The organism is Flavobacterium sp. (genome assembly GCF_050696275.1).
GTDB lineage: Bacteria > Bacteroidota > Bacteroidia > Flavobacteriales > Flavobacteriaceae > Flavobacterium.
In genome coordinates this window covers 115,344-173,014 of the sequence record NZ_JBOGUT010000003.1, presented here as the reverse complement: position 1 = coordinate 173,014, position 57,671 = coordinate 115,344, and the positions used below count along the sequence as shown (strand labels likewise).

General features: G+C 34.3%; 43 protein-coding genes (2 of these 43 cut by a window edge). 33 read left to right on the top strand and 10 right to left on the bottom strand.

Features of this window, described 5'->3' with window-relative positions; translation table 11 throughout:
• The 20 genes from vgrG to ACRDEC_RS03100 all read left to right on the top strand — a co-directional run.
• On the top strand, positions 1-51 hold the 3' end of the coding sequence (gene vgrG, locus ACRDEC_RS03195; RefSeq protein WP_431496885.1) for a type VI secretion system tip protein VgrG. The gene continues 1,749 nt to the left of window position 1, outside the view; the window shows 51 of its 1,800 coding nt (coding positions 1,750-1,800); its start codon lies off the left edge, out of view; its stop codon occupies positions 49-51.
• Between the two features lie 11 nt (positions 52-62).
• Positions 63-362, top strand: a complete 300-nt coding sequence (locus ACRDEC_RS03190; protein WP_431496884.1) for a PAAR domain-containing protein — start codon at positions 63-65, stop codon at positions 360-362.
• A 1-nt stretch (position 363) separates the two neighbouring features.
• Complete coding sequence (locus ACRDEC_RS03185) at positions 364-789, top strand: GPW/gp25 family protein (protein ID WP_431496883.1); 426 nt, start codon at positions 364-366, stop codon at positions 787-789.
• Entirely contained in the window at positions 789-4,511 is a 3,723-nt protein-coding gene (locus tag ACRDEC_RS03180) for a hypothetical protein (RefSeq protein WP_431496882.1), read from the top strand. Before ACRDEC_RS03185 ends, ACRDEC_RS03180 begins: the two co-directional genes overlap by 1 nt.
• 7 nt (positions 4,512-4,518) lie before the next feature.
• On the top strand, positions 4,519-7,293 hold the full coding sequence (locus tag ACRDEC_RS03175) for a hypothetical protein (protein ID WP_431496881.1): 2,775 nt from the start codon (positions 4,519-4,521) through the stop codon (positions 7,291-7,293).
• Positions 7,277-11,002, top strand: coding sequence for a contractile injection system tape measure protein (locus ACRDEC_RS03170; RefSeq protein WP_431496880.1), 3,726 nt, complete (start codon positions 7,277-7,279; stop codon positions 11,000-11,002). The genes ACRDEC_RS03175 and ACRDEC_RS03170 overlap by 17 nt, the downstream gene beginning before the upstream one ends.
• Before the next feature lie 72 nt (positions 11,003-11,074).
• A complete protein-coding gene (locus ACRDEC_RS03165; RefSeq protein WP_431496879.1) occupies positions 11,075-13,552 on the top strand; it encodes a hypothetical protein in 2,478 nt (825 codons plus the stop codon).
• Positions 13,553-13,576: 24 nt separating this feature from the next.
• Positions 13,577-14,407 (top strand): hypothetical protein, encoded by an 831-nt coding sequence (locus ACRDEC_RS03160; protein WP_431496878.1) that lies wholly within the window; start codon positions 13,577-13,579, stop codon positions 14,405-14,407.
• 68 nt (positions 14,408-14,475) lie between these two features.
• Positions 14,476-15,399: a hypothetical protein gene (locus tag ACRDEC_RS03155; RefSeq protein ID WP_431496877.1), complete on the top strand. Its 924-nt coding sequence runs from the start codon at positions 14,476-14,478 to the stop codon at positions 15,397-15,399.
• On the top strand, positions 15,389-16,756 hold the full coding sequence (locus tag ACRDEC_RS03150; protein WP_431496876.1) for an AAA family ATPase: 1,368 nt from the start codon (positions 15,389-15,391) through the stop codon (positions 16,754-16,756). Before ACRDEC_RS03155 ends, ACRDEC_RS03150 begins: the two co-directional genes overlap by 11 nt.
• 1 nt (position 16,757) lies before the next feature.
• A complete protein-coding gene (locus ACRDEC_RS03145; RefSeq protein ID WP_431496875.1) occupies positions 16,758-17,327 on the top strand; it encodes a hypothetical protein in 570 nt (189 codons plus the stop codon).
• 30 nt (positions 17,328-17,357) lie between these two features.
• Positions 17,358-18,008: a GH25 family lysozyme gene (locus ACRDEC_RS03140; protein ID WP_431496874.1), complete on the top strand. Its 651-nt coding sequence runs from the start codon at positions 17,358-17,360 to the stop codon at positions 18,006-18,008.
• Between the two features lie 42 nt (positions 18,009-18,050).
• Positions 18,051-18,548 carry a hypothetical protein gene (locus ACRDEC_RS03135; RefSeq protein WP_431496873.1) on the top strand — a complete coding sequence of 166 codons (498 nt, stop codon included), beginning with the start codon at positions 18,051-18,053 and terminating at the stop codon, positions 18,546-18,548.
• 95 nt (positions 18,549-18,643) lie between these two features.
• Positions 18,644-20,443, top strand: coding sequence for a DUF4157 domain-containing protein (locus ACRDEC_RS03130; RefSeq protein WP_431496872.1), 1,800 nt, complete (start codon positions 18,644-18,646; stop codon positions 20,441-20,443).
• 69 nt (positions 20,444-20,512) lie between these two features.
• A complete protein-coding gene (locus ACRDEC_RS03125; protein ID WP_431496871.1) occupies positions 20,513-21,775 on the top strand; it encodes a DUF4157 domain-containing protein in 1,263 nt (420 codons plus the stop codon).
• Positions 21,776-21,856: 81 nt separating this feature from the next.
• The gene (locus tag ACRDEC_RS03120; protein WP_431496870.1) at positions 21,857-22,684 is read left to right on the top strand and encodes an AraC family transcriptional regulator; all 828 of its coding nucleotides are present in this window, start codon (positions 21,857-21,859) and stop codon (positions 22,682-22,684) included.
• A gap of 56 nt (positions 22,685-22,740) precedes the next feature.
• Positions 22,741-24,150, top strand: coding sequence for an agmatine deiminase family protein (locus tag ACRDEC_RS03115; RefSeq protein ID WP_431496869.1), 1,410 nt, complete (start codon positions 22,741-22,743; stop codon positions 24,148-24,150).
• A gap of 578 nt (positions 24,151-24,728) precedes the next feature.
• Positions 24,729-27,647: a sensor histidine kinase gene (locus ACRDEC_RS03110; RefSeq protein ID WP_431496868.1), complete on the top strand. Its 2,919-nt coding sequence runs from the start codon at positions 24,729-24,731 to the stop codon at positions 27,645-27,647.
• 1 nt (position 27,648) lies between these two features.
• Complete coding sequence (locus tag ACRDEC_RS03105; RefSeq protein WP_431496867.1) at positions 27,649-28,401, top strand: LytR/AlgR family response regulator transcription factor; 753 nt, start codon at positions 27,649-27,651, stop codon at positions 28,399-28,401.
• 97 nt (positions 28,402-28,498) lie between these two features.
• Entirely contained in the window at positions 28,499-31,060 is a 2,562-nt protein-coding gene (locus tag ACRDEC_RS03100; RefSeq protein ID WP_431496866.1) for a T9SS type A sorting domain-containing protein, read from the top strand.
• A gap of 171 nt (positions 31,061-31,231) precedes the next feature.
• Here the strand turns inward: ACRDEC_RS03100 and ACRDEC_RS03095 are convergent, their stop codons facing one another.
• The 4 genes from ACRDEC_RS03095 to ACRDEC_RS03080 form a co-directional block, all read right to left on the bottom strand.
• Entirely contained in the window at positions 31,232-32,293 is a 1,062-nt protein-coding gene (locus ACRDEC_RS03095) for a ComEC/Rec2 family competence protein (protein WP_431496865.1), read from the bottom strand.
• Between the two features lie 63 nt (positions 32,294-32,356).
• Positions 32,357-33,580: a hypothetical protein gene (locus tag ACRDEC_RS03090; protein WP_431496864.1), complete on the bottom strand. Its 1,224-nt coding sequence runs from the start codon at positions 33,578-33,580 to the stop codon at positions 32,357-32,359.
• A gap of 1 nt (position 33,581) precedes the next feature.
• Positions 33,582-34,721 (bottom strand): caspase family protein, encoded by a 1,140-nt coding sequence (locus tag ACRDEC_RS03085; RefSeq protein ID WP_431496863.1) that lies wholly within the window; start codon positions 34,719-34,721, stop codon positions 33,582-33,584.
• 16 nt (positions 34,722-34,737) lie between these two features.
• The gene (locus tag ACRDEC_RS03080; RefSeq protein WP_431496862.1) at positions 34,738-36,789 is read right to left on the bottom strand and encodes a patatin-like phospholipase family protein; all 2,052 of its coding nucleotides are present in this window, start codon (positions 36,787-36,789) and stop codon (positions 34,738-34,740) included.
• A gap of 310 nt (positions 36,790-37,099) precedes the next feature.
• Here ACRDEC_RS03080 and ACRDEC_RS03075 point away from each other — a divergent pair, with 310 nt between their 5' ends.
• From ACRDEC_RS03075 to ACRDEC_RS03060, 4 genes are all read left to right on the top strand, one after another.
• Positions 37,100-38,023 carry a hypothetical protein gene (locus tag ACRDEC_RS03075; protein WP_431496861.1) on the top strand — a complete coding sequence of 308 codons (924 nt, stop codon included), beginning with the start codon at positions 37,100-37,102 and terminating at the stop codon, positions 38,021-38,023.
• A gap of 175 nt (positions 38,024-38,198) precedes the next feature.
• Positions 38,199-40,466 carry an acyl-CoA dehydrogenase gene (locus ACRDEC_RS03070; RefSeq protein WP_431496860.1) on the top strand — a complete coding sequence of 756 codons (2,268 nt, stop codon included), beginning with the start codon at positions 38,199-38,201 and terminating at the stop codon, positions 40,464-40,466.
• A gap of 315 nt (positions 40,467-40,781) precedes the next feature.
• Positions 40,782-41,936 (top strand): DUF6600 domain-containing protein, encoded by a 1,155-nt coding sequence (locus ACRDEC_RS03065; protein ID WP_431496859.1) that lies wholly within the window; start codon positions 40,782-40,784, stop codon positions 41,934-41,936.
• Positions 41,937-42,346: 410 nt separating this feature from the next.
• Positions 42,347-42,814 (top strand): very short patch repair endonuclease, encoded by a 468-nt coding sequence (locus tag ACRDEC_RS03060; RefSeq protein ID WP_431496858.1) that lies wholly within the window; start codon positions 42,347-42,349, stop codon positions 42,812-42,814.
• Between the two features lie 22 nt (positions 42,815-42,836).
• On the opposite strand, the gene ACRDEC_RS03055 is transcribed toward ACRDEC_RS03060, so the two are convergent.
• From ACRDEC_RS03055 to ACRDEC_RS03030, 6 genes are all read right to left on the bottom strand, one after another.
• The gene (locus ACRDEC_RS03055; protein WP_431496857.1) at positions 42,837-44,237 is read right to left on the bottom strand and encodes a Sau3AI family type II restriction endonuclease; all 1,401 of its coding nucleotides are present in this window, start codon (positions 44,235-44,237) and stop codon (positions 42,837-42,839) included.
• Entirely contained in the window at positions 44,221-45,507 is a 1,287-nt protein-coding gene (dcm, locus tag ACRDEC_RS03050; protein ID WP_431496856.1) for a DNA (cytosine-5-)-methyltransferase, read from the bottom strand. Before dcm ends, ACRDEC_RS03055 begins: the two co-directional genes overlap by 17 nt.
• Positions 45,497-45,805, bottom strand: a complete 309-nt coding sequence (locus ACRDEC_RS03045) for a helix-turn-helix domain-containing protein (protein WP_431496855.1) — start codon at positions 45,803-45,805, stop codon at positions 45,497-45,499. The genes dcm and ACRDEC_RS03045 overlap by 11 nt, the downstream gene beginning before the upstream one ends.
• Before the next feature lie 165 nt (positions 45,806-45,970).
• A complete protein-coding gene (locus ACRDEC_RS03040; protein WP_431496854.1) occupies positions 45,971-46,942 on the bottom strand; it encodes a hypothetical protein in 972 nt (323 codons plus the stop codon).
• Entirely contained in the window at positions 46,920-49,130 is a 2,211-nt protein-coding gene (locus tag ACRDEC_RS03035; protein ID WP_431496853.1) for an AAA family ATPase, read from the bottom strand. The genes ACRDEC_RS03040 and ACRDEC_RS03035 overlap by 23 nt, the downstream gene beginning before the upstream one ends.
• Positions 49,131-49,403: 273 nt before the next feature.
• Positions 49,404-51,488 carry a hypothetical protein gene (locus ACRDEC_RS03030; protein ID WP_431496852.1) on the bottom strand — a complete coding sequence of 695 codons (2,085 nt, stop codon included), beginning with the start codon at positions 51,486-51,488 and terminating at the stop codon, positions 49,404-49,406.
• 350 nt (positions 51,489-51,838) lie between these two features.
• Between ACRDEC_RS03030 and ACRDEC_RS03025 the strand changes: the two genes are divergently transcribed.
• The 9 genes from ACRDEC_RS03025 to ACRDEC_RS02985 all read left to right on the top strand — a co-directional run.
• The gene (locus ACRDEC_RS03025; protein ID WP_431496851.1) at positions 51,839-52,408 is read left to right on the top strand and encodes a helix-turn-helix domain-containing protein; all 570 of its coding nucleotides are present in this window, start codon (positions 51,839-51,841) and stop codon (positions 52,406-52,408) included.
• 34 nt (positions 52,409-52,442) lie between these two features.
• A complete protein-coding gene (locus ACRDEC_RS03020) occupies positions 52,443-53,018 on the top strand; it encodes a Crp/Fnr family transcriptional regulator (protein ID WP_431496850.1) in 576 nt (191 codons plus the stop codon).
• A gap of 82 nt (positions 53,019-53,100) precedes the next feature.
• On the top strand, positions 53,101-53,655 hold the full coding sequence (locus tag ACRDEC_RS03015) for a YceI family protein (RefSeq protein ID WP_431496849.1): 555 nt from the start codon (positions 53,101-53,103) through the stop codon (positions 53,653-53,655).
• Positions 53,656-53,659: 4 nt separating this feature from the next.
• The gene (locus ACRDEC_RS03010) at positions 53,660-53,878 is read left to right on the top strand and encodes a tautomerase family protein (protein ID WP_431496848.1); all 219 of its coding nucleotides are present in this window, start codon (positions 53,660-53,662) and stop codon (positions 53,876-53,878) included.
• Positions 53,879-53,883: 5 nt separating this feature from the next.
• On the top strand, positions 53,884-54,618 hold the full coding sequence (locus ACRDEC_RS03005) for an SDR family NAD(P)-dependent oxidoreductase (protein ID WP_431496847.1): 735 nt from the start codon (positions 53,884-53,886) through the stop codon (positions 54,616-54,618).
• Positions 54,619-54,620: 2 nt separating this feature from the next.
• A complete protein-coding gene (locus tag ACRDEC_RS03000; protein ID WP_431496846.1) occupies positions 54,621-55,073 on the top strand; it encodes a nuclear transport factor 2 family protein in 453 nt (150 codons plus the stop codon).
• A gap of 229 nt (positions 55,074-55,302) precedes the next feature.
• Positions 55,303-56,319, top strand: coding sequence for an alpha/beta fold hydrolase (locus tag ACRDEC_RS02995; RefSeq protein ID WP_431496845.1), 1,017 nt, complete (start codon positions 55,303-55,305; stop codon positions 56,317-56,319).
• A 44-nt stretch (positions 56,320-56,363) separates the two neighbouring features.
• A complete protein-coding gene (locus ACRDEC_RS02990) occupies positions 56,364-57,110 on the top strand; it encodes a DUF1223 domain-containing protein (protein ID WP_431496844.1) in 747 nt (248 codons plus the stop codon).
• A 99-nt stretch (positions 57,111-57,209) separates the two neighbouring features.
• Positions 57,210-57,671: the start of a sensor histidine kinase gene (locus ACRDEC_RS02985; protein ID WP_431496843.1), read on the top strand. 558 nt of this gene lie beyond the right edge of the window; only the first 462 of its 1,020 coding nucleotides appear in the window; the start codon lies at positions 57,210-57,212; its stop codon lies beyond the right edge, outside the window.

Genomic DNA, 57,671 nt, shown 5'->3' with positions numbered 1-57,671 from the left:
ACCGGAGGAATGCAATTAACGCTGAAAGGCGCAATGGTAATGATTAATTAAATATATAAAATATGCCACCAGCAGCAAGACTAACAGACTTTCACCAATGCCCAATGGTGACTCCCGGGGTTCCACCCATTCCTCATGTAGGCGGACCAATTGTTGGTCCCGGAGAACCAACCGTTTTAATTGTAGGCTTACCGGCAGCCAGAGTTGGCGATATGCTGGTTTGTGTAGGACCGCCAGATTCGATAATAAAAGGATCGGCAACGGTAAAGATAGGCGGATTACCCGCTGCCAGAATTGGAGATAAAACCGCTCACGGAGGAACTATTGCCCTTGGAGCATTTAATGTGATGATTGGTGGATAATATGGAAGATAAAACAGAAAACACCTTTTTAGGTTCAGGATGGGCATTTCCCGTCTCTTTTTCTGTGGGTAATTATCAGCTAAATATATCTTCAAATGAGACAAATATCAATGAATCTATAAATATTATTCTGAATACCCGTAAAGGAGAACGTACTCTGGAAGCTAATTTCGGTTCCGGTTTACAACAATTTATATTTAGAAAAATTGATACTAATTTAAAAGGCGAAATTATAGAAACTATCAAGTTTTCCTTATTACGCTATGAGCCCAGAATATTGGTTCAGGAAGTTCGGGTTGCTTCTACGGATGTTACAAATGGAGTAATAGAAATAGAAATTATTTATATCTATTCACAAACAAATACAAGACATAATTATGTATTCCCTTTTCATTTGAAAGAAGGAACAAATTTATCTCAAAGATAATGATTGTAATTGATCAAAATAGCGCTATAAATTCACTTAACGAATCACTCGTTCCTAATCCCTGTTTAATAGACGGAAGAACGGAACAGGAATGGTTGTACTTTCTTACTGAATTTAGCAAACTGATTAATTTTTACAATAATACCAATACTATCGAAGGCAACTGGAATCCGTTTTTATTAAAAGATCCTGTTTTTTTGATGGCATCCATATCCAAAACAAATTATAAAATCCTGCATTCAACTTATAAAAACAGTTGTGTCGAGATTCAGAAATTATTGCTAAATGGAAGCGAAGGAAATTTGACTTCTAATGCACTTGATAAATTATTTGACCACCTTACTTCTATTTACAAAATCATTGAGCGCTGGACACATTACATGCAAATCAGCAGCGAAATATACGACCTCAAAAATTATATTTTACACGAAGTAAAAACAAAATTAAGTATTGATTTTTGGGCGATTCAAGCCTTCAGACGTTATTTATATACTTCGTCATCAAAAGGAACATTTATGACAAATGCTCCTTACAATGATTTTGCTTTTTTTGATACTACCATTTGGAATATAAATAAAGATAAAAGGCCTTTTTGGGAAATATTTGGGTTTAGTACAGAGCAAAATATTCAAAGTGTTTTAGAGAAAATAGCCTCTTCTTCTCTAGATATTTTAACGAAAATTGGAGACCGATTGTTTCATTTTTTAGAGACTATAATTCATCATTCTTCCGCTGAATTTAAAAAATTAAGTCTTAAAAAAAGTAAATTCCCGGATACTACACTTTTACGTTCATTTGTAAATGTTTTAAAAGTACAACAGGATCAATTAAACGGAATTTCGCAAAAACATCTTGATTTTTATTATACAGCCATTTTAAAACAAACGAAATTACCTGCAGTTGCAGATAATGTCTTTTTATGTGCCACTCTTGCAAAAAATAATTCGGCATTTAATTTACCCAACGGTACTTTATTTAACGCTGGAGTTGATGCACAAAAGAGCCCAATTTTATTTACTTCCCAAAAAGATGTAAATCTAAATCCGGGAAACATAGCCAGCGTACACACGCTTTGCTATCAAAAACAACCAAACGCTTTATCTTATAATTTACAGTCAATTAGTAATCCGGTAAGCATTCAAAAAGATGATAATGGTAAAATAATCAGTTGGCCGACTTTTGGAGAAATAAATCCAACAGCAACCCCTTTATATACAGGAATTGCTTTTGCTTCCCCAATGTTATTACTAAGAGAAGGACAAAGAAATATCACTTTAACCCTTGAATTTAATGCTGTAATTGATGTAGCACTATTGCAAGGAGCCACTTATTTTTTAAGTACGCAAAAAGATTGGCTGCAAATTGAATTAGATACATCAGCATTCCTGTTAAACAATCCTCTGCCAGCTAGTAGTATTAAACTGGAAATTGACCTAAAACCAACAGATCCGGCAATTGAGCCTTTTCTTATCAATCCCGACGGGTTAAAAACAGAATGGCCAATGCTAAAAATACTATTCAAATCTGTTTCTAATCCGGCTTCACCTCCAAAAATACTTTCTATAGCAATTGCTCTAAAAGTAACCGGAGTTACAACTTTTCAGTTGTATAATGATTTAGGAGAATTAAACACTAAAAATCCCTTTCCTCCTTTTGGCCCAATTCCATTGTTAAATTCCAGTTTTATAATTGGAAACAATGAAATATTCAGTAAGCCTCTTGACAGATTTGACATAAATATTAACTGGGATAAGATTCCATCAGATTTGCAGACGTATTATGGAGCGTACAATAATTATTTAGCTCATCCGGATGCATCGGAACCATCTCAGTCAAAACCTAAACTTAGCTTAGCAAGATTGTTAAACAAAACACAGGAAATACCACCGCCTACGGGACCTTTTAATAATCCTGCTTTTACAGTTAATTTTAAAATACTACAGGAAAAAACATGGAATGGTATAACAATGACCAAAATAAAAAACCCGGAAGTTGAGCCTGTTTTCATTCCGGCGCAAGATGTCGTAACTCCTCTTTATTTGTTTGATCCTGCACCAGGAGATCCTAATGTGCCTTTCAATAGCACTTGCAGTAGTTATTACGAGTATAATGATATTGTGACTTCAGATGCGGAAGAAAAAACAACTAAAACACTACAACTGGATCCGAACATTCAGAACCAGCCTTTCAAATTTACTGATGCCAGTTCTTCTGGATTCATAAAAATGATTTTATCCGGAAATGAATATGGTTTTGGTTCAGAGATATATGCTAATGTTGTAGCGAATATTGCTCTGCAAAATGGTAATCTTTTAAATAAATCAAAAGGCAGTGCTGTTGACAAATTTGTAGTATCGGCTAATGTCCCTTTTGCACCAAAAATAAAAACATTTTCTGCAGATTATAATGCAAGTGTAACCTATAAACTCGATGGTTCAATTGGGGATTATCCACTGCACTATTTTATATATACTCCTTTTATGAATTATCAGATATTTGACAATACTGATGATAAAACGAATGCAGCATTAATAAACACATCTATTGTTGGTTTGATTCAAACAGACATAAAAGAAGGTTTACCGCTTTATCCGTCTTTTGATTATACAGGGGCTTTATTTGTAGAACTCGATCAATTAATTTGCAACAGCACCTTAAATTTATATTTTGAATTAGCCCGAAATTCAGCAACAATTACTCCCGGTGACAGTGTTAACTATTTTTATTTGAGCGACTCAGGTTGGAACGAAATAAAAGCATTGTCAGATGGAACGAATCAATTTAAATCTTCAGGAATTATAGAACTGCCGATTCCTGCTGATTGTAATAACAATGAAAATTATATGCCCGGAACAAATAATTGGCTTTCAATTGTTGTTTCCGGCGATCTTGATACGTATTCTAAAACCACTTTTTTACAAACAAACGGATTTATTGCACAACGAACCGGAACTTCTTTTTTATCTGATACACAAACTCCGCAAATAAATAGTAACACTATAACCAAACCGCAGATAGCCATTCCGCAAATAGCGGCATTATTGCAGCCATTTGCTTCTTTTGGAGGTAAAGCTGCAGAAAATAAAGCAACTAAAAACAAGAGAGTCAGCAATAGTATTAAAACTAAAAACAGGGCCGTTACTCCTACTGATTATTATACTTTGATAGCTGAAACATTCGATGATATCTATTTTTCAAAAGTTGTAAATAAGAAATCAGACAATAGCTGTAATGTCTACGTAGTAAAAAAAATAGCAGATGAAAGTGACCCAAATACTTACGTTCCTTTAGTAACAAATTCTCTCGAAAACGAAATACAAAAATTTTTAAAAACGAATACATCTCCTTTTGCTAAAATAAATGTTTCCAATTTTAACTTGGAATATGTTTCTGTTAGTGCCAAAATAAAAGTAAAAAGCGGCTACCAGCAAACGCTGATTCACAACAACGTCAATAATGCACTAAAACAATATTTATCGCCATGGATAACATCTTATGCGCCTCAAATAGAAATCGGTAAACCGCTAATTGATGCCAAAGTAAACACCTTTATAAAAAATATTGAAGGAGTTGACACAGTCAATGACATTTCATTTTCCAGTTATGCTATTAATTCGGTAACTGGCTTGCAAACGGTATGTAAACAAGGTAAAACAAAACTTCAACCCCATGGATCAACAGCACTTTTAGTTTCTGTACTTAATCACGATATTACTTTTTAGTTATAAAATGGATACAATCAATCATATATTAAAAAAACAACTTCCTCCACATCAGGACTTTAATTTCCTGAAGAATGAAGCGATTGAATATATCCAAAAGCATATTGGAAGTGAGTGGACAAACTTTAACCCAAGTGATCCGGGAATGACAATTTTAGACCAGTTCTGTTATGCTCTTACAGAATTAGGTTATTGTACAGATTTTAGCATTCCTGATATTTTGACAGATTCTGATGGGAAAATTGAAATAGACAACCAATTTTATTTACCGGATGAAATCTTAACGACCTCACCTTATACCATTGATGATTATAAAAAATATCTAATTGATGGCGTAGAAAACATTGATAACGTTATGATACTTTGTTATAACGATAATCTTTTTCCTTTTAATAAAGTGTATCAGGTCTATCTCTATGTAACTCCTGCAATTACTGACCTAATTGAAATTGAAAGTATTTGTAAATCAGCTTTTTATCTGCTTAATAAAAGTCGGAATTTAGGAGAAATTTTCAATGAACCAATTGCATTAAGCGCTGTAAACTGCACAATTGGAGGCAAATTAGAACTTACTAAAGATGCCGATCAATATGCCGTTTTATTAGAACTGCAAAATAAAATCTGTTCCTATATATACTCTAAAATAACACAAGCAGGTTATGATACTCTAAAGCAAAAAGGATACACTGCCGCTGAAATATATGATGGACCGTATTTAACAAATGGATGGATTATAACTGACTCTTTAATTGATAAAAAGGATACTATACAAGCAATTGATTTAGTATCAATAATAGAATCAGTAACTGGTGTTGCCTCAATATCAGGATTACAGCTTTTTCAGGAAGACAAAACAGTCACTACTCTTCAATCAGCAGTAAATCAGATAATAACTATTGATGTGCTGGCTTCTTATAAAAATCAAAAACTAATAGTAAGTGCTAACGGAAAAGATTTGCCGTTTAATTCTTTTGGATCATTACAAGCTATTGTTGATAATTTTGATGAAACCACAGCTATTATAAACAACAAAACAAATTCAAAATTACCAAAAAGCAACTTTAGAGACATCAATACTTACTATTCCATTCAAAATACTTTTCCCCAGCAATATGGTATTGGAGATGATACATTAGAAGACGCCACACGACCGGTTCAGGTTGCACAGTCCCGTCAATTAAAAGGTTATTTAACTTTATTTGATCAAATACTGGCCAATCAATTTTCGCAATTGGCAAATATTTCAAAATTATTTTCTTTTAAAAATTCGGTTTGCGGAGCTCCTTCTGACGAAGAAACTTTTTATGCTTTAAAGGATAAATACGAGCAAAAACATTTAGAATATCCGGTACCGTATAAAATGTTTTCTCCCAGTTATTTTTATCAATCATTATATGATGTACCTCACATCAAACCTTTATTAAAAGACAGTTCGACTTTTAATTACAGTTATGGCAATGAATCTCCAATTGAATTAACCGAAAAAAGCTGGTTTGACTATCAGCAAGATCCATATAATCCATACATATATGGTTTAATGAAATTGATGGAAGAGGAAAATACAAACCTCGACCGAAGAAACAAATTGCTTGATCATCTTCTTGCAAGACATGGTGAATCACCAATAGTGATTGATTCATTTATTGATAATACCATCTATACCGGAGACAAAAGAAAAGATCAGATAATCTTAAAAAGTTTGTATTTGCAAAATCTCGGACTTTTATCCTATAACAAACAAAAAGCGTATGATTATCTAAGTGCAAAAAAAGCAGCGAAAATTGTTGATGGAAATCTTGATGTAAACCTTCCGAAGATTAAGGAAGAACATTATCGTTATATAAACGAAAATACTACCGATTTTATATTCCGATCAGAACAAATCAATAAAAAGGAAAAGTTAAATCAACACAATTTCAATAATTTTTCCGGATTTGAATTGAAACTGAATTTATTATTTGGATTAAAAAATATATACTTAAATTTTATCTCGACTCAATTAGACAATCAAAAAAATAGTATTGAAAATAGTTCAGACAGCACTATTTACAAGACCATTCAGGAATCATTATGGTTTATTGAAAACAGAAACGGAAGTTTGCTTCTGGAAACAGTTCTTCTTTTAAATCAACTAAAATTTACTATTGAAATCATAAAAACAAACCCAGTAAATGATGTCTCTTATAGTATTGAAGACATCGATTTTCAAACAGTAACAAATCTGAATTTTGTTTTAAACGCAACTGACGAAGCAACATTAGACGCTGATTTACAAAAAGGTTATTTGCTGTTTTCTGATACAAAATATCCCTTTACAGCAAGTAATACCACGATAGAAAACCAAAATGATTATATAAAAACGGATGCCTCAAATTATTCTTTCCGCATAACGATTTCGTCTGGAAATGGAAAAATAACGATCAATTCTAAAATTTTTAAAAAGAGTATTTTATTGCTGTTTCCCGATTTTATTCCGCCATTTCAAACACCGAAATTCAAAAAAAGATTAAAACAGTTTCTCGCAATGAATCTTCCTTTTAATATCAGTTATGAGTGTCTTTTTTTAAGCAGCCAGGATTTGGAAACATTTATTCCTGATTATATGTATTGGTATGAAAGTTTGCGATACAAAGATGAATCACTTCCGATTACAACAGATCAGGAAGATGCACCAATAAACAACTCAGAGAAAACGGTAGTAATAAATCCTGCTGAATCTGCAATGAATCTTATAAGTAGTTTAACCTCAATTCTGGAAACAAAAAATGGAAGAAATAAATAGCCATATTGTATCAAGTCTAAAGTGGAATACTACTTTTGATAAAAAAGAAGAAGGCTTCAAAGTTCAGGAACGTTTGAGCAACTGGAGTAAAATTTCTTTGCCCAGAGAAGCTGCCAATGTATTTAATGAACTTTGCCCGCCGGAACAAAGCTGGAGAATTCAGTCGTTAGAATTAGATCTCGGCATTTGTGATTACAGTGATCTTGAATTCGATCTGAGCACAAAAATCCGCAGCCTGTTACGTGAGAAAATAGCCGAATTGATTATCTATCAAAACAATCAGAAACAAAACCTGATTGCTGTTTACAACAAAGAAAAATCAATGTTGGAAAACCTTACCGTTTTTTTATTGGAAGGTTATCTGCCTTGGAATTATCAAAATAAAGAAGGATCTGTAAACCAGATAATGGCCGAACTGCTTCAGAATAACTTAACTGAAATCATCGCTATTATCAAAAGAACAGGATTAACTCACGAGGAAGTAAGAAAAAGAATTTCATGGCAATTTGACGAAAAAAATGTAAACAAAATAATAGCTGCACTTGAACCTAATAATAGTGATTCAATAATTGAATTTTCTTCGATTATGACCAATCTTCAGGTAAAAGAAACGATTATCCAGACCAGTACGGCAAGCTTCAAAAAGAACCTTTATTTCTTTATACTTAACTTTTTGCTTCTGGAACGCGGAACACTTTTTAATAAACTCGCCTTCATGAAAAGCAGTATTCTGCAAATGGCGAATCATTACAATATTGCGTACTCAGAACTTATTTTATTAATTGAAAATACAATTCTTAAGCTATCGGATAAAACGACTCAAAATAATAATTTTATACTTTCACTGAAAACGCTGACTCAGGAATACGAAACACAAAAAAAAGAGCATTACAAACCTGAAAAAACTATAGATTATTGGATCCTTTTCGAGCAATTAGTAAAGAATAAAACAGTACGAAAATCTAAAACAGATAAAAGCAATCTGAACGAATTGATCGTTGCGCTTAACAATGAGAATACCACCAGATTCAACACTATCATAAAAAGAATTTTGAGTACCGAAAACTCTTTGATTTCACTCATTCAGGATTTAAATGAAACTGCAATAAAAATAGTCTTTTCCAAACTCGATACTACTCCATCTTCATTGAATATGGATACCATAATTTATTTGAATGCGTTAAGCAAGACACTTAAATTGAAAACAAACAGTGCTGTTTTATGGGAAATTGGAATTACTTTTCTCCACAAAAATAAAAATGCGAACCATACAGCATTTTTATTGCATTGCGTAAAAGAGTTAAGTAAAAAGAACCACCTTGAACCCGAACAATTATTAGAATCATTTACTAATGCCAGAATTCCTGCGGCTATAAAAAACAGCAATTCTACAACAATTTATACCCATTTAAATACTGTTTATTGCAACGAAATAGATAACAGTAATTCAAATTATCCTACAATTCATTTCCGAAATTTAATGTCAAAACTTGAATTGCAGCTGCAAAAAAGAACAAATAAAAATGCGCTTTTTATAGATTTGCAAAGGTCACTTGTTAAAACTATTTCTTTGCATCCCAAAATGGCTTTTGAGGTGATGTTATCGTATGAAAATAAAGATTTTCTGAGAAAAATACTTCCGTTAATCCTTAACCGTGAACTGCTGCAATTACTTGTAAAAACAACAAGTTATAAAAAAACAAAACTGGTACAAACGATACAAACTGTATATAAAACACTGAATGCAAAAGAAAAATACGATTTCCCTGAAGAACTTCTTACCGACGATTTCATCTTATTGAGTATACAGGAAATAATACTGCATCCTGAACATAATTCTTCTGTGTTTCTGGAAACGGTTTTTATTGAATTATCTAAAAAAGTAACCAATACAAAACGTAACGATTATTTTCAGTTTATAACCAAATTATTGCACTCAAGAAAAATTAAGTCTTTTGGAATTACCACTAAAAGAACCTTTTTAAATCAGTTAAAAAACAATAGTTCCATTGATATTATTGAGTTTGCATTACTAATGCAGAGTACCTCTCAACAAGCGCAATTAGAATTATCAAGTTTATTGGCTTCTAATTTTGAGGATGCAAAATTTATTTCGTTACGGAAACAAGATAAGAAACAGAGTCAGAATCTTATTCATTATTTTTTAAAGAATGGAATATTCCTGAAAAATAATTGGGTAAAAGAACATGCAGTTATATTAATCAGACAATCAAAATCATTTTCAAAAAATGAAATTATTCAGGATCTGAACGAGGTATTCTGGGAAACTGTTTTGAAATATTCTGCTTATAAAGGAAATGAGATTTTGTTTCAGAAACTGCTGGAAAAAGCTTTCAGGTTTTATTTGAAAAATAATATTTCTCCTAAAAAGCATTCATCTGAAAACGAAACAAAGCTACCTTATAAAATGGATAATGAAGCAGCAATCGAAGCTTCTCTTATCGAAAAAAACACACTAAATGACATTTCAAAAGACAGTTTAATCTTGAATAAAACAGCATCCAATAAAAATATAAAAAACTTGGAAAATAATATTTTATTTAACGGTCAAAAACTATCTGCAAAAGAAAAATACGAATGGTATTCACTTGTTATTTGTCAAAAACAAATTCCTGTCGGATTTACTGTTTCAGGGACGTTTGAAATTAAAGATTTACTAAACGAAATTATCATCAACGAACCGAAAATATTCTTTAGAATAATCAAAAATGAATTTATTTCTGAAGCACAGACAGATTGGCTTAGCCGAAATATAAGTTTTAATAACTTATGTGAATCTGTTAGTCAATTAGACAGAAACAAAGAGTCTTATCTGAAAATTCTTGAAAAGTTCTACACTACTTTGGGAAGTATCAGCATTCGTGGAATCGCAGCAAAAGAAATACAAAGCCTTTTATTGAGAAAACTGCTAAAAGCCGCCGCCAATGATAATTGGAGAATAATTTCGGTTGATAAAATCTGGAACGAGCTAATTTGGGATGTTGTAACCAAAAAAGGAATTGCCAAAAAAAATTTCCTTATGGATATTGAAAAGCATATCTATCGATTGCCATTGTCGCTGCAACTTAGTTTTAGAGAAGTTCTAAATACTGAAAAACAAACCATCCAAAACAAACAAAAAACAGAAGTACTTGCTAAGATCGAAAAATTAAGCATTAACAAACATCCGAAATCTCCAGTTAAGGTAGGTATTCCAGTTAGAAACGCAGGAATTGTTCTCTTAAACAACTATGTGGTTATGCTGTTTGAACGTCTTGGGCTGGCAAAAGACAACGAATTTACCACTATTGAAGCTCAGATTAATGCCGTTCAGTATTTGCAATATGTAGTTACAGGGCTAAATGAGACTGAAGAAACGTATTTGCCTTTGAATAAAGTATTATGCGGTTTACCACTTACACATACAATTCCGGATGAAATCGAAATTTCTCATGAAAATGAAGTATTAATAAACGGTTTGATAACGGCGGCCATTTCCTATTGGACAGCAATTGGCGAATGTACTGTAAATGGTTTCAGAGGTAATTGGCTTGTTCGTGACGGAACTTTGTTTGAATTAGAAGACAGATGGGAGCTCACCGTAGATAAAAGACCTTACGATTTGTTGATAAACAATTCTCCCTTTGCTTTTTCAATTATAAAATACCCCTGGATGGACAAACCCCTGCATGTCAATTGGCCTTATTAAAAATTTAAATTAAAGTATAACAATAATAAATCGAACCTTGAAAATAAAAATTAATCAACTAAAAGAACAATTATGAACAGCTACAGTGAAAATTTACATTCCAGTGTATTGGCTTCTTTAGAAAGCCAGGAAACGAATAAGAAAACTTTGGATTGCCAATTAAATTCATCCATGTTTACACTTTATTATGCCGAAGGTGCTGAAATAGTCACCAACGACAAATTTGATTCGTCAACAAAAAAATACAACCAGTCTCAGGCGGTAAGGAAGCAGGCAACCGAAAACAAAAATATTTCTACTAATGTTGTATTGTCTGCAAATCAGCAAAACAGCTACACTTCACAATCTGTAACTAATGTTGCTGTGAGTGCTTCTAACATTCAGATTGCTACAAATGCTATCGTAAAATTAGCAAGCGATATGGGAAGTATTTTTAGTATTATTAATGCAGCCAATTATGGCACTCAGATTTATCAGCAGAGTGTTGAAGCTTATACTTTGATGAACAAAACTGCATATCTTGCCGAAGTTGCGTCTCAACATGCAATGGAAACGTCGGCATCTATTGCTGAAGTTGCATCGTCTACCGTAGAAGACAAAGCAAAGATCACAGATGCTTCTATAGACAATTTGCTGAAAGTTGCAAACTCAAATTTTACGGCAATTGCTGCGATTGTTGCCGCTGCAAATGATGCAAAAGCAGCTGCCAGCGTCAACACCAAAAATGCGCAAGGTGCAATAGAATCTAACAAGGTGGAGTTAGAAGCTGCTAAGGTTGCTTATGATCTTAATAATAAAAGTCTTAATTACAACTTAAGAGTTCATGTTCCTAAAGTTTTCAACAACTCTTACAATGTCACTTTTAATTATTATAAACCACCATTTAAATCCAATGAAAAAGGAGCCAGCACTCCGGTACTTGGATTGGATAACCCGGTAAAAAGTTATAATCTTTTCTTAGTGAAGGACAGTAAAAAATCTACTTTTTCAGCATTGACAGCTGAAGAAGCAATGGGCAATCCATTACAGTATATACCAATCATTCCTCCTGCTGATGAGACAGATCAGTCAAATACTACTGCTATTGCAAATTATAACGCCTATTTTGCAGCATTAACCAAAGAAAACGCATCTAAAGAAAGTCTATTTAAAGCAAAAGACAAACTGAATGAAGCCAATGCTAATTTAGTATCGGCTGCCAAAGAAAAGCAAGATGCTGATGCTATTGTTTTAAAAGGCAAAGAAAATACTGTCAAGTTAACAAAAGACCAGGTTGCAGCCAAAGAAAAAGCAACTGAAACTGCTGAAACTGCTAAAAAAGAGCCTAAAAATGCGGAACTCGCCAAAGCTTCTGCAGAAGCAGCTGCAGCTCTTAACGAGATTGAACAAGCCCTAGAAAATTCAAAACTTAATGAAACAAAAGTTTTGGATCTTGCCAAAGTTGCTGCAGATAGTTTAAAAATTGCAACAACAAATGCTACAAATGCTAAAACTGAATTTACTCAGGCCGAAGTTCAGGCTGAAAAAGACGAAAAAGAACTTGAAGCTGTAGCCGAATTAGAAAGAGAAGGATTTAAAAACATTAAAATCCTTGATTTAATCGATTCAGACAATGAAATGCTTATTTTGGGTGAAAAGTATGTCATCTTTCTTCTTACCATATTTACAGATGATTATAAAAAAGGAATAAACACTTATGATGATTTCCTTTCGGCTCCATCAGAAACTTTTGGCTTAAAAAAGACATTAAAAGCCATAAAAGATATTTTAATAGAACAAGAGCCTGAAAAAATTATTCATATCAATCCGGATTTACCGGTACTATCTCCTTACGCTTTAAATTTTACGGTAGACAAGAATGATCATAAAATTACAGAGTACAGATGTATGTTCTTATCTTATGATGAAAATCTTTTTACCAATAAGGAACTTGAATTCTTTGCGGAAACTATGGAAGCATCTATCGTAGGAAAAGAAATCCAATATTCAAAAAATGATATTAATCAATACGAAGAGGAATTAGCTTCAATTAAAGCGAAAATAACTGAATTAAAAACTGAATTTGAGAAAGAAATAAAATCACTTGATCCGGTTAAGGATAAAGATAAAATTAAAGTCCTGACTCAGGAATTTGATAGTATTACAAATTATTACACCTTAATCAAAGTAGAAATTGACACAAAACTGTTGGTGGTAAAAAGTAAATTGGATCACTTGACTATGTCACTTGAAAAAATACTGGCAAAAAGAACTCCTAAAGTCAAAAACACAAAAGGTTTCTTCTTTAATCTGAAATTAGCTGAGAATGTCCCTTCAGGGAATTATACAACAGCTGTTCCGTCTTCTAAAGGTTCATTGACTTATGAAGTAAAAATTGATCCTACAACAACAGACAATTTCGGAAATGCATTAATCGATTCTAAATCATATATTCCAGTAGTGCTTTCTATTTATGCAGGAGAAGAAATAAATGAAGGCCAATACAATAATAATTTATCAGATTGGGAAAACGAAGAACCTTTCATTTTTTCAATAACTAATAATCAATAAAACTAACCAATTAAATCCTAAAATATGGAAACTATAGTATCAAATTCAAGTCCGAAAAGATATGGAATTACAGAAAAGAAAAAATCAGATATAGATTTATTAACTTCTCAGGTAACAGACGCACAAGCTGTTGTTCAGCAGCAATTAACAGTTGTTTCGTCTCTAAATCAAAAAGCAATAAAATACCAGGGATATTTATTGGAGGCCGAAAACAACAGAGACCAATCATTAAGCAACAAACAACTTGCGGATCAGGTTGTGCAAAATGCATTAGATTTAAGCGAAAACTCTAATATCGCATTTTCTAAAATGACTGTCGCAAATCAAAACACAGAAGGAGTTGCCAAAGAAATAGCTGATTTGATTAACAAACTGATTTATTCAGTAGAAATCATCAATAAATTATCCAATCTTGTTATTCGTAAAAAAGCCTTGAACCCGCTTATTTCAGATGATTTGATAACCAAAATAAATGCTGCCGGAACAGACGCAAACAATGCCGTTGCGCTTACTCTTATTGCCTTAAAATCAATATTTTCTGCTCAAACATTATGTTTAGAATCTGAGGCTATTACAGGTCTTGAACAAAAACAGGCATTAACTCTTTATTTGGCTCTGACAGGGAAAAAAAGTCCGAAAGAGCAATTTAGTTTGGCAGGAAACAATTCGATATTAGCCTTGTTGGAAATAGCAAATACAGAAGCAAAAGCTGCTTATCTGGAAGCTAATAAAGCAAATGATGAAACCACAAGACAATTGAATGTTGCTAATGCAAATTTAAACAAAGCTCAGGTTGAACTTAAATCGTTACAAGCGGCTTTAGCAGCTGCAAACGCTGCAGCTTTGGCATCTTAAAGAAACTAAAAAGTCCACTGCTACAGTAATTTGTTGCAGTGGGCTTTACTCATTTAATTTTTAGTTTTATGGATATCATTTATAAAAATTTTTACAGGCATTTTTACCTAAAAACAGGAGGATTTATACCTACCAAACCATTAAATCAAAGTCTGTTTCCAGGAGATTATTTTCAAATTAAAAATGGAGAAATTATCCTGCTGGGAAATTTGTATCGAAATGCTATTATAGCTTCCGAAGATGCTGATTTAAGTGCAGTGATTGGGTTAAATGCATCCAATTGGAATTTTAATCTTGGGATTTCAAAACCGTATTCAGGCCGGGGAAACGGACACGGAGCAATTGAAGGACAATTTGAATTCAGCAAGCAAATACTGGCTTTTGCCAATCGGGGCAGTTTTATTTTTAAAGCAGAAGAACCTCAATCTATAAAAATTAATAACTGGAACGATATTCAGCAGCAATTAATTATAAAGTTTACCCAGACTTTATTCTCTTTCCGTGAACTCTATGTCGTAACAGAAAGTGCCACCGCTGCAAGTACAACGCTGGCTATTGCAAGTGATGCAAACGCAGAACTGGAATTAGCAAGTGATGCAGAAAACTTTGGATTAGTTGATATTTTCGGACATCAAAATACCAAAACAATTCAATCTAAGGATATCGAATATTGTCATCGTGAAACCAAAAGAAAACCGGCCTATTTTAAAGCTAAAAAGCTTGTGGTACAAGAAGAAAAACTGGCTTATTTCATTAGTGATTTCATAAATAATACTACTTATTCAAACGAATGGACAGCTGCTTTTTTTGATTCAAATTTTCATAATGATACTGATTATAATGCACAAATGATAATGCAGAATGCGCAAGGCCATTTTCTGGATATGCTGCAGTCAAATGAATTAAATCCGAACACGGCTTTGTTATATTTTAAATGGGTAGATTCCAATCTGGATGATATTGAAAAGCTATTTTCAAATTATGGAAACTAGCCAAAACATAATTGTGCTGAATAAAGAAATGGACTGGTTGCAAAAAGTAATCGACCAGGTCATCTGCAGTTATTTGCTTCAGGAAGGTCATGAAAACCATTGGATGGATATTCCGTTACCCGAAGCAGATGAAGATACGGAGGACGCTGTTTATTATAAAAAACTGGAAGAATGGAATTTAAATCTATTCGAACGGCTTTGCCTTGCGTTGGTATTGGCACCCCAAATAAAACCGGAATTACTTGATATTTTCTTTAGCAAAAATGCCATGTATGATCGTGGTTTTACAGAATTTGGCGGTGTAACCAATAAAAATCATAGCGGGTTTTTACCAACAGGCCAAACCTTTTCTTTTTTAATTACTGCTGTTAATCCGGAATTATGGATTGAGATGCTGCCTATTTTAACTGCTGTTACTATTCTTTCAAAAGAACAGATTTTAATTTTGGAAGCATCAGAATCAAATATACCTCTTTTAAACCAGACACTTTCAATTAATGAACGTTGGTTACATTATTTCATAACTGGTACGCTGCCCAAATTAGAACATAGTGTTTCGTTTCCGGCACAACAGATTTCCACCAACATGAATTGGTCTGATCTGGTCTTAGAAAATCATGTTATGGAACAAGTCATGGAAATTAATGCCTGGTTAAATCACGGTGAGACTCTTATGACAGAATGGGGTCTTGAAAACAAAATAAAACCCGGATACAGAACGCTTTTTTACGGACCTCCGGGAACAGGAAAAACCCTTACGGCCACTTTGTTGGGAAAAAGTACAAATCGGGAAGTTTACAGAGTTGATCTTTCAATGATTGTGTCAAAATACATTGGGGAAACGGAAAAAAATCTTTCTAAAATATTTGATGTGGCCCAACATAAAGACTGGATTTTATTTTTTGATGAAGCCGATGCGCTTTTCGGAAAAAGAACCAATGCTTCATCATCAAACGACAGGCATGCCAACCAGCAAACAGGTTATTTATTACAAAGAATCGAAGACTTTCCAGGAGTTGTCATACTAGCATCCAATTTAAAAGAAAATATGGACGAAGCTTTTTCCAGAAGGTTTCAATCTATGATTCATTTTACAATGCCAAGTCCGGAAGAACGCCTTTTATTATGGGAAAACGCCTTCTCAGGAAAATGTAAGTTAGACCCGGATATTGATCTGGAAAACATTGCCGAGCAATACGAACTGGCAGGAGGAGCCATTATCAATGTATTACGGTATTGTGCTTTAAAAGCCATTCAGAAAAATGAAACTCTTGTTACGTATCAAGACCTTATCGAAGGGATCAGACGTGAATTTAAAAAAGAGAACCGAACGCTTAGCATCACTCAAATGAATTGATATGAAAAAAGTGGAAGACAAACCAATTCCTTTAATTTCTAAAAAACACTTGTATCATCATAAAGTGGAACTTAGATTAGGAAACTGGAAAAACAATTTCGACATTAGTTATGTCAATACAACTATTGCTATTGCTTTAAATCATTGCTGCAAATACAATGATCTTATTATCAATGGTTATTTAATTACAACAAAGAATCTTTATTTGATAGCAAAAACGAATGAAAAAACAATTGATGTAATTCTGAATAAGATAGAACGTCACATCCATTTTTTATTAAAAGCGGATAATCGAATAATAAAAAAGAACATATTCAACATTGATTTTATTGTTGATGATGAAGACGTTTTTTATGAAATTCATGAACCTTTATTTAAGGTATATCCATTTAAAAATGATCATTTAATACAACTCATAACTGGCAAAAAAGTAAAACTCCCCTATTTTGACCGAAAACTTGAAGACTTAAAACTGATGATTCTTCATCATCGTTTTTGTTCGGCTATTGATTATTCAGGTGCTATAGGTCCGGTAGATGTAACTTTACTAAATAATTTCAAAGAAAACTAAAAACACAACCAACATAAAAATTTAAAAACCATGGGCACATCTCAACCAACAAATAATGATTTTAGCGTATACGGCATCGATATTTCAAAATACCAGGGAAATGAAGTCAGCTTACTTAACAAACAAACAGACCAGTTCACTTTTGTAATCTGTAAAGCAACAGAAGGAATTACGTATACCGATCCTGATTTTAAAACAAATTGGCCAGAAATTCAATCAAAAGGATATGTGCGTGGCGCCTATCATTTTTACCATTGCGATGACGATCCGACAGAACAAGCGGCCAATTATTTAGGTGTTGTAGGTAATTTTTTGAATACAGACTTTCCTCCTATTGTAGATTTTGAAGAAGGCAGTATAGATCCGGGAATTAATAAAACTGAAATACAACCCAATTTATTGCAATTCCTTAGCCTTTTGGAACAAAAAACCGGAAGAAAACCTCTTTTATATACCGATAATAATACTGCGAATACTTATTTAACAAATCCGGCTTTTGCCAATTACAATTTATGGATAGCCGATTACAATGCAACAGTAGCAATACCAACAATTTGGAAATCAAAATCCTGGACTTTATGGCAAAAATCAGAAAGCTATGAATTAGATAATCAGTCAAATGACTTTGATGTTTTTAATGGAGACAGCAATGCTTTTACTGAATTCATCCAGTCTAGTTAAACGCAACTAAAATAAGTAACTATCAAATTTAATAAGCAGAAAATGATACAACAACATATATCCAAGGAGAAAACAGAAAAAAAAGCTGCAAATGCAGGTCTCGGTGTTTCAGCTGTCCAATTAAAAGATAACCGAGGATCTTCTGTTATTCAAAAAAAATTAAGTGATGGCGTAAGTAAAATTGAGAATAATCCCGGATTAGGAGGGCAAACAGTACAAAGGGTACTGAAAGATAAAAAAAATAGTGCGGCTGAAGCGCAATTAATTAAAGAATATCATACAGCAGAAGACAATGGGAATAATATTAGTATAACCAGCACTAATATCGATCATCAAAAACAGGCAGTCATATACTATAAGTCTGCCATTCAAAAACGTAAACGGGTCGGCAAAATGCATGTCGATCAAGATGGAGGACATCTTGCTGCCGTAGATACGCTAAAAGACAAGATTCAGGCACGTCAGGCAAAAATTAAAGGATTGGAGATGCAGAAAAAAACGGGTAAAAAGCCTAAGTTACCAGGATTAAATTATAAATAATCTTTTTAAATTAGGAAGACCAAATATTTGATACAATGCAATGCCGGATAAATTACGCTGTAAAAAGTAATTATAAAAGATTAATTTTTAAGTCAATGTTTCAACATCAAAAAAAAGCATCCGAAGTAAATACTCCTCCTGACAGCAATGCATCAGGTAATTCTGCTATTCAATTACAGGACAATCGCCAGCATTCGGTTTTACAAAAAAAAATAAATGAAGGAGCCTTGCATAAACCTGCTGCTCTACTACCAATACAACAAAAAGCCAACAATACAGGCTTGCCTAATCATTTAAAATCAGGAATAGAAAATCTTTCCGGGCATTCTATGGATGATGTCAAAGTTCATTATAATTCTGATAAACCTGCCCAACTCAATGCTCATGCTTATGCACAAGGTACGGATATTCATGTTGCTTCCGGACAGGAAAAACACTTACCGCATGAAGCCTGGCACGTGGTACAGCAAAAACAAGGAAGAGTAAAACCTACTTTGCAGATGAAAGGCAAAGTAAATATAAATGATGATAAAGGATTGGAAAAGGAAGCCGATGTTATGGGAAATAAAGCTAAGAACATTTCAGGCAATAGTTCTCCATCTTCAAAGTTGAAACCTTTTCAGACTATGCCATTAAACAACCTAAATCATAAAGGAATTGCCCCAATGCAGTTTCAGGAATACAATGTATCTGAGAGGGTTGTCCTGCCATTTGTAAGCCCCATACAATTGATGCCTGTCAGCGGTACCGTAGTTCAATTTACGCTTAAAGATACGCTGATTCTTGTTGGATCTTATTTAGGTGTGAAACCAAGTAAACAGGCTATAGCTGCTTATTTTGGAATTACTGTAGCCATGCTGACAAGTTATATAGCGCCACTTATTGGATTAGGTGCCTTTTTAATTGTTACTATGTTACGAGCTTATGGCAATTATTATAGAAAAGGACTCCATGATGCTGCCGTGGCACAAAACCTGCTATACAAACAGCGAGTAGTTCAAATAGCTCAAGCCGGAAGAATTCAAAATGCTGACTTAAGATTGAAAAATTCATCAGAGTGGCTCCTACTGCCAGTAACTCAGATGGACATATTAAGCCCAACTGGTGATAGCGATTTTAGAGTAACCGCAGCAATGAAAAACCCTCGCTCCAATTATGCTTTGTTTGGGAGCGCATTACAAAGTGGTGCCGCAGATTATGATTGGGATGACCTTCATAATAATTCAAGCGTACACATTGAACCTAAAGGACAATTAGGTACTCAGACTGCCGGTAGAATGACCCTTGTAATGACTCCTGGAATATCGACTCAGACAATCGAAGAAACGATAAAACATGAAGTACAGCACGATGCTGATGAGCATAGACAAGAAAAAGGTGACGATGCTCTAATTGGTTATGAAACGGAATATAGAGCTTATTCTTATCAAGGCGGAATCTTAGATACATTTAGCAGTACAAAGAAAATACAGAAAGAAGGCTATAATTGGACTGCAAAACAATATAAAATTTTCACACACATCAGAGCAAACTACTCCTATGTCAAAGAAGCCTGGGATAATCCCAATAAAATCAAACGAGATAAATTCAGGAAAGAAGTGGTAGCTTATAAAAATCCTGATACCAAAGGTGTCAATAAAAACAATTCTCCTAGAGTTACCAATTTTTGGATGATGCTATCTACTATACCTGCCGGATTGAAAAATCCTAAAAATGAAGATTACGTTAAACTTATAAATTTAAGCTTCAATGTCGGAATGAATGTACTTACAAAAGTTGATGCTCAATATATATTGAATGAAGGCAAAACGATTCAGGACAAAATCAAAGGACTCATGCCAACAAGCGGAAAAGCGTATAAACAACTAATGACCAAATTAAGGGCTGTCCAATAAACCAAAATCAAAGATCACTAAAATGGCTTTTAGACACATTATAAGGGCAATAAAAATTTTAAAAGTAATATGGAACATTCTCACGATAAACAAAATAATAGTAAAACACAATCTGCCACTCCTGATTTAAATGCTAAAACCATCCAAAATAAAGCAATAGAACTACAAGACAATCGTCCAGCTTCAATTTTACAAAGAAAGGCAAACCAGACAGGACTGCCCGATAATCTAAAATCAGGAATAGAAAATCTTTCCGGTCATTCTATGGATGATGTCAAAGTACATTATAACTCTGCTAAACCCGCCCAACTCAATGCACATGCTTATGCACAAGGTACGGATATTCATGTTGCCTCCGGACAGGAAAAACACTTACCGCATGAAGCCTGGCATGTAGTACAGCAAAAACAAGGAAGGGTACAACCTACTTTGCAAATGAAAGGTAAAGTAAACATAAATAATGATAAAGGATTAGAAAAGGAAGCCGATATTATGGGAGCGAAAGCGATACAAAATACTTCTGCGGCAACTACTTCTCTTAAACAAGTACAGACTGTAAAAAAAACAAAACAATTAATAGGCTGGACAAGATGGTATGAATACGACGGAGAAAATTATATTGCCCGATTTATCGGTTTGCCCTCCGCATTAGGCTGGATTCCTATGGGGCAACATGAAGGAAAGGATGCTTATATCTCCATTACAAATATTGCAAAATTAAAACAAATTAAAGACCTTGAGCAAGGAATTGATAGTGTTAGACAAGTTGTCTCAGAATACACTCCTTTAGTTGATAGTGTAACTCGTGCTGTTGCAGAACAAGGTATTACTGTTCAAAGTTTACATCAGGCACAGGAAAAGTTTCTAAGTTTAGATAATGCATTAAATAATTATCTTCAGAAGACCAGCACTGTTGTGAAAATTGTGGCAACAGTTTTAGGATTAGGCACCGTAATCACAGGAGGAATTTTACTTTCCTATCTGACATTACCTCAATGGTTAGTTGCTACTGTAGAAGGGCTTAGCTTCTTATATGGCGCAGGTTTACTTTATAGATGGTCAAAATCAAAATTACTGCCAACTATGGTAAAAATAGGCTTATTAATTGCCAATGGAGGTATTATGGCTACATCAATGGCTATCACCGGATCACAGATAATTGCGTATGCAACTGGATTGACTGCTACGATGCCGTTACAGCATATACAATTTGCAGCCATTCCACTGGCTTTAGTACTAGAACATTTTATCGTATTAATAATCGAGAAAATTAATGCTTTGAGGCAATTTCAAAATAACAGAAATGGTCATGATGAAGATCATCGGAATTAAGAAATAAACCAAATTCAATCATAACTTATACTATTTTTGCTAAATCCCGTTTTAGGTAGTAAAGCCCTAAATAACAAACCGATGACCATTGAAAAGATACAGCAAATCCTTACTTTTTTAGAAGAAAATTACCATCGGCAAATTAATCCATCGGAATTAGAAGTAATTTCAAATTATTCTTATCGCAACATCCAACGAATTTTTAATGCTATAATCAAAGAAACCATCGGCAATTTCTGTACGCGATTGAAATTGGAAAATGCCTACAAACAGTTGGTTTACACCAATAAATCGATTTTGGAAGTAGCCTATGATGTAGGTTACGAAAGCAATCAGTCGTTTACCAAAGCCTTTAAAAATAAATTTCAGATAACACCTTTACAAGCCAGAAAAAATAAAAATGCTCTTTTTGAGGCATACATCAAGGAAAAAAAAGATGCTTTTTTTGCTATTGATTTTGAATACGAGTACAAAGAGAAAATCACCATCCATTATAAAACGCTCATCAGCAACAACTACAATAACCCGGCTATAAACACACTTTGGGATGAGATCATTGACCAAAACAAGACTCTTTCTCCTTACAATTGCTTTGGAATAATTGTAGACCAGCCCATCATTTCAGACGAAGCAAAATCAAGATATGACGCTTGTATTGACAATTGTGCTGCCCCTAAATTGTATCTTTCCAAAACCATTTTCGGAGGTTGGTATGCAAAATACATGCATCAAGGAAGCTATGACGACATTGAGGAAACGTATCGCAAAATTTACCATCGATGGCTGTATGAGAGTAATTATGAATTAGGCACTTCTCCCATCATAGAACACTATATTGCCGATCGAACTGCAAAAACCGAATTACTCACGGCTATATATGTTCCCGTAAAACGCAAATTGTCAAAATAGGACAATCCTGCTGTACAAACAAAGTTTAGTTTTGGCTTAACTAAACACACACTAAAATGAGCAAATTTCAACTTTTACTATTTTTTTCTTTATTCGCAAGTGCTTCAAATGCACAAACGTATACGTTTCCAGATGAAACAGAACCACATGAAGGCACTTGGCTAGCCTGGCCACATGGTTTCGAATACGGAAACACATTCAGAAATGAAAATGATGCCACATGGGTTGCCATGACCAACGCATTACAAGCCAATGAAAAAGTGCATATCATTGCATACAACACTACTGAAAGAACAAGAATTACAGGATTACTTAACGCTGCCAATATTCCTTTAACCAACGTTAATTTTGTTATTGGGCAAACTAACGACGTTTGGATGCGGGACATTGCAGGCATTTACGTTCGTAACGCTTCCGGCAATCTGGTCATGCAGGATTGGGGTTTTAATGGCTGGGGAGGTGACTATAGTTTTGCCAAAGACAATTTAGTACCTACAATCATGGGAACAGCAACAAGTATGACGCCTCTAAACCTAAACAGCTCTTTAGTCATTGAAGGTGGTTCCTGGGAAATGGATGGAGCCGGTACTTTTCTTGCTACAAAATCATCTATACTGGCGCAAACCAATCCAAGCAGTCCTTCAGGGATTAAAGCGCTCAGAAACGTTGGAAAAACACAAACACAGGTCGAAACTATTCTGGCACAGTATATAGGTGCTGTAAAATTCATTTGGCTTGACGGATGGTTCAGTCAGGACGATATCACTGATGCGCATATAGATGGTTTTGCCAAATTTGTCCCTGGAAATAAATTAGTGACCATGAATCAAACCGATTTATTGTATTGGGGTGTTCCACAAAGTGACATTAATAAATTATATGCAGCGACAAATGCCAATAATGTGGCTTATACCAAAGTATTTATCCCGCTTACAGCAAATAATGTCGTAAAAACAAACGGAACTAATTTAGGTTACAAAGGAAGTTATGCCAATTATTATGTAGCCAATAACCGTGTTTTGGTTCCTAATTACAATGACCCGAATGATGCTGCAGCCAATGCTATTATTGGCGGATTGTATCCTGGAAGAACCGTTGTAGGCATCGATGTAAGAAACCTGTACGGAAATGGCGGAATGGTGCATTGTGTAACGCAGCAACAACCTGCAACCGGCACTTTATCAGCTCCTCATACCGGTTTTAATGATACCACATTAAAAATTTACCCTAATCCAACAAAAAATAACACTACCCTAAGTTTCAATTTAAAAGAAGACAAAGCGATTAGTATTGAGATTTACACTCTTTTGGGAGAAAAAATTAAGGAAGTGAAAGAACAGCATTATTCATCCGGAGATGTAGTTATTACTTTAGACCTGAATCACTTGCAAAGCGGTATCTATCTTTGCAAAATAAGAACTCAAAATAGCCTTTTAGCATCAAAAAAAATAATCCTATCTAAATAAACACTTCTCTGAATAACAAAAAAGGAATAGTCTGCACTATTCCTTTTTTTTGCTTCTATCTTTTGTGACAAAAAAAATAATTTTGAAGATTTTGTCACAACTCTTGTGACAAAAAAATATTTTTGAAAAAATTGTCACAAGAGTTGTGACAATTTTATTTTTTTTAAAAATTTTGTCACAGATTTTGTTGCTATGAAATCTATTTACCAAAAAATAAAAATCGTAACAAATTATTTTTCCACATCTTATTGATCAAAGCGGAAATGCAGTTGACACTTGGTCATTAGGTGAGGATGGTAAAGAATTGATTACTAAAGCAGAGGGAAAACCAGAAAAAGACGTAAGCTGTTAAAAGTTACATAACCAAATGGAGCCTAATGTCTCCAGAGCGAAAAAATATGATTCTTAAAACAGAATAAAGACCGAAAAGCCGAAATTAACTTTCGTCTTTTTTTTACGTAATACCCAACTTGCTACAGAATCTAAAAGCACATCCCAAACAATCCATTCAGCAAGTCAAAACTAAAATTCAGAAATAGATTTATTTGAATTATCTTCATTGTTCTATTTTTGAATACTTGAAAACAAAATTCCTATATAGCATCTTTCTTTTGGCAATGGTAAATGTACTTTTTGCACAAAACCCGGTTACGTTAAAACTAACGGAAAAGGAAGGCTTGCCAGATGTTGAATTTTATGATATTACCGAAGATTCGGAAGGTTTTATCTGGTTAGCAGCTGATAAAGGGCTTTTTCGCTTTGACGGAACCTCCTACCAGCCTTTTACAAACCCTGAAAAACGGGGACTTTCTGTTTTTAATTTAAAAATTGACCGTCAAAACCGGATTTGGTGCAACAATATTTCGGGACAGTTTTTCTACGTAAAAGGCAACAGGCTTGAGCTCTTTCTGGATCTGAAAGAAGAATTGAAAGGCGAACTTGTCGATTTTATTTTTAATAACGATAAATTATTGCTTTTCGGAGCAGCCACTCTTCTAGAGATCGATTTAAAAACAAAACAGAGAAATAATCTTTGGAAGAAAATCAAATTACCAATAAAAACAATCCGTGCTCCGTATCAAATGAACGGGAAAATTTATTTCGCCCTCAACAATGATGTGTATTGCATTACCGGTTCTAAAATAGAAAAAATCACTTCACAGCCATTTATCAGTGACAACACTACGAATGTGCTAAAACTTTTCGGCTATAAAAACGAATTGTATTTGTATGAATATCAGGTGAATTTAAACAAGAATCGCTTTTTTTCAATTAAAGACAGACAGATTCATGAAATCACTTTTCCAAAATATTTAGAAGGAAATAAAGTAATCACCATTACTGAAGACAACGGACTACTCTGGTTTTGCACACAAAAAGGGGTATTGTCATTAAAAAGGCATAATACTGTTTTTGAAATTAATGATGCTTTCTTTGAAAATGATTTTATTACCAAAAAAATAATTGACAAAAATAAAAACATTTGGCTGACCACTATAAACAACGGTGTTTTTATTATTCCTGATCTGCAAGTCAGGACTTTTGAAAACGTTATTTCAAATAATGCCATTGCGGTCATCGAGAAGATTTCGGAAGACAAAATAGCAATAGGGACATTAAAAGGAGATGTTTTAATAATGGATTTAAAAAATGGAAACTGCTACCCCATTCCTTTGCATCCCAAAAATAAAATAGCCTCTCTGACCTATTTGCAGCAACAGCATACTTTGTTAATCAGTACCGATAATTTCTCTTATTGCTACGATGTGAATAATGGCACATTAAAACAGGTAAATACTTTTTTCAATGCCAAAGATATATGCCAGATTGGAAAAACTGACCAACTTCTTTTCTGCGGGTTTGGAAGGGCCAATATTTTGGAATTTAAAAATAATGATATTACAGTAAGTGCCCTTTTAAGTGAGAAAAGGGCCTATCGTTCTTTTTATGATGAAACCAATAAAAAAGCCTATATCACGTATGTTGATAACGTAGTGCAATACGATCAAAAGTGGAACAGTACGATTTTAAACTATAAAGGGAGAAGCGTAATTGCTAAGGAAATTTGTAAAACAAGTAATGATGTGGTTTGGTTTGGCACCTACAATGAAGGGGCTTTAGGTTTCAAAAATGGGAAATTCATAAAAAATATTGATGTACCAAATGGTTTGTCTTCCAATGTAGTACAGCAGATTAAAAGTGATGGAGATGATTTATGGATTGTAACTGACAAAGGCGTGCAGGTTTTTAACACCTTAACAAATCAATTCAAACCTTCGCTGTTTAATAATACTTTAATTGGAAATAGTAAAGATTTAATCGTGAACAAAAATCAGGTACTTTTTGCCACACAGGAAGATATCGTGCTAATAGACAAAAACAAAAAACAACACACGCCCCTTCCCAATAAGATTTATATTCAGTCTGTTACAATAAATGAAAAAGACACCCTCGTACAACAAAAATATTCCCTGCCATACTATAAAAACCGGATAAAGTTTACCTTTCATATCAATGGGTATTATCCCAAAGGCGATTTACAATACGAATACCGGCTTTCCGGGCTGACTAATAACTGGATTTTACTCGATGACAATGTGAATCTTGTAAATTTTAACAGCTTGCCTTCCGGTGAATATATTTTTCAGCTCCGGGCTAAAAACCGTGCAGGAAATCATTATGTTACAACTGAAATAGCGGTACAAATTAACCGGCCGTATTGGAAAAAATGGTGGTTTATAGCTTTATTGATTTCAATTGCTTTTGGAATTATTATTGTATTCTACAGAAACAAATTAGCAATCAAAGAGAAAGAAAAAGAGTTGGCACTTGAGAAAGTAACGTTTGAAAGTGAATTGGCCATGCTAAAACTCGAAAACCTGAAATCACAAATGAATCCGCATTTTATTTTTAATGCGCTAAACTCCATTCAGGAATATATTGTGTTAAACCAAAAACATTTGGCCAGCTCCTATTTAGCAAAATTTGCCGATTTGATTCGGGCGTACCTAGACCATAGTTCAAAAGGAACGATTCCGTTAAAAGAAGAAATTGATTGCTTGAATATTTATCTGGAATTAGAACAATTACGCTTTGAAGAAAAGTTCAGTTATAAAATTAATTATGATGAAAACAGTGCTGTTTCGGATATCAAAATCCCAACGATGCTGATTCAGCCTTATGTTGAAAATGCCCTTAAACACGGGTTATTTCATAAAAAAGAAAACAGACAGTTGAGCATTACTTTTGAAAAAATGGAAAATAAAGCTATTTTAAAATGTACCATCCAGGATAATGGTGTCGGAAGAAAAAAAGCATCCGAATTAAGAGCATACAAACACAAATCATTTGCTACAGAAGCCAATCAGGACCGGTTAAATTTACTGAATCATGACCGAAAAGAAAAAATCGGCGTTACAATCGAAGACCTACTCGATTCGAATAACGAGCCAATTGGAACAAAAGTAACCGTATTAATCCCTATTTTAAACTTGTAAGATGAAAGCAATAATTATTGATGATGAAAGAAAAGCACGCAATTTACTTAAGGTTTTACTGGAAGAAAACTGCAAAAAAATAACGACTGTTTTTCAAGCGGAAGATTTATTGTCCGGAGTCGCTTTGATAAAAGAACATCAGCCCCAAATTGTATTTCTTGATATTGAAATGCCGGAGCATTCCGGTTTAGAGATTTTAAACTTCATTACTAAAGAGGACATTAATTTTGAAATTATTTTTACAACAGCTTACAGCGAATATGCTATTAAAGCCTTTCAGCTTTCGGCAATAGATTATTTATTAAAACCTCTTCGGGCCGAAACCGTCATGGAAGCTACGGAAAAAGCAATCGCACAAATTGGGAAATCCAATATTACCCTGCAATTAGATGAACTGAAAAAAAGCTTACAGACGGCTAATTTTAATAAAATAGGTTTGCCATTTGCCGACGGGTTTAAATTTGTCAATTTTGATGCTATTATTTTGTTCGAAGCCGATGGTATGTATACCAAAGTCAGTACGACAACTCATAATGAAATGCTGGTTTGCAAACCATTACGCCATTTTGTAACTATTTTAGAATCGCAGACCAATTTTTACAAACCACATCGCTCCTACCTAATCAATTTAAAATACATCAAAGAATACATCAAAAAAGAAGGTGGTTATATTGTGATGGATAATGACAAACTGGTTTCTATCTCTAATGAAAAAAAAGAAGAATTTTTAATGATTGTCCAAAATATAGGATAAGGCTTTAGCAAGTCAAAATACAGTTTCAGAAAGTCGTTTTAAAACGGCTTTTTTTTATGTCCAAATTTGTTGTCATAACTATAAAAAATATATTATTATGAGGGCAATTTTACTTTTTCTGACACTACTCATTGGAAATTTTTGTTTTGCACAATATCCTATAAACGGACTCGTTGCTCAATATGGATTTGATAATGGAAGTCTTTTAGTTGATGGAGCAAACGGACAAAATTTCACTAGAACCGGAACGTCTCTTTTGGAAATTAACAACCGATTTGGAAATCCATCAACAAGTGCCGTAAGTTTAAACGGAGATCATTTAACACGACCCGATATCGATTTTCCCGTAGATGGATTGGGTTACGGAAATTTGGAAACACTAAGTTTTTGGATAAAAACTACAACAAATAGTTCTGATACAAAAATTATAATTGACGATAGTAATAGAACTAGTTTTGCAACATCAAATTGGGTAGGTAATTATGTTTATTTACAAGACGGAAAAATTGGGGCAACATTAGGCGTTTTGTATAATGGGGCATTATCGTACCGAAGTGGCGGTGTTTATACTACAAAATTTGTGAGTGATGGAAATTGGCATCATGTTGCCGTTCTTCTTTCTAATTCGATGGCTTTTGGTGGTTGTTGCACAACAACAATATATAATTCAATGACTATTTATATTGATGGTATTCATTCAGGAAATGGAGGAAATAGTCAATCATCATCTACAAGTATAAGTTTAGCTACATCCCATGATACAAATGGAAATATTACTATTGGAAATAACAGATCCAATTCTCTTCCTGCTAATAACAGATATTTTGATGTAGTTGATGATATTCTTTTTTACAATCGCATTTTAACTGCTACTGAAATTAGTGACATTGCTAATTATAATTTTTGTTATGCACCAAGTTCAAGTAATTTGATAATAAACACTATTACTCAAACTGACGCTGGTTTCAATATTTCGGGAACAGGAATCTATGATATTGCTTATGTTCCGCAATCAGAACCCTTTGGGAATGCTGTTATTGTTTCCAATGTAGATGCAGCTGCAGCAGCAGTTCAAGTGACCGGATTAACGCCATCTACACGTTACAATGTGTATCATAGAAGTTATTGTGCTTCTAGCACAAATCCTTCAGGATGGTCTCTAGGTCAAACTTTCAGAACTAAAGGAAAAATGTTTATCAATGCTAATGCAACCGGAAGCAACGACGGATCTTCTTGGACAAATGCATTTACAAGCTTACAATCGGCATTTGCTGAACAGGCAGATGATCAGGAAATTTGGGTTGCAGCAGGAACATACCGCCCTAATATAAGCAGTAGAACTGTTCCATTCACTATAAATAAGCCAAATGTAAAATTATATGGAGGTTTTGCCGGAACTGAAGCCCAACTTTCAGATCGTGTTTTAGGAACTAATGAAACCATTCTTTCAGGAGATTTATCAGGCAATGATGACAGTAACATTACTTATGTAAATACGACCCGTAATGATAATAGTTATAACGTAATTGGCGTACACGGTGAAAATACGATACTAGACCGAATAACAATAACCGGTGGTCACGCTAACGGAACTACAGGGACATTAAAAGTAGGAGCTGGAATTTATAAAAATAATGCGGTTAAAAAATTGACACTTACTAATTGCAAAATGGTTCGAAACATAGCCAATGAATCTGGTGGGGCAATAGCTGCTGTTTATGATGCCACTCCTTCTGAATTAATTGTCAGCAATTGTATTTTCTCAGAAAATTTATCTGGAGCCGGTGGAGTAATTTATTCTTATACTGGACCTAGTGTAAGTCTTACTTATACATTTTCAAATACATTATTCAGTAAAAATAAGGCTGTAGATACTGCTACTCCAGGTTATGCAGGAAGCTCAGTTTGGCTTCGTGCTTATGGAGCATCTTCTTCAATAACAACATCATTTATAGGTTGCACATTTGTAGACAATAGTGATACTGGAACAATCTCAGGTATGAATAATTTTAACAGAGCTACTTTAGGTTTATCAATTAGAAGCGGCGTTGGAGCGAATCATAGTGTAACCATTTCAAATTGCATCCTTTGGAATAATAAAGCTGTTGGTGGAGTCGCTTCAAGACCTATTTCTGGTGTTACCGAAGACATGGTAAACCCAGTTACGATCACTAACTCTATTGATGAAACTAATTTTACAGGAACAACTTTAAGCGGTACTTCTTCAAATACAAGTGCTTCTAACCCATTATTTACAAATTTGGCAGGCAGTGATTATACTTTAAGTACTGGTTCCCCTGCAATAGATTCAGGTGATAATTCGAAAGTCATTGGTGCAACCGATTTACTGGGGAACCAACGAATTTTTAACACCACAGTAGATATGGGTGTCTACGAATTTGATTCAACGGTTTTAAGTAATCCGGATTTTAATCCAACAATTGAATTTTCAATGTATCCCAACCCGGCAACTTCTGTTCTTAACATTCGTTCGACAATAGAATTGAAAAGCATCGAAATTTATTCCTTGGAAGGAAAACTAGTCACTACAAGTCATACTGACACTATTGATATCAGCCTTTTAAAATCAGGATTTTATATTGCAAAATTGATTGGAAGTCAGAATCAAACAGCTGTTAAAAAGTTTATAAAGAAATAATTTTCAATCCCAATCATAACATTAAGGAGTAGTGTCAACTACTCCTTAATTTTTTGTACTTCGCTCCTTTCCTCTGATTAAAAAATGTTTTGAAAATTTTGCTAAAAACCAAAAGCAACTGCAAAAACTCATTAAAAGGTTTTTATCCGAAGAGGCAATAATTTTATCAAGTTATAAAGAAATGACAATACCCATATCATCCGGATATATCGTAGTATAGCCATATTTTTCCTGTAATATAGGTAGTTTCCAAATTTTGTTATGTTCAGAAGTATAATTAAATATAATCTCTGGATTTTTTTTTATAGTCAATAAACGGGCCATGTTTACCGCATCAGGATGATGGTATATTGATCCGTTTGTAGATATTACAAATCTATTACAATCAAACTGTTCCATAAGCTCTGGACTTGTATTTCCTTTGCTCCCATGATGTGAAAGTTTCACAAGTTTAAAAGGTATTTGTTCGCCCAGTCTATTAAGAGATCTACTAATTACCCCTGGATGAGAGTCGCCTGTAAGAAGTACTGCAGTGCCGTTGTATTTTGCAATAAAAGCAATACTGCTCCCATTTGCCGGAGCGCTATCTTCTTTAAATTCTTCCTGGGCAAGATTTTCAACATCAGGAATTTCAGGTACACCAAAAGATTGAACATCACCATCTACTACATTATGCACTTGTGCTCCATAGCCGGGATCAAGACCTGCTTTTTTTACTTCATCTTCCCATGCGTCACGTAGCTTTGCGAGATTTTCAAACATCGGCGACAGCAGTATTATTTCCATCCCACCATCCAGTATCAGTCTTGGCAATTCACCTTCTTCAGGTACCACAACTGCATTTCCTTCAAAATGAGTATTCCATGGTAACTTATGTTTCAATATTGCGGCGGTAAGACGTTCTCCTTGTACCGCTCCAAAAAATTCAACAGACTTATTTTCAAGCAAATGCGGCCATCCATTAAACCACACAGATTTTATAACACAAGGTAGATCATTTTCTTCCAAAAGACTCAATATGCCCTCAATGTGGTCGCGATCGATATGTGTGACCACAAGCAACTCAATAATTCTTTCTCCGGATGGAAGGGCTTCAAGCAATTCTTTGATGTGTGCTTTCGTACCACCGGTTCCACCATCGATTAAAATATGGTTCAGGGAATTATCCTCTCCATATTCAATCCAGATACAATCACCATAACGGGCAGGTAAAAAATTAATGGTATATTTCATGAGTAATTTTTTTATCCGGGTTATTCGTCATTATTTTTTTTTGAATTGAACTTGCAAATTCTACTAGCGATTAAGACGAAATATATCCTCCTCTGACGGCTCAGTTAATTTGATAGATTCGTCAATAGGTAAATTTGGATGCTGACCAATGTAAGTAAGGGTTTCTTTTGTCATATCTGAATTTGCTATAAAACCTCTTACATTTTTGAGCGCCGTTTCAATATCTTCGTCTTTCTCTTCAAACTGAAATGAGCACATGACCAATCCTTCATATAACAGACGAATCCCTTCGGTATAGATTGGCATTCCTCTTTCCAGAGATTCCAGTAAACGATTTTTAATCCTGTCCTGATAATTATGATCATTCTTTTCTGTATTATTTTCCATAATCATTTGCCAGGCGTGGATAATACAACCATCTGGTAGCCAGGAAAACCAGTTCGCAAGATTATTGGCCCAATCATGCAATCGTGCGAGTTCATCTGTCTTTAAGAGATAGTACCCTCCGATGGCAGCAGCTGTGGGGTCTTGTATTTTTTCAAGCAATAAAGTTTCTGCATCATTTAGAGCCCAGAGTGATCTAGCTCTAATCATGTCTCCTGAGGTCATAAGTGACAATAACGCCTGAGCTTTAGAATTTGACATCTTTAACGAGACATCATATAATTTGCACTCTCTGACAGGATTATAGAATAATCGGATATGGCAATTGACATCTTGGTATGGTGGTAGTGACACATATTGGGATGGGCCTTCCGGATAGTCCAGCTCCATAATCTGAAGACCTCCATATGTACTGATTCTAAATGTTTTACCAGCACGACCTATTTCATCAAAAGAGATATTAGGCAATAATATTGCTGTCCATTGTTGATCCCATAATGTCCATAACCTGGCAGTGGGATAGCTTTTTGCTCGCTGGTCAGCTTCTATCTCCATAATTCCACTCTCTCCAAAAATTTCAAATAATATTTTATCTTCCGGTGTACTGAACTCTTTTACAGCGCCTGTCTTAACATCCTTTATTTCGGGAAATACCGGGCTTAAATCAAAACTTATCTCAGCTGGTTTCTTCATATCAACTACAGCAATGCGCTCATATTGATTACCTGTAATCAAGTTTAACCTGACTGCATATATTCCTTCGGGCACCGTAAAAATACATTGATTAGCCGAGATCCATGTAGAATCATATACTGCCAGTTTTGAATCAAGAATTTCAATTTGTTTTGACTCGTCTAATTCTGCACCAACGATGTTGATTATTAATTCGTTTTCCTTTTCCATGTTAATTACAATTAAGCTGTTCGTTAGCCCAAGGCGGTGCCACAGGTTTATATTTCTTGCTATTCTTATAATTCTTTTGAGCAAAACTTGCCTCAACCATATAGAGTCCGGCTGACACATTCACATTCCATGGACCTGATTCTGGCTGTCTAGAATCTTTTTCATTAGTATTCAATTCCTGGTACGACAATACAGCATGCTTTAAAGCTTGCTCTGGATCGCAGGTTATGCTGAAAGGAACTTCAGGCGGTTTATTCAGATGAATTAAGGTGGTGACATCATTGATTGTACTGATACAACGTTGTGCATAACCTTCAGAAGCACATTCGGCCTGCAAAAACATATTCATCTTAGCAGCCAGGGTCCCAGTTGTAACTTTCCAAAAATTGCCCGAATCGTTATCGGCCGCATTACCTTCAAGAGCTTTAATAATCGCTTTGGTATAAAAAGAAGCCTCATTTACCTTGCCATATGCTTGTTCATTAGTGGCAGCAGCTTTTTGTACCAAACTGTATTTACAATCTCTGGCGAGTAAATTAGGTGCTTCGATGGGATTCATAGGAATTCCGGTACTGAGCATATCCCCGGTAACCTGCCTACAGGAATCAACCATAAATATTTGTGTTTTTGCCTTACAGGTAGAAAAAGCACGTCGGGTCATGTCGAAAGCAAAAGTCCCATCCCATGGACTGCGTGGATTTTCGCCAAAATCTTCGGCAAGTAAATATTGTTCCCCAGCTTTTTCAAGCCCATGCCCGCAAAAAAAGAACAAGGCAACATTGTCTTCATGAGTATCACATTTGTCCTTCCATCTCCAATAAGCATCACTAATATTATTTCGGATGGCAGGCTCAACAACGTTGCCTGGAAAAGCTTCTGGAAAGTCAGGCATTACTGATAAGAGCACATCTATGCTTCCTAAAGGTTTGGCCCAACAATTATTTTGATTCAGCCGTAAAGCTGCCTCATAAAATGCTTTTACAGAATAAGATGGAGAACCAAGCTGTCCCATCGATTGAGCGGCATCAAACCGCTGTGCTACGAATCTGTCGCCTCCATTAAGAAAAGGGTAAGCCCCTACACCTATCATTAATATATGGGTTTGGGGCCCTTCTTGTTTATTTTCGAAATACAATGCCATAATTCAATTTATACTGTTATATAGATTTTTCATTTGTCAACTTCTCATATAAAAAAAACGGATTATCCGTAAATTCATGCATCATTGCTATTAATTGCTCCTGTAAATTACTTATACGTTCTTTCGAATCTGGATTAAGTGAAGAAAAATTCCTGCTGTGCCGTAGCGATAAAGTATACCTAAGCAAACTGTAACAGGTACTGAACTGTCCTGTTACGATAATGGCTTTTCTTACATTATCCTTGCCGGCTGTTTCTTGTTCCGGCGTAAACCAAAGAGTTGTGGATGCATTATAGGCCATTTCTGCCAAATACTGCATTTCAGGAGTGATTTTACAAAACTCATTAACTTCTTTCTTAAATTCATCATATCGTTGGTGATATATTATTTCGTCTTCATCCTCTTTTTCATCAAAGTCAGGTAATTTCCTGTTTTTATTATTTGTGAAGGAAAGTCTGTAAATAGGATTATTCAGGCGTCTGTATTTATAAGCCTGATTAATAAAAAGCTGGTCATATATTAAGCGCCTTATTTGCTTTAAAAAGACATCGCTTATCATCGTTACTGCTGATTGTGCCCTTGATTTCAACATATTCAAAACTGCTTCCAGTTTGACTGTCTCCAGTTGGGTGATAAGATTTACTGCTGTGCGGTTGATAAAAGTATCTTCTGTAAAATAGTGCTTATAAACATCATTCAGAGATTCTTTTTCCAGGATTTTCGCCAGGTCTGGATAGGATTTAAAAAAGCCTTTGTACAGTTTGTTTACATAAGCCATTGCTACAAATAGACTTAATCCCAAGATTGAAAGCATTACTGAGGCAAAAGTAATCCCTTCAAAAAATAATGGAAGGAGGCAAATAACCGCCAGCATAGCTAAAATTATGTAGGATCTGGACATCCACTTTTTAATTTTACCATTATAATTCCTAACAGTATTCCAGTAATATTGAAGGGTTTCCTGATTCCAGTCGTTTTTTTTAACAACGGATTCACGGAAAGGTTCCATGTAAAAGCTTGTAACATCACTAACAATCATCAGGTCAAAACGATTGTAACATCTTTCATTTTTCTTATGCCCTTTATCCTTTCTGCTATTGGCTTTTAACAAACTATATAATCCTTGATTATCACAGATTCCACCATCCATAAGTCCAAACTCACCGTTATCCGCAAACTCCTTCTCTCTAGTTGCTCTTTTGCTATTCTTGTTGGAAAACTCAAACTTCTTACTTTTTCCCCAGCTGTATGTTTTAAGATGCAGTGCTGCTTTTAGATTAGCCTGGGTTGGCCCTTCGTTATAAGAAAAATCCCGTGGAAACATAATTGGTTCAAAACCCAACGGAAAACAAGACGAGGCAGCCAATATATCTCCGAAACGAATCTGCTTTAACGTCGAAATTGATTGAGCAGATTTTTCCTCTTCCAAATTGATGCTAATATTATTATTTCCGAATTGTCCATATCTTTTTGGTAACCAATCCCTTTCAGTACCCTGAAAACGAAAAGAAAGGCCAGTGTAGAACTCTGATGCATTAAAACAGAATTCATCCAAGTGGGTGGCATCAGAAGTATTGTCTGGAGCTATAATAAAGCCAAGACTCCTTTCACCCGAAGCTAAAAAATCAAATAGCGAATTGTGATATGCTCTTGCAAAAGCATTAATTGGATTTCGAGATTTCTCTCCATCTTCCCATTGAGTTGGGTCACCAAGAATATCCAGCGCTTCCTGACACAATCCATCACTCGTTAGTTTCTTGTTCAAATGCCTGAAATAGTCTTTAAAAGAAATTCCTTTCCGGATAGATGCAGTATAAGCAAGTAAGGTTATTGTTCCTCCGGATGCTGAAGAAATGAATTTAACTTTATCCAATAGTCTCAGATTCTCTTCTTTTGGATCTTTCAGTTGTAAAGCATCAAATACGCTAAGTGTCCCTAAGCCGTAAGCAGCAGCGCGGAAACCTCCTCCTGACAAGGCAAATCCAATGGATTCGAAAGGGTTCTCAGGGAAAACATAAGAGTCTGTTCTGGGAAATAAAATTTCTTCATCAGTAGTTGATTCTTTCATAAAATTTATTTTCATGTATACTTCACAAATCAGAAAACCCATTGACGATTAAACTTATAAATCCTTATGAAGACTAACCAATCTTATCAAAGGTAACTAATTTCCTATTTTATTTTGTAAGTAAATATACCTATTTTTATCTGATTGCTTGTTAAATAAATCAAACGTTCTTTATCAAAACCGTTCACAATCAGCCGGAACCAACTAACTGATTTTTTTATAAAAAAAGGGGGTTTTTCCTCATAATGTAAGAAAAAAACTATGGTACATTTAGTTTATAAATTTTTAACTCATTAAAAAACAATAAATTATGAAAAATTACCTAACCCTATTAGCTAGTGTGGTCATCATGGCCACCACGATGGTTTCTTGTGAAAAAACTGAGGTAGAGCAAGAAAGCCCATCAGATGCAAAAGAAAGTAAAAAAGCACCGGAAAATGTGGTAACGGCCTGTCCAAATGTATATGCCTTAGTATTATCGGGTTCCAGCAGCTCACCGGTTCCTGGAGGCTTTACTTCCAACATTTTTAAAGTAGATTTATGCGCTGCGCCTACCGGATACACTTTCGTATCGCAGATAAAAGTAGGTGGAATACCTGTAACTTCCGTAACTGGATTGTGCGACAGAGCTGGAGTGCCTAATTTTGCATGGGCAGTAACGGGAATCAATTCCAATTTTCCGGGCAAACTTTTAAACGTTCAAATTTCTACTGGAAATGCCTCTGTAGTTGCCACTACTACCACTCCTTTACAGGATATCGAAAATTTCGGGACAACAGGATTATTCGTAGCCATTAAAGAAGGAACATCCCAATTGATGAAAGTAACGGTACCTGGCGGTGTATGTAGTGTTTTTGCTCCGGCTGGTCCTACTTCTCAATACAATGGGCTTGCTGTAGTAGGCAGTACATTTCATGCTATTTCAGGAACGACTAATTTAGTTTGTCCTCCTAATTATGGGGATATTTTCGAATACACTACCGCAGGAGGACCTTATGTAGCCAAATATTCGTATAAAAATTTACCTGTGAATTCTTCTTGGACAATGAAGGAGTTAGGTTTCTATTTTGACAATTGCTGTGGCAAAAGATGGACTGTGGGAAGTTCTATGGGAATCATCTCTCACAACCCTAATGTGGCACCGTGTGTGTTGCCTAATCCGACGTTCTTGTTGAATACCTCCACAACAGGCCAGAATTACTGGTACATCTACGATTTTATGTCTAAATTGTAATGACAAAAGTATCCGGGCCAGGCCGATTTTTTGAAGCTGTCTGGTCTGGATATTTTGTATTTTAAATTACAGTTATAGTCCTTCGAAAGCAAAATTCAACAACTTCTCAACCATATATCTGCCTAAATTTTAGTAACTTGACACATCTCAAAACTTACTATTATACGTGGTTATTATGGAAAATCCAAAACTCAAGGTGTTCATCCCGTTTTTTTACCTCGTTTGGTCTGATGATCTCCTGACACAAAAAGAATTTGTGACATTGCAGGGATTCATTGGCTCACAAAACTGGCTTTCGCCAAAAGAACAACAATTACTACTTTCCAATGTCGATATAACGTCTCCTCCTTCCAGAAAGCAACTCATCGACTGGAAAACTGAAATAGAAAAAAGCAGTATTACACACTCTTCTGTAAAATCCCTTTTTGCGCTTTCTTTGCTGCTTTCCAAAAATGATGAAACCATCAAAGGACTAGAAACTATTTTTACCAAATTAGAAAGTGATCTTGGTATTTCAGGTTCGGAAGCAATAGTGCATTTTAAAACTGCCAAAGTTACTTTTACATCAGGTCAGCAGGCAGCCAGTACATTCGATACCGAAAAACTAACACAATTTCTGGATGGAAAACAGGCACCCATTATAAAAAAAGTAAAATCAATTGTCAGTCGCCCCGAGTTTGCCTATGAAACCTCAACCAATACTAAGGTCTATCGCGAAAAAGTATACGATTGGTGCAGGATACTAGCGAAAGAAAACCTAGGAAATATGGCCTATCCTACTGCTTATGGTGGCGGTGGTAGTTTTGCTGATTATTTTGCCATTATGGAAACACTTAGTTATTATGATTTGAGTCTGGTAATCAAATTTGGAGTACAATTTGGGCTTTGGGGCATGAGCATTCAATCACTGGGTACTGAAAAACATTATGATAAATACCTCAAAGATATAGGTTCCTTTAAATTGCCCGGCTGTTTTGCCATGACCGAAACCCATCATGGTTCCAATGTAAAAGGCATTGAAACTACAGCTACTTACAACCACAAAGAACAGACCTTTAGCATTCACACACCAAATGACAAAGCTCAAAAAGAATACATTGGAAACGCAGCCAGTCACGGTCGGATGGCAACTGTCTTTGCTAAATTAATCATTGAAGATCACGATTATGGGGTAAATGCTTTTATTGTCCCTATCCGTGATGCTAACGGCAAAAGCCTGAAAGGAATTACCATTGAAGACTGCGGACTAAAGATGGGATTGAATGGTGTTGATAATGGTACCCTGCACTTTAACCATGTGGTTATTCCGAAGGAAAACATGCTCGACCGTTTTGCTTCAATTAACGCCGAAGGGAAATTTGAAAGCCCTATTCCCAGCGACAACAGACGTTTCTTTACCATGTTGGGCACTCTGGTTGGTGGAAGAATAGGCATCCCGAGGTCTGCATTATCGGCGGCCAAATCAGGCTTGACCATTGCTATAAAATACGGTGACCAACGCAGGCAGTTCGGACCCGAAGGCGGTTCGGAAGTGCCTATACTAAATTACCGCATACACCAGCGTCGTCTCCTACCCGGGCTGGCCAAAACCTATGGACTGCATTTTGCCTTGCAGTACCTCACCCATCGCTTCATCCATAAAAAAGAAAACGAAATGCCCGATATAGAAGCACTCGCTGCCGGCATGAAGGCTTATACTACTTGGAGTACAAGGGATATCTTGCAGGAATGTCGGGAAGCCTGTGGCGGGAAAGGTTATTTGTCTGAAAACCGCATTGGTGCCTTAAAAAATGACACGGAGATTTACACTACTTTTGAAGGGGACAATACGGTATTGATGCAGCTGGTTGCCAAAAACCGCCTGTCGGAATTCCGTAAAACTTTCGGGGAAATGGATGCTTTCGATAAAATCAATTATGTATTTGAAAGCGCTAAAACGGCCATTACTGAAAAAAACCCGATAATTACCCGTAAAACGGATGAAGATCATCTGCTTGACGGTACATTTCATCTGCAAGCATTTCAATATCGGGAAAACGCTACCGTTACTGCAGTAGCTAAACGCCTAAAAAAGCTAATTGATAGTGGATTAGAACCTTACGATGCGTACAATGTCGTGCAGCACCAGATGATTGATGTTGCCCAGGCTTATTTGGAAAGAGTTATTTTGGAACAATTTCAAATAGCACTAACTTCTGTTAAGGATAAAAACACCAAAGCCGTTTTGGAACAATTGTACCAGCTGTATGCTCTTTCACAAATAGAAAAAAATAAAAGTTGGTACTTGGAAGACGAATATATGGAACCGGTAAAAACCAAAGCCATCCGTAAGATGGTCAATCAGCTGTGCTGGAACATCCGTCCTGATGCCGTGGCGCTGGTAAATGCCTTTGATATTCCGGATAATTGTTTGGGAGCGCCAATTGTATTATTTCCGATTTAGTTTGAGTTGATGACAAGGTTAGCCATTATGGGAAGAAACGACGAAACAGCTCTATTTCATAGCCTTTTCATCCCAATTTCAAACCCAAATTTAAAGAAGTTTAGCGTTAAAAATTTGTTATATCCACAAGATTAACCCTATAAAACAGTATTTATTTAATAAATTTACATATCACTGATAATCAATAATTTAATCATGTCGTAATACTACCTATTACATTCTTCGGAATTCAAATGGAAAGAACAGGATAATTTAAATTATAAAGTTATGAAAACAGCAAAGTGAATAGCTATGTTATATTTTTTGCTTATTGCAATGATATATATAGTACCGCAAAAAACAACCGCTCAGGTTAGTGTGAGCTTCCAATTATTTTATGACAACTTAAGTGCCCACGGGCATTGGATAGACGATCCTAATTATGGTTACGTCTGGTCGCCTAATGTAGCTTATGGCTTTACACCCTATTGCACCAATGGATATTGGGTATATACTGATTATGGCTGGACATGGGCTTCCAATTATTCATGGGGATGGGCTCCGTTCCATTATGGCCGCTGGTATTTTGATTCTTATTATGGCTGGCTTTGGGCACCGGATACTGTATGGGGTCCCGGCTGGGTGACCTGGAGAAGATCCGATGGTTTTTATGGATGGACAGCAATTAGCCCCGGCATCAGTATGGAAATTGCCTACAGTAGCGGTTATAATGTGCCTTACAATCAATGGATATTCGTTAGGGACCGTGATTTCGGAAGAAGAAATACAAACAGCTATTACGTCAATACATCCAAAAACGTTGCCATTTTTAAAAACTCAACCGTAATTAATAACATCCGTACCCACAATTCCATTAGAGGTAGATACAATGCCGGTCCGGATAGAGAGGATGTAAAAAAACATTCTGGTAATGCCATTGCACAAATTTCTTTGAGAGAAAGAAATAAACCGGGTCAGTTACTCAACAAAAACGAAATGCAACTCTACCGACCTAATGTTGATAGAGGAAACAATGAGGGTAATAAATTAAGACCTTCAGAAGTAAGAACCCGAAATGAAATGACGCCTTTTGAGGACAGAAAAGCGGAGTTTGAAGCAAAGGAAAGAAAACAAGTAGCTGAAAGAGAAAGAACAACCAAGATGCAACAGTCTCAGGAAAAAATGAGAGAGCAACGTAAAGAACAACCAGCTAAACGAAATGAAGTGCAACCTCGTAACGGACGTCAGATCGATAAACCGGAAATGGCTCCAACACGTAAAGAAGATGTAAATAGAAAAAACGAGCGTCAGATGAATAAGCCGGAAGTGGTTCCGTTACATAAAGAAGACAGACGAAACGAACGTCAAATGAATAGACCGGAAGTGGTTCCACTACGTAAAGAAGATCGAAATAGAAAAAGCGAGCGCCAAATGAATAAACCGGAAGTGGCTCCACTACATAGAGAACATGGGAATAGAAGAGAGAAATAATATTAAAGAGAAATGAATCGACTCTCATTGCGGGTGAATATGGCAATCCAGTCAGATAATGGTTTGCGGTGTTCCCCGCTTTTTTAGGGGGTGATAGCTAGTTGTGTGGAGGAGTGAAGTGGTAATCTCATTCTATCCTTCTTTAATCTACTTAACAACTCCTAAAGCAATCCAAACCAGCCTCGATATTCTCAATAATTTCCAATGCTAACTAATCCGAATCCGATAAATTATCCAAATCGTCTAATCATTTATCTTTTAATCAAGTGATAAGTTGTAAAGGAAAAAGATTGAAAATTTGACTATTTTCAATGTTCTTTCTATCTTTACATTGGGTCAATTTACATAGTTATCACTCAATTGCTACTCTATTTGACAACTTTTAATTTATATTCACTTAAACCCTTTTTATGGAAAAGCAATATAACATTGAGACAATAAAAGTTCCTAGATTTAATGAAGCAAGCGGATTTTATACTACACCTGAAAGGAGTAAATTAATGTCGAAAATAAGAGCAAAGAATACAAAACCAGAAATTAAACTTAGGAAAGAACTTTGGCGATTAGGTTTTAGGTACAGAAAATACGTTAAACATCTTCCTGGGAATCCTGATATAGTAATAAAAAAATATAATTTAGTAATTTTCGTAGATGGGGAATTCTGGCATGGACACAACTGGAATGATAGAAAAGCTAAAATTAAATCAAACCGTGACTTTTGGATTCCAAAAATTGAAAGGAATATGCAACGTGATAATGAAAATAATTTTAAAATCGAGGCTTTAGGATATAGGGTTTTTCGTTTTTGGGAGCGTCAGATTAATAAAGATCTTTCAGAATGTATAGATAAATTAAGATTTTATATTGAAAGTATATAAATCATTAATCACTTCTTTATCCTTACTTTAAATATATTTCATATTTAACGTAACTACTATTCAACCAAAAGCAATGTTTAGTGTATTCCTTTTGATTAGTAAACCTATCTTTTACAGGTAATGGAAAAGTATCTAGTGCATTTTTTGCATGGGGTCTGACATGAGAAATTCGATTGAATTTTTTGTTCGGAAAATTTGTAGAACGAGTATTCTTTCCTGATTTATTCTTTTTAATTTCTTTTACAATTTGACCTTTTGAAACTACTTCTTTTGCCTTATCCCAAACTTCTTTTGCTTTTTGAATATCATCATAAGGCATATTCCAAAACTTAACTCTTTTGAGTACTAATTTTTCATTTTCAAACTGAAAAAAAACAAATAAAAACTTGTGCTCCAATATATTTTTGAAATCAGATTCATCCCAATCTTCATTTACAATTTCCTCATACTTAAAAGTTGGAAACGAAATATCCTCTCTCGGTAAATTATTTTCTTTTAAACGAACTGTTTTTACAATAATTTCTGCTTTTTCAAATTCTTCAATCTCTTTATCTAATTGAATACCTAAAATTGCCTTAGTTAAATTAGCATGAAAACTTTTAGCTTTTTCATTCATTTCTATTCTTAATAATTTTATAATTTCATCTTCCGTTTTGCCATAAAAAGGTTTAAATTTTGAAATTACTATTTCTTCGATAGTTTGTTTTTTAGCAACCTCAATAGATGGAATTAGTTTTCCGTATACTTCAGTACCTTCATTGGCAATTGAAGCAATAATATGATTAACATAACCTTGTTTGAACGAATAGGCTCTTTGTTTTGCAGGAATTTTAGAAAAAGGTTGTTCTCTAACTGATAAAGCATTTGCTCCTTTTGTACAAGCTCCAAGATAAAATGTGTCGCCTTCAGAAAGTTCGTGAGCTTTCCCTTCAGCAATTTTCTTCGTGATTAATTCCCAATCTTGTTTTATGATTTCTAAATCTGTTGATGGAAAAATCCATTCATCTACAATTTTTATTAAATAATCTAAAGCATCAGAATCTGTTTGGTGTAAATAGAAAACCAAAAGAATACTTGCATTCTTTTTTAAAAAATCACTATTTTCAAAATTCTGATTGACAACATTAACGTAGTTAATTATGTTTAAAACAAGTCTTTCTTTAGAACGATATTCATCATTCTTCAATTTTTTGAGTGGTGATGATTTTAATTCTAATTTAGCGATTGGAAAATCAGGTTCTGAAACAGAGTTTGGTTTATAACCAAAATAAAATTCTTCTAAAATTTGACCAAAATAACCTTTCCCTTTTTTGTCATTTTTTATTAATTCAGCATCGCAAACTTGACGCAAAGATTTTCCTTTTAACCCTTTTGCAAATTCTATAATAGAATTTTTATTATTTGGATTATACGGTAACTTCATTGCTTATTTTTTTAGTTAAAGCTACACCTATTTTTTCAATCACTCCAACCACCAATGCATTACCCATAAAAAAAGCTCGTTTTGTATCTGTAATTCCGTCGAGTTTTGTATGATTGTCTGGGAACATATTTAACCTTTCCAATTCAATGGGAGTGAGTCTCCTGTGTCCTTTGGAAGTCTTGATAACATGTTTAAATCTTGAAGCTGACTTACCTCCTTCTCCTGTTATTATCGTTCTTGACGATTTATCTAATGGGTCAGGGAAAATCATACCTCCTTCACTGTAATTATATTCAAATCCTTGAGTGTTTTTTCTTATTTCTTTTTTAGCTCCTTTTAAATAAAACCATTTATCCAGTTCCTCTTCATTTATGTAAAACTCATCTGTCACTTCTCCATTTTGTATAACATCTTTTAGAAGAGTAAATGCGCCATCATAGCTTGGTTTAGTTTTCATAGTTGTTACAACGCCATTAATAAGCATTCCTGAATTTTCAAACATTCCTGTTTTCCCATTTTTATTGAAGTTTTCCGAAATTTCTACAATATCTCCACTAAGTTTGAACACACGATGCTGTAAGACGTTGTCAGCTAAAATTGGAAACGCCATAGCCAAAGTCCCTTCTTCAGTAACCCAATCTGTCGAACTGGTTTCTTTTATATTTTCATAAATTGTTGAAGTATTATGATAAGCCATAATGAAAATTCTCCTCCTCCTTTGCGGCATTCCATATTCGGCAGCATTTATAACACGCCATTCTACTGCATACCCTAAATCATTCAAACTTTTTAGAATTATTGCAAAATCTCTTCCCCTTTGCCCTGATGGAGAAATTAAAAGTCTATCAACGTTTTCTAAAAATATAAATTTAGGTTTATTTTCTTTTTCACTTAATATTTTATGAATAGACCACCATAAAACTCCTTTTTTTCCTATTAACCCTTTTGAGTTTTTTAAAGTGGTAGCAACTGAATAATCTTGGCAGGGAAATCCTCCAACCAAAAGATCATGATCAGGAATTTCAGATACTTCTACTGCAGCTATATCATTATTAGAGTGTTTTTTATCTCCCCAGCGTTTTTCATAAACCGCTGAAGCATGCTGTGTTTTTGTAGAAGGCTCCCATTGATTACTCCATACGACTTCATAAGGGGATTCAAGATTTTCTTTATAATTTGATGAAGCAGATTTTCCATTCCATCCTTCAAGACCTAATCTAAAACCACCAACACCAGCGAATAATTCAATGACTTTTATCTTATTTTTCATCCTGTATGGCTTTTAAATATTTTGCTTTTTCTTCTGCTACTTTTAAAACTTCTTCAATATTGTTCTCTTCATAAATTGTATGAGCTATTTGATCACTCAACCAAGTGGTAATGAGTTGGTTTTTATCCAAATGATAAAACTCAGCAAATTTTTCCACTTGCTCTTTTGAAGGTTTTCTTTCGCCCCTTTCAAATTTGCTGATAATAGCTTGGTCAATATCAAGAGAAGATGCAACTTGTCTAAGGATAAGACCTTTTGATTCTCTTGCAACTCTAATTTTATCTCCAAAAGTTTCCATAAGACATTTTTTGTTTTGACAAATTTAGTCAAAATAATATTGCTTACAAACTTTTGAGAATTTTTATTCAGAAGTATAGCGCTGTATTTCCAATTTTATTCCCATATCTCGAATGTATCCCCAACCCATTTTTTGCTATTTGTCATAAATGAATTTTATCAAATATTATTGGATTAATCCAAGATCTTTTGCAACATCCATTACTAATTTACTCATTGGTCTTTTATGTATATCCTTATCCTCAGTATAATTACCAACAAGAGCTCGTTTGAAAAGATCTGGATGTAATTTTAATTTATTAAAATTTTCATTTAGAGTTTTTAAGTATGAATCATTATAAATTTGACTTTTTATGATTAATTCTTCTATTAAATCAAGTTGAGTTTGGTAAATACCCTTAATGTGAAATATTTCTTTAAATGTTTTTACTCCTAATGAGTAATTTGGTTCTTCAAAACCAAACTCAATTACGTTAGAATCTTTAGTGGTTAAATATTTTGCTTTTGCATTACATTCTAACTTAAACTTATAATCAGATTTAATAGTTTTAGAAGTGTTAGTAGTATATAAATTAAATTCAACCTTGTGAGTGCTTTTAAGTCTGTTGCATGAAGCACAAGCTGGATATAAATTGTATAAACAAATACTTAAAAATGGATAATCGTCTTTAGAATGGTAATGATCTACATCAAATTTTGCTGAATATTCATTTTTAGAATTTTTAATAGCCGAAATTGTTAATTGTGAATTACAATAAACACAGGATTTTATCTTTACTTCTTTAAAGTATTTAGGATAGAATGAACTTCTTAAACCCTTGTATCCAAGAGCAATTAAAATTTTGTTTTTTATTTCACTTTTTACAAGTACATTTTTACCATTTCTAATTTTAGGGGTAAGAGGGACGGCTCCAAGGGAGTTTCTTTCATTTAATAATTTTGTTGAATCCCAATTTAAAATATCTAAATTGCTATTAAAAAGCTTTATTACACTTTCAAGATATATTTTATCATTTCCAACAGGAGTTTTTAAATTCAATTGATTAAGCCTATGAATTGCTTTGTCTCTTTGGTTTTCAATTTCAACTTTGAATTTTTCTTGAATAACCTTAACTTTATTTTGATGGATTGCTATCATTTCCTTTTAAATTTTGAAGTCTTTTTATTTGAGATTCAATATAGTTTTTCTTTTCAGATGGGTAAGCTTCAATATATAATTCCATAAGACTAGTTGACAACATAGGCTCTCCAATTAATTCAATTAATTTTGCACAATATTTTTTATCATATTTTGATTCAAGAATTCTATCAATTACTATTGTTCTATTGTTTTCTTTAATTGTTTCTTCAATTTCTTTTTTTTCACTTTTAGATGTAGAATCCTTGAGCCTAGATTTTAATATTTGATTTTGATTCTCTAATTTTTGGATATTCAAATAATTAATAACTTGATTTATTTCACTTTTAGCAAACTCACCCATGAAACCATTTTTCAAGAAAAAATCATTAGCTAACATATCATGAATATTAGCACCAAATGTGTTTTCTGAATCTTCACTTTCAATCATATTTCCGTCTTCTAATTTTAGAATATTTTGATTTGGAATATCTGAAAGCACAAAAGGAGAATGTGTTACAAAAAGAATATTTATTTTTAAAGTATCAAGTTTGTTATTCTTTATGCTTTCAAGTATGTTTTTTAATAATTTTCTTTGATATTCAGGATGAAAATATAATTCTATTTCATCAAAAATTAAATTAACACAATCATATTTACTAATTAATCTAGTTGCTCTTACAGATTTAATATTATTCAAATGATATAAAATTGTACTTGTAGAATGGATCAATTGTTGTTCTCCGGAACTTAATTTATCAATTGTAATTTTATTATTTTGGTACTTATTTTCTAAAAATTCATCAACTTCTATTTTTATAGAAAAGATAGGTGGAGGCAGTAATTCAATTAAAGTTAATTTCTCTTTAATAGATAAATTGTGTAATTCTTTTGAGAGAGTTAAAATGTTAATTTTCTTGCTATTATATTTATGCCATACTTCGTCATAGAACTTAATAAAATTTACAACCTGCATTAATTTATTAGTTATATGACTTCTATTTTTGAAGTTATTTATATACACAAGAAATTTATCAATGTCAATTATCAATTCACTGTTATTATTTTTCCAATTTAAAAAAATTTGATAATCAGGGTATTTTTCACAGATAGAAAATATTTTGTAAACAATATATTCATAACATTTACCTATATATGGGTTAGTTTTTTCTACTATTTTAAATTTTATAAGTGTTTTCAATAAAACTTGATCGTATCTCCAAAAAACAGTGGGTATTTTGTCTTTTGAATAATTTTTTATTTGAATACAATTGTTATATGGATTTTTAAAACTATTTTTCCAAAATCCATCTCTATCCTTTACATTTTCACTAACCATTACTAGCTTATTCTCTTCTTTTGTATTAAAAAGGCTAATATTAAAATATGGCTTGTTCTCCTTTAAAATTGTGACTGCTTTTCTATTCTCAGTAATTTTCAAATGTTCGTCATATCCATTATCATAAAACTTTAAAATATTAAATAATAATCGTTGTTGTAATAAATCCTGTTCATTGTTAACATCAATAACTCCTCCATGTCTATTTGATGCACTTTCTCTTTTAGGATTTATTACTATTGGTATCTGATAAGAATCATTTTTATGAAAAAGACCATCAATCCAATGATTAGATGAATTATAAAAATCTAATGACTTGCCTAATACATGTGGATTGAAACTATATATAGAATAATTAATTATTAAAGTATAAAAAAATTCTTTTAATTTATTATTCTCAATTATTGCATGTTCTGAAATATTATAAAGAGTGTGAAATTTATTATCATTGATTTTTAGCATATAAAAGTAATTCTCTTTCTGAAAAAATATTTCAGCATTAATTCCTTTACTTCCTTTTGAAAATTCAATTGATTCTAGCTCTGCATCTGTTACAATTTGCTTTTTTCCTAAAAGCACTGTGTCATTTAAATAATAGCTTAATTGGTTTACACAAGCAACAAATAACTCAATTAAAGCACTCTTACCACTACCGTTTTTTCCAACTATTGCTGAAACATTAATATTATCTCCAAAAAGATTGATAGGAAGTGTAGATTCATCCGTTATCTCAATAACTTCATTTTTCTTATTAAGAACAAAACTGAAATCATTATAAAGCTTGTAAATCTGATCTTTTTTAAGGTTTTTTAAAAATCTTTTATCACAACCTTTTAAAGGTCTTACTGCTAATAATTTGAATTCACTCATTTTTAATATCTATTTTATGTAATCCTCTTAAATCCGCACCATCGGAGTTTTAGCAAATGGAAACTTATACTTTTTCATTATCAACGAATTCAGGTTTATAATCGGTGTTATAAAGCATCTGAAAAACTTCTATTAACAAAAATATTCAGTTCCTTCCCAAACATACCAATAAAAACACACCTACACAATCACTAATTTCAGTGAGTAAGGACAAAACCCCATACCAAAAGATACAGGGTTATTTTTTGCAAACACGAATCAAACTACAACACACTACTCTTTCTTTCGTACACCGTTTTTCTGAAGTAAGTAAAACGAATAACCAAATTGAAGTTGTGAAAAATTATTATTGATATCATCCCATTCGTGAACTAATTTATATCTCAGGAATAATTTCCCTGAGCTTGAAACATCTAAATTTACGCCCACATTAAATGAATTTAAAAAACTATTTTTCCCAACTAAAATATTGTCTTCAACTGATCTAAGTTTTATTTTAGAGTCAAAAATTTCAAACCAGGATAAACGGTCTGAAATCACAAAACTTACTCTTTTTTCAGGCAGTAGCAGAACTTTAAATTCAACAGGGATTTCTAAGTTATTTAGAAAGGTACCCTCAACCTGATCTACTGTTTCTTTTGTGCCACTTCTGCCAAATAAAAACCCGGCATCAAGCGTAGCATTTATCTTAGCATTTTGATTTTCTAAAAATAAAATATTTAGGTTTCCTCCTATTGAAAAATTGCGGTACTGGTACAGCCCTATTGGAGAATAATAATTTTCAGCAATGATAGTTCCATTCTCATCAATGACATCATGTACTGAAGGCAGCAAAAATTTATTGTTTTTTTCAATTTTAGAGAATTGAAAATGAGCATCAAAATATTGAAACATACCCCATCCTTCAATAAATTTATCAGCAAAATCTTTCCGTAAAGTTGTAATATTAAACTTTTTATTTACTTCAGTCTGGATTATCCCATTAGGGTTGGCTTCATCAAAAATACCAAAGAAATCAGTATAGACTATAGCTTCAAACAACTTAGACGATTCCTCACGATATAATTTAGTATCTTTTTGATCTTTATCCAAAATTACTAATTGTGGAACTGGGCTAATATCGTTAGCATTAACATCTACTTTTTTAACATAACGGATAACATCGCTGACATATATCCTAAGGCTTTCTTCATCATTTTTAGCGCTTAGTGCTGTTCCTCCATCTGTTCCTTTTTCTTCTTTAGCCTCGTCAATATCTATCGTATCTTTTTTAACTCTTGTTGCTATTTTATCTTCTTTGACTGTTTTTTTTGCTTTCTCTTTACTTCTTCTTTCAGGTTTGGATTTTTCTTCATTATCATTTACCCAATCGACGTTAGATCTGGATTCTTTTATTTTTTTTAATTCCTGAATGACTGCATCTTTCTTAATTTTAGCCTCTCTCAAAGATTTATACTTACTATTTTCATCAGAAATAGCTTCAGCTTTGGCTTCTTCTATTTTTTTAATATTTACTATATTTTTTGCTGAGTTAGATTGTTTTCTAGCTTCCAATAGAGCTGCCTCTTTACTAACTACATTATTTTTTGCAGTAGTATAAGCTGCTTTAGCAGTTTCAAATACGGTTTTAGCATCAGCCGTATCTTTACTTATTTCTTTTACTTTTTTTTCCCAATCCTGATGATTCTTTTCTACAATATTCTTAAACAAATCTTTTGTAAACTGTTCATTTGTGAACAATCTGTAATTATTTAATTGTTTGATGTTTTTAGTAGAACTGATTCCCATAGAATACTTATTATTAAACGACACTGGTATGTTACCTATTTTACCATTTACCTGCATTTTTTCAATAAAACCTCCAAAAAATGAAATTTCAACCTGGACATCGCTAAGTTCTGTTGCATTGGTTTTATCCGTTTCATTTCCTACACCAAAATACACCGGTATATTATCTTTTAAATATATAGAAGCTACTTGCGGACGCATTTCTTCCGTATTATGATAGGTCACTATCTGTGTAAAAACGAGCGCAATATCATTTTGTATTTCCTTGGTTTCTGGCAATCTTAAATTATCTGGGTTATTTTCTTTAACAACATCATAAATAGCTTGTTTTAGCTTGGCTTCAAAATTAGGATAAGTCATTGGCTTCAGCTTAAATGAAATCGATTTATCATGGTAAATCAATTTAGTTTCATAAAAATCATCTTTATCCAATTTGGTTTCAACGATAATATCTTTACTTACCAAAGAGTCAGCCAAAAATTTATCAACTAATTTCGCAGGTAAAGTATACTGTTGGGCAAATAATGATCCAGCATAAAAAATAAAAATAAAAAGTAAATTTTTCTTCATAATAATATCAATTTAGTTTGTTTATAATCTTTTAAAGATACCAATAAATATGTAAGAATTTATTTATTATTTGCTGTTGGTGATCTGGGGGATCATCTCTCCCAAATATACCCCATAACAACTTCAAAAAGCTAAGTATAAATACGTATTTTTTTAAATTTATTAAGAAAAGTAACACCTGCTATTTTATAGCGATTAAGCGTAAAGAACAAACAAGCTACACTCATTTATTTCTGTGGTAAAAAAATCATTTTAAAAATTTTACCACAAAAACTGTGATAAAATTTTTATCTTGAAAAAAAAACCACAACTTCTGTGGTAAAAAAATATTAAAAAAAAACTTACCACACATGAAAAGTACCACCACAATAAAAAGCATATTGGGATTGTCCCAGATAGAGATGGCCTTACTATTAGGTGTTTCCAAAAGTCAATGGTCTATGTATGAAATAGGGCAACGGGATTTACCTCTGACAGCAAAAAAGAAATTAACAGCCTTACTGTCACATCTCCAGAATTCAAAAGGAATTTCTGCTGAAAAACAAAACTTTACAGCATTGGAACAAATAAAAACACAGGAATGGCTTGAAAATGAAAAACATAATCTGGAATACAAGGAACAATTGCTGGACAGAAAAATACGAGCCATAGAAAAAAAGAGAGCAACATGTTTTGCTGCTTTGGAAACGGTTCATTTTTTAGAAACTCAACAACAAGACACTCATAATTCCTTGATAAAAAGTATAAAATCGAGAGCGATAGCTACTTTATCCAATAATACATTGTATCATTTACAAGAGATGCAAATGAAAAAAGAACATCTTACAATGTTAAAAAACAGTGTAGCACAAAAAATGAAGCATATCAGCCTAAAATATAACCACCAAATACCTCGAAATTCCATAACTTTACATAAATAACCGCTCAAAACAATGCCGAAGAAATCATCTAAATATGGAAGCCAAAGAAATACTACAACAGCACATCGCCAAAACCGCTTTGCTGACTGACGATCAGTTTGATTATTTCTTTTCTCATTTCAAACCCTTATCTTTTAAGAAAGGGCAGACTATTATCAGCGAAGGAGACAAAGTAGATTGCGAGTATTTTGTCATTTCGGGGTGCCTGAAGGCTTTTTATATCAATGATGAAGTGAAAATGTACATCCTGCAGTTTGCCATGCCAACATGGTGGGCTTCCGATTTCGATGCCTTATACAACGGAACAAAAGCGACTATAAACATAGACTGCATCACAGATGCGGAGATACTTTGCCTTTCCAATGGTGACCGCGAAAAGCTTTGCAGCGAATTGCATCAGGTAGAGCATTTTTTCCGCTGGCGCACCAATAAAGGGTATATCGCCTCCCAAAAAAGACTCTTATCCCTAATGAACAACGATACAAAAAAGCGCTACGAAGAACTCTTAGCCTTATATCCTCAATTGTACAATCTCGTACCCAAGCATCTCATTGCTGCCTATTTAGGGGTTTCCAGAGAAACACTAAGCAGACTTTACGCCTCACACTAAGCATTTTACGAATGTGATGTACATCACGTAACCTCCTCCGATTTCTGATCTTCCTTTGCATTGTAATTTTAAATACAATAAAATGGAAACTACAAAATTTGAAATCGTAAGTGCTAAAAGCAACATCGACTGGACCGGTAAAAAAGTAACCGGCGCACACAATGGGACTATCAATATCAAAGAAGGAGAATTTCTTCTGAATGATGGTCAATTAACCGAAGGCAAAGTCATCATTGACACTTCAACAATTAAAATTCTGGATATCGCTGATTCGGCTACCAATGCACAATTTGCCGGCCATTTAGCTTCAGATGATTTTTTCTCTATTGAAAAATTCCCAACATCAACTTTCAGCATCACTGCTGCCAAACAACTGTCCAGCGGTCGTTACCATCTTGAAGGAGACCTGACCATTAAAGGTATTACACATCTTGCAGAATTGGAATCGGAAGTAGAAAGCAACGGAGAAACGTTTACTCTTGCTGGTAAACTAATCGTTGACCGTACGTTATATGGAATCAAATTCCGTTCAGGTAACTTCTTTAAAGATTTAGGCGATACCCTGATCTATAATGATTTTGAATTGGACGTGAACATCACAGCAAAAATTGCAACAACAGAACTTTCTAAAAACTAAAGCCATGCCATTCGTATCCATTGAACTGACTCGTGAGGGCGTTACCCGCGAACAGAAACAGCAATTAATCAGCGGGATAACCCAAGTGATTACAGAAGTACTGAACAAAGACCCGCATTTGACACATATCGCCATACATGAAATCGATACCGATAATTGGGGCTATGCAGGAGAACAGATATCCGTATTGCGTGAAAAAGGAATAACAGCAGATAAAAAATAAGAAACATGAAAAAACAAACCATAATTGTTACCGGTGCATCTAGCGGTATCGGTAAAGAAATCGCCAAATACTTTTTGGAAAAAGGCGATAATGTAGTCATCAATTCAAGTACAATTGGTAAATTAGAAGAAACGTACAAAGAGCTTGGCGCTGGACCTAATCTTGCCCTGGTTGCCGGTAGTATAAGCGATAAAGCCACAGGAGAGCGATTGGTAGCTACTGCAATAGAAAAATTCGGTTCGGCAGATGTATTGATAAACAATGCCGGGATATTTGAAACAAAACCTTTCCTTGAAGTAGATGAAGCCTATCTGGATCGTTTTCTGACAACCAATTTAAAAGGTACTTATTTTACCACACAGGCGGTTATCCCACAAATGCTGAAACAACAGCAAGGAGTGGTGATCAATATAGGCACTCCAATGGTGAATCAGGGTTTTGGCGGTATTCCGGCAACGGCACCAATAGCCAGTAAAGGAGCTATTCATGCTTTAACCATTCAATTGGCTGCTGAATTTGGCAAACGAAATATCCGTGTCAACACGGTTGCTCCGGGAGTTATCCGTACGCCAATGCATGGCAGTGATGCCGATAAAAGTGCCGGACAGCATTTACTAAACCGTGTAGGTGATGCAAATGATATAGCCGAAATGGTGTATACTGTAGCCAAAAGCAATTTTATTACCGGAACCATTTTTAATGTGGATGGCGGTATGGCTGCTGGGTTTAATTTAAATTGATTGTGAAACCTATCGTACTAATCGCTGTTTGGTTCTTCAGTCTGACAGGGCTTACAGCACAAAATACAACTACTATGGAAAATCAGAAGACCGATGTTCTTGCTATTTCAGCAGCATTAGAAAACAATTATTTCGAAGGAATTTACGAAGGTGATACGGCTTTGCTGGGCGCTATATTTAATCCGGGCACTTTACTATTTGGCGATATCAAAGGAGTGCCTTACGCCAAAACTGTTGACCAATATTTAGATGGAGTTAAAAACCGTCAAAGCCCAAAAGATTCCGGGAAACCGTTCAAAGGAGAGATTTTATCTTTGCATATCGTGAATTCCATTGCGGTAGCCGAAGCCAGAGTAAGAATGTATGATTTCGTGTACCATGATTTTCTATCGTTCCATAAAATCAATGGCAAATGGCTTATCGTAAACAAAATGCTTACCGACACCAACCAATAAATTGCAGTTAAGCATTTGTTTATAAAAAAACGAAGGATTTCTCCTTCGTTTTTTTTACCTTGTACATAACCCTCTCTTTTCCATCTACTGAAAGACTTCAGATTGCAGTCTGCCCGTTTCAGCTCTTATTTCGTCCGTTTTGCCTCTTTTCTGATGGTATCGCAATCACTACTGGAATACTTTTGACAAAGAAATTCAGTACTCAGCAAAACTTAAATCAATAGAAACCATGTTAGAAAAACAAAAATACAATCGTTACCTAATCCTACTCTTTATTTTCTTTTTTACCATAGGAACAACGATGGCACAATCGGAAAAACAAAAAGTAAAAGATATGCCTGTAAACAGTTCTTTAGGAACCTTAAAACAAATCAATGCCGGCTTATTAAATGTTGGCTATACCGAAGCCGGCCCAATCAATGGCTCTCCAGTAATCCTGCTGCACGGCTGGCCTTATGACATTCATAGTTATAATGAAGTAGTCCCATTATTGGTATCGAAAGGCTATCGGGTCATTACTCCTTATTTAAGAGGATCCGGCACGACACGCTTTCTTTCAGATGATACTTTCAGGAATGGGCAACAGGCCGCATTAGCCAGTGATATTATTGCCCTGATGGATGCGCTTAAAATAGATAAGGCCATTATAGGAGGATTCGACTGGGGAGCAAGAACAGCAGTGGTTATGGCAGCACTTTGGCCTGAACGTTTAGCAGGACTTGTTTCAGTAAGTGGCTATATTGTTGTCAATCTTGAAGCAAACCAAAAACCGTTGCCGCCTTCAGCAGAATATGGATGGTGGTACCAATATTATTTTGCCACAGACCGAGGGAAATCAGGTTATACGGAAAACCGCTACGAATTCAATAAATTGATATGGAAGTTGGCTTCCCCAAAATGGGAATTTGATACTACTACATATGACCAGACAGCACAATCCTTTAACAATCCGGATCATACATCCATTGTAATTCATAATTACCGCTGGCGCCTTTCTCTTGCTGAAGGAGAATCAAAATACGATGCTTTGGAGAAAAAACTAGCCACCCGTCCTGTTATTTCCGTTCCTACTATCACTATTGGAAGTGATTTTGACGGTGCAAACGCAGATGGAAAAGCATACGTCAATAAATTTTCAGGCCCGTATTCACATCTGATTTTAAACGGTATTGGGCACAATGTTCCTCAGGAAGCCCCAAAAGCCTTTGCAGATGCTATTATAACTGTTGATGGTTATACTAAATAAATACAATTCAAAATAACTCAGACACATTTTAAAACTTTTGAATCATGAAAAAAATAAAAATGACTACAGCACCACTCCTACTAAGCCTACTATTTGGGTTACATGCTCACGGACAAAATAAAACCGATAAAAAAGGATTTGCCGTTTTAGAATTATTTACTTCTGAAGGTTGCTCCAGCTGTCCTCCTGCCGATGCACTGATGGGTAAAATTCAGGAAGAATACAAAGACAATGCTGTTTATGTACTTTCCTATCATGTGGATTACTGGGACAGGCTGGGCTGGAAAGATATTTTCAGCAATGCAGATTATACCAAAAGACAGTTAACTTATGCGCATTGGTTTCAAAAAGAACCTATTTACACTCCACAGGTTGTAATTAACGGACAAACAGAACATGTCGCTTCACAGGAAGCTATTGTGCGAAGTGCCATCAGTAACGCGCTTTCAAAACCGGCTGTTGCCAACTTGACTATGGAAGCCAATCAGACAGATAATAAACTTACTGTAAACTATGTAATAAGCGGAGCTTCAAAAAACAGCCGCCTACTCTTGGCAGTTGTGCAGAAAAGAGCTAAAAGCAATGTTAAAAGAGGTGAAAATGCTCATCGTGTCTTATCTCATTTTCAAGTTGTACATCATCTGCACAGTACCGTTGTAACGGAAAATAGCAAAGGTACTACTTCACTATCATTACCTAAAGGATTCAACACTACTGATTTTGAAGTTATTGGCTTTATACAAGATATAAATACCGGTGCTATTTTAGAAGCAACTAAAGTCATACTCTGATTTTTTAACTATCAATTTATTCTTTCGGCAAGACACCGGCAAGGCGGTATTCACTTAAAAAAATCTTATCTTTGATAAGAACGGATGAAGTACAATAATATGGAAAAAGAGAAAAAAAGGTTTCAGGTTTCCCAACGCGTGATATGGGGAAGTTCGATAGCACTGGCAATCCTTGCCTCGATCCCAAAGCTGTTTGATAACAGTTCGAAACCTGTAGATATCTTTATCAATTCCTCCATTACTTTTTTGTTTTCTCTTTTCATATGGCATTATAATATTTACAGTCTCCCGAAGTTTATGGCTCGGCACACCACCAAAAATTTTGTAAACGGAAGGCTTTTATTAAGTGTCATCATGGGAATCCTGATGATGATACTTTTGGTCGTAGCACATCAGGAACTTTTTCAAGTTACAAAATTGGACGCACCAATTATGTTTGAATTGAGAGGAATCTTAATCAACCTGATTGTCTATATGTTTCTCCATTTGCTTTTCCAAAACTATCGAACACAACAGATAAGCCTGGAACTCGAGCGTACGGAATCTGTAAATCTGGGTGCT

Coding starts and splice junctions, on each gene's coding strand:
- ACRDEC_RS03080 (WP_431496862.1), bottom strand. CDS start 36,789: ATGAAAGAATCAACTACTGATGAAGAAATTTTATTTCCCAGAACAGAC.
- ACRDEC_RS03060 (WP_431496858.1), top strand. CDS start 42,347: ATGGAAAAGCAATATAACATTGAGACAATAAAAGTTCCTAGATTTAAT.
- ACRDEC_RS03045 (WP_431496855.1), bottom strand. CDS start 45,805: ATGGAAACTTTTGGAGATAAAATTAGAGTTGCAAGAGAATCAAAAGGT.
- ACRDEC_RS03120 (WP_431496870.1), top strand. CDS start 21,857: ATGACCATTGAAAAGATACAGCAAATCCTTACTTTTTTAGAAGAAAAT.
- ACRDEC_RS03075 (WP_431496861.1), top strand. CDS start 37,100: ATGAAAAATTACCTAACCCTATTAGCTAGTGTGGTCATCATGGCCACC.
- ACRDEC_RS03140 (WP_431496874.1), top strand. CDS start 17,358: ATGGGCACATCTCAACCAACAAATAATGATTTTAGCGTATACGGCATC.
- ACRDEC_RS03035 (WP_431496853.1), bottom strand. CDS start 49,130: ATGAGTGAATTCAAATTATTAGCAGTAAGACCTTTAAAAGGTTGTGAT.
- ACRDEC_RS03115 (WP_431496869.1), top strand. CDS start 22,741: ATGAGCAAATTTCAACTTTTACTATTTTTTTCTTTATTCGCAAGTGCT.
- ACRDEC_RS03175 (WP_431496881.1), top strand. CDS start 4,519: ATGGATACAATCAATCATATATTAAAAAAACAACTTCCTCCACATCAG.
- ACRDEC_RS03040 (WP_431496854.1), bottom strand. CDS start 46,942: ATGATAGCAATCCATCAAAATAAAGTTAAGGTTATTCAAGAAAAATTC.
- ACRDEC_RS02995 (WP_431496845.1), top strand. CDS start 55,303: ATGTTAGAAAAACAAAAATACAATCGTTACCTAATCCTACTCTTTATT.
- ACRDEC_RS03005 (WP_431496847.1), top strand. CDS start 53,884: ATGAAAAAACAAACCATAATTGTTACCGGTGCATCTAGCGGTATCGGT.
- ACRDEC_RS03125 (WP_431496871.1), top strand. CDS start 20,513: ATGGAACATTCTCACGATAAACAAAATAATAGTAAAACACAATCTGCC.
- ACRDEC_RS03070 (WP_431496860.1), top strand. CDS start 38,199: ATGGAAAATCCAAAACTCAAGGTGTTCATCCCGTTTTTTTACCTCGTT.
- ACRDEC_RS03180 (WP_431496882.1), top strand. CDS start 789: ATGATTGTAATTGATCAAAATAGCGCTATAAATTCACTTAACGAATCA.
- ACRDEC_RS03055 (WP_431496857.1), bottom strand. CDS start 44,237: ATGAAGTTACCGTATAATCCAAATAATAAAAATTCTATTATAGAATTT.
- ACRDEC_RS03190 (WP_431496884.1), top strand. CDS start 63: ATGCCACCAGCAGCAAGACTAACAGACTTTCACCAATGCCCAATGGTG.
- ACRDEC_RS03085 (WP_431496863.1), bottom strand. CDS start 34,721: ATGGCATTGTATTTCGAAAATAAACAAGAAGGGCCCCAAACCCATATA.
- ACRDEC_RS02990 (WP_431496844.1), top strand. CDS start 56,364: ATGAAAAAAATAAAAATGACTACAGCACCACTCCTACTAAGCCTACTA.
- ACRDEC_RS03170 (WP_431496880.1), top strand. CDS start 7,277: ATGGAAGAAATAAATAGCCATATTGTATCAAGTCTAAAGTGGAATACT.
- ACRDEC_RS03030 (WP_431496852.1), bottom strand. CDS start 51,488: ATGAAGAAAAATTTACTTTTTATTTTTATTTTTTATGCTGGATCATTA.
- ACRDEC_RS03185 (WP_431496883.1), top strand. CDS start 364: ATGGAAGATAAAACAGAAAACACCTTTTTAGGTTCAGGATGGGCATTT.
- ACRDEC_RS03025 (WP_431496851.1), top strand. CDS start 51,839: ATGAAAAGTACCACCACAATAAAAAGCATATTGGGATTGTCCCAGATA.
- ACRDEC_RS03150 (WP_431496876.1), top strand. CDS start 15,389: ATGGAAACTAGCCAAAACATAATTGTGCTGAATAAAGAAATGGACTGG.
- ACRDEC_RS03090 (WP_431496864.1), bottom strand. CDS start 33,580: ATGGAAAAGGAAAACGAATTAATAATCAACATCGTTGGTGCAGAATTA.
- ACRDEC_RS03065 (WP_431496859.1), top strand. CDS start 40,782: ATGATATATATAGTACCGCAAAAAACAACCGCTCAGGTTAGTGTGAGC.
- ACRDEC_RS03130 (WP_431496872.1), top strand. CDS start 18,644: ATGTTTCAACATCAAAAAAAAGCATCCGAAGTAAATACTCCTCCTGAC.
- dcm (WP_431496856.1), bottom strand. CDS start 45,507: ATGAAAAATAAGATAAAAGTCATTGAATTATTCGCTGGTGTTGGTGGT.
- ACRDEC_RS03145 (WP_431496875.1), top strand. CDS start 16,758: ATGAAAAAAGTGGAAGACAAACCAATTCCTTTAATTTCTAAAAAACAC.
- ACRDEC_RS03165 (WP_431496879.1), top strand. CDS start 11,075: ATGAACAGCTACAGTGAAAATTTACATTCCAGTGTATTGGCTTCTTTA.
- ACRDEC_RS03015 (WP_431496849.1), top strand. CDS start 53,101: ATGGAAACTACAAAATTTGAAATCGTAAGTGCTAAAAGCAACATCGAC.
- ACRDEC_RS03135 (WP_431496873.1), top strand. CDS start 18,051: ATGATACAACAACATATATCCAAGGAGAAAACAGAAAAAAAAGCTGCA.
- ACRDEC_RS03105 (WP_431496867.1), top strand. CDS start 27,649: ATGAAAGCAATAATTATTGATGATGAAAGAAAAGCACGCAATTTACTT.
- ACRDEC_RS03020 (WP_431496850.1), top strand. CDS start 52,443: ATGGAAGCCAAAGAAATACTACAACAGCACATCGCCAAAACCGCTTTG.
- ACRDEC_RS03095 (WP_431496865.1), bottom strand. CDS start 32,293: ATGAAATATACCATTAATTTTTTACCTGCCCGTTATGGTGATTGTATC.
- ACRDEC_RS03100 (WP_431496866.1), top strand. CDS start 28,499: ATGAGGGCAATTTTACTTTTTCTGACACTACTCATTGGAAATTTTTGT.
- ACRDEC_RS03160 (WP_431496878.1), top strand. CDS start 13,577: ATGGAAACTATAGTATCAAATTCAAGTCCGAAAAGATATGGAATTACA.
- ACRDEC_RS03010 (WP_431496848.1), top strand. CDS start 53,660: ATGCCATTCGTATCCATTGAACTGACTCGTGAGGGCGTTACCCGCGAA.
- ACRDEC_RS03155 (WP_431496877.1), top strand. CDS start 14,476: ATGGATATCATTTATAAAAATTTTTACAGGCATTTTTACCTAAAAACA.